This is a genomic window from Paenibacillus sp. Y951, from assembly GCF_056786395.1.
On record NZ_JBXCIY010000024.1, the window covers coordinates 1 to 57,671 of the forward strand.

47 protein-coding genes and 7 pseudogenes (1 of these 54 running past the window's edge) are annotated in these 57,671 nt (G+C 39.2%); 39 read left to right on the forward strand and 15 right to left on the reverse strand.

Going from position 1 to position 57,671, the window contains the following annotated elements; genetic code table 11:
• The 3 genes and pseudogenes from AC1TPB_RS22175 to AC1TPB_RS22185 form a co-directional block, all read left to right on the forward strand.
• A pseudogene (locus AC1TPB_RS22175) lies at nucleotides 1-191 on the forward strand (group II intron reverse transcriptase/maturase); the annotation flags it as partial.
• Between the two features lie 26 nt (nucleotides 192-217).
• Nucleotides 218-334 (forward strand): annotated as a pseudogene (locus tag AC1TPB_RS22180) (vitamin B12 dependent-methionine synthase activation domain-containing protein); the annotation flags it as partial.
• A gap of 382 nt (nucleotides 335-716) precedes the next feature.
• Nucleotides 717-3,005, forward strand: a complete 2,289-nt coding sequence (locus AC1TPB_RS22185; protein WP_482078478.1) for a DEAD/DEAH box helicase — start codon at nucleotides 717-719, stop codon at nucleotides 3,003-3,005.
• Here the strand turns inward: AC1TPB_RS22185 and AC1TPB_RS22190 are convergent.
• Nucleotides 2,987-3,499, reverse strand: a complete 513-nt coding sequence (locus tag AC1TPB_RS22190; protein ID WP_482078479.1) for a hypothetical protein — start codon at nucleotides 3,497-3,499, stop codon at nucleotides 2,987-2,989. The two genes, AC1TPB_RS22185 and AC1TPB_RS22190, sit on opposite strands and share 19 nt — an antisense overlap.
• A gap of 42 nt (nucleotides 3,500-3,541) precedes the next feature.
• On the opposite strand from AC1TPB_RS22190, the gene AC1TPB_RS22195 reads away from it, so the two are divergent.
• From AC1TPB_RS22195 to AC1TPB_RS22235, 9 genes are all read left to right on the forward strand, one after another.
• Nucleotides 3,542-4,993 carry a ribonuclease H-like domain-containing protein gene (locus tag AC1TPB_RS22195; protein ID WP_482078480.1) on the forward strand — a complete coding sequence of 484 codons (1,452 nt, stop codon included), beginning with the start codon at nucleotides 3,542-3,544 and terminating at the stop codon, nucleotides 4,991-4,993.
• A 168-nt stretch (nucleotides 4,994-5,161) separates the two neighbouring features.
• Nucleotides 5,162-5,971 carry a TIGR01457 family HAD-type hydrolase gene (locus tag AC1TPB_RS22200; RefSeq protein WP_482078481.1) on the forward strand — a complete coding sequence of 270 codons (810 nt, stop codon included), beginning with the start codon at nucleotides 5,162-5,164 and terminating at the stop codon, nucleotides 5,969-5,971.
• A gap of 82 nt (nucleotides 5,972-6,053) precedes the next feature.
• Nucleotides 6,054-6,860: an Fpg/Nei family DNA glycosylase gene (locus tag AC1TPB_RS22205; RefSeq protein ID WP_482078482.1), complete on the forward strand. Its 807-nt coding sequence runs from the start codon at nucleotides 6,054-6,056 to the stop codon at nucleotides 6,858-6,860.
• A 60-nt stretch (nucleotides 6,861-6,920) separates the two neighbouring features.
• The gene (locus tag AC1TPB_RS22210; protein ID WP_482078483.1) at nucleotides 6,921-7,259 is read left to right on the forward strand and encodes a cyclic-phosphate processing receiver domain-containing protein; all 339 of its coding nucleotides are present in this window, start codon (nucleotides 6,921-6,923) and stop codon (nucleotides 7,257-7,259) included.
• A 19-nt stretch (nucleotides 7,260-7,278) separates the two neighbouring features.
• Nucleotides 7,279-8,298 carry an SAM-dependent methyltransferase gene (locus tag AC1TPB_RS22215; protein ID WP_482078484.1) on the forward strand — a complete coding sequence of 340 codons (1,020 nt, stop codon included), beginning with the start codon at nucleotides 7,279-7,281 and terminating at the stop codon, nucleotides 8,296-8,298.
• 182 nt (nucleotides 8,299-8,480) lie between these two features.
• Entirely contained in the window at nucleotides 8,481-10,082 is a 1,602-nt protein-coding gene (locus AC1TPB_RS22220; protein WP_482078485.1) for a serine/threonine protein kinase, read from the forward strand.
• 63 nt (nucleotides 10,083-10,145) lie between these two features.
• Complete coding sequence (locus AC1TPB_RS22225; RefSeq protein WP_482078486.1) at nucleotides 10,146-10,841, forward strand: response regulator transcription factor; 696 nt, start codon at nucleotides 10,146-10,148, stop codon at nucleotides 10,839-10,841.
• Nucleotides 10,841-12,196 (forward strand): sensor histidine kinase, encoded by a 1,356-nt coding sequence (locus tag AC1TPB_RS22230; protein WP_482078487.1) that lies wholly within the window; start codon nucleotides 10,841-10,843, stop codon nucleotides 12,194-12,196. The genes AC1TPB_RS22225 and AC1TPB_RS22230 overlap by 1 nt, the downstream gene beginning before the upstream one ends.
• 3 nt (nucleotides 12,197-12,199) lie before the next feature.
• Nucleotides 12,200-12,976, forward strand: coding sequence for an MBL fold metallo-hydrolase (locus tag AC1TPB_RS22235; protein WP_482078488.1), 777 nt, complete (start codon nucleotides 12,200-12,202; stop codon nucleotides 12,974-12,976).
• 105 nt (nucleotides 12,977-13,081) lie between these two features.
• Here AC1TPB_RS22235 and AC1TPB_RS22240 read toward each other — a convergent pair whose 3' ends face one another.
• Complete coding sequence (locus AC1TPB_RS22240) at nucleotides 13,082-13,723, reverse strand: thiamine diphosphokinase (RefSeq protein WP_482078489.1); 642 nt, start codon at nucleotides 13,721-13,723, stop codon at nucleotides 13,082-13,084.
• Nucleotides 13,724-14,086: 363 nt separating this feature from the next.
• Between AC1TPB_RS22240 and AC1TPB_RS22245 the strand changes: the two genes are divergently transcribed.
• On the forward strand, nucleotides 14,087-14,515 hold the full coding sequence (locus AC1TPB_RS22245) for a low molecular weight protein-tyrosine-phosphatase (RefSeq protein ID WP_482078522.1): 429 nt from the start codon (nucleotides 14,087-14,089) through the stop codon (nucleotides 14,513-14,515).
• A gap of 1,703 nt (nucleotides 14,516-16,218) precedes the next feature.
• Nucleotides 16,219-16,866, forward strand: coding sequence for a transcriptional regulator (locus AC1TPB_RS22250; protein WP_482078490.1), 648 nt, complete (start codon nucleotides 16,219-16,221; stop codon nucleotides 16,864-16,866).
• A 767-nt stretch (nucleotides 16,867-17,633) separates the two neighbouring features.
• On the opposite strand, the gene AC1TPB_RS22255 is transcribed toward AC1TPB_RS22250, so the two are convergent.
• Nucleotides 17,634-18,371, reverse strand: a complete 738-nt coding sequence (locus AC1TPB_RS22255) for an alpha/beta hydrolase (RefSeq protein ID WP_482078491.1) — start codon at nucleotides 18,369-18,371, stop codon at nucleotides 17,634-17,636.
• Nucleotides 18,372-18,652: 281 nt separating this feature from the next.
• On the opposite strand from AC1TPB_RS22255, the gene pdhA reads away from it, so the two are divergent.
• The 5 genes from pdhA to AC1TPB_RS22280 all read left to right on the forward strand — a co-directional run bounded on the left by pdhA (nucleotide 18,653) and on the right by AC1TPB_RS22280 (nucleotide 24,106).
• A complete protein-coding gene (gene pdhA / locus AC1TPB_RS22260) occupies nucleotides 18,653-19,720 on the forward strand; it encodes a pyruvate dehydrogenase (acetyl-transferring) E1 component subunit alpha (protein ID WP_482078492.1) in 1,068 nt (355 codons plus the stop codon).
• Between the two features lie 19 nt (nucleotides 19,721-19,739).
• Complete coding sequence (locus tag AC1TPB_RS22265) at nucleotides 19,740-20,717, forward strand: alpha-ketoacid dehydrogenase subunit beta (RefSeq protein ID WP_482078493.1); 978 nt, start codon at nucleotides 19,740-19,742, stop codon at nucleotides 20,715-20,717.
• 74 nt (nucleotides 20,718-20,791) lie between these two features.
• Nucleotides 20,792-22,066, forward strand: coding sequence for a dihydrolipoamide acetyltransferase family protein (locus AC1TPB_RS22270; protein WP_482078494.1), 1,275 nt, complete (start codon nucleotides 20,792-20,794; stop codon nucleotides 22,064-22,066).
• 3 nt (nucleotides 22,067-22,069) lie between these two features.
• Nucleotides 22,070-23,488, forward strand: a complete 1,419-nt coding sequence (lpdA, locus tag AC1TPB_RS22275; RefSeq protein WP_482078495.1) for a dihydrolipoyl dehydrogenase — start codon at nucleotides 22,070-22,072, stop codon at nucleotides 23,486-23,488.
• A gap of 123 nt (nucleotides 23,489-23,611) precedes the next feature.
• A complete protein-coding gene (locus AC1TPB_RS22280; protein ID WP_482078496.1) occupies nucleotides 23,612-24,106 on the forward strand; it encodes an acyl-CoA thioesterase in 495 nt (164 codons plus the stop codon).
• Between the two features lie 172 nt (nucleotides 24,107-24,278).
• Here AC1TPB_RS22280 and AC1TPB_RS22285 read toward each other — a convergent pair whose 3' ends face one another.
• Nucleotides 24,279-25,751 carry a catalase gene (locus AC1TPB_RS22285; RefSeq protein ID WP_482078497.1) on the reverse strand — a complete coding sequence of 491 codons (1,473 nt, stop codon included), beginning with the start codon at nucleotides 25,749-25,751 and terminating at the stop codon, nucleotides 24,279-24,281.
• A gap of 509 nt (nucleotides 25,752-26,260) precedes the next feature.
• On the opposite strand from AC1TPB_RS22285, the gene AC1TPB_RS22290 reads away from it, so the two are divergent.
• From AC1TPB_RS22290 to AC1TPB_RS22305, 4 genes are all read left to right on the forward strand, one after another.
• Nucleotides 26,261-27,217: a thymidylate synthase gene (locus tag AC1TPB_RS22290; RefSeq protein ID WP_482078498.1), complete on the forward strand. Its 957-nt coding sequence runs from the start codon at nucleotides 26,261-26,263 to the stop codon at nucleotides 27,215-27,217.
• 241 nt (nucleotides 27,218-27,458) lie between these two features.
• Nucleotides 27,459-27,938 (forward strand): DinB family protein, encoded by a 480-nt coding sequence (locus AC1TPB_RS22295; protein WP_482078499.1) that lies wholly within the window; start codon nucleotides 27,459-27,461, stop codon nucleotides 27,936-27,938.
• Nucleotides 27,939-28,018: 80 nt separating this feature from the next.
• The gene (locus AC1TPB_RS22300; RefSeq protein WP_482078500.1) at nucleotides 28,019-28,507 is read left to right on the forward strand and encodes a dihydrofolate reductase; all 489 of its coding nucleotides are present in this window, start codon (nucleotides 28,019-28,021) and stop codon (nucleotides 28,505-28,507) included.
• Nucleotides 28,508-28,721: 214 nt separating this feature from the next.
• Nucleotides 28,722-30,212, forward strand: a complete 1,491-nt coding sequence (locus tag AC1TPB_RS22305; RefSeq protein WP_482078501.1) for a glutamate synthase subunit beta — start codon at nucleotides 28,722-28,724, stop codon at nucleotides 30,210-30,212.
• Between the two features lie 23 nt (nucleotides 30,213-30,235).
• Here the strand turns inward: AC1TPB_RS22305 and AC1TPB_RS22310 are convergent, their stop codons facing one another.
• Nucleotides 30,236-30,541, reverse strand: a complete 306-nt coding sequence (locus AC1TPB_RS22310; RefSeq protein ID WP_482078502.1) for a hypothetical protein — start codon at nucleotides 30,539-30,541, stop codon at nucleotides 30,236-30,238.
• A gap of 95 nt (nucleotides 30,542-30,636) precedes the next feature.
• On the opposite strand from AC1TPB_RS22310, the gene AC1TPB_RS22315 reads away from it, so the two are divergent.
• The 5 genes from AC1TPB_RS22315 to AC1TPB_RS22335 all read left to right on the forward strand — a co-directional run bounded on the left by AC1TPB_RS22315 (nucleotide 30,637) and on the right by AC1TPB_RS22335 (nucleotide 39,986).
• A complete protein-coding gene (locus tag AC1TPB_RS22315; RefSeq protein ID WP_482078503.1) occupies nucleotides 30,637-31,629 on the forward strand; it encodes a hypothetical protein in 993 nt (330 codons plus the stop codon).
• A 786-nt stretch (nucleotides 31,630-32,415) separates the two neighbouring features.
• On the forward strand, nucleotides 32,416-33,402 hold the full coding sequence (locus AC1TPB_RS22320) for a hypothetical protein (protein ID WP_482078504.1): 987 nt from the start codon (nucleotides 32,416-32,418) through the stop codon (nucleotides 33,400-33,402).
• A 333-nt stretch (nucleotides 33,403-33,735) separates the two neighbouring features.
• Complete coding sequence (locus tag AC1TPB_RS22325) at nucleotides 33,736-34,659, forward strand: hypothetical protein (protein ID WP_482078505.1); 924 nt, start codon at nucleotides 33,736-33,738, stop codon at nucleotides 34,657-34,659.
• A gap of 607 nt (nucleotides 34,660-35,266) precedes the next feature.
• Entirely contained in the window at nucleotides 35,267-39,004 is a 3,738-nt protein-coding gene (locus AC1TPB_RS22330) for a hypothetical protein (RefSeq protein ID WP_482078506.1), read from the forward strand.
• Between the two features lie 475 nt (nucleotides 39,005-39,479).
• The gene (locus AC1TPB_RS22335) at nucleotides 39,480-39,986 is read left to right on the forward strand and encodes a competence protein CoiA family protein (protein WP_482078507.1); all 507 of its coding nucleotides are present in this window, start codon (nucleotides 39,480-39,482) and stop codon (nucleotides 39,984-39,986) included.
• 778 nt (nucleotides 39,987-40,764) lie between these two features.
• Here the strand turns inward: AC1TPB_RS22335 and AC1TPB_RS22340 are convergent.
• Nucleotides 40,765-41,960 (reverse strand): annotated as a pseudogene (locus AC1TPB_RS22340) (IS3 family transposase); the annotation flags it as partial.
• Nucleotides 41,961-42,716: 756 nt separating this feature from the next.
• Between AC1TPB_RS22340 and AC1TPB_RS22345 the strand changes: the two are divergent.
• The 5 genes from AC1TPB_RS22345 to AC1TPB_RS22365 all read left to right on the forward strand — a co-directional run bounded on the left by AC1TPB_RS22345 (nucleotide 42,717) and on the right by AC1TPB_RS22365 (nucleotide 46,063).
• Nucleotides 42,717-43,970, forward strand: a complete 1,254-nt coding sequence (locus AC1TPB_RS22345; RefSeq protein ID WP_482078508.1) for a hypothetical protein — start codon at nucleotides 42,717-42,719, stop codon at nucleotides 43,968-43,970.
• Nucleotides 43,957-44,607, forward strand: coding sequence for a 3'-5' exonuclease (locus AC1TPB_RS22350; protein ID WP_482078509.1), 651 nt, complete (start codon nucleotides 43,957-43,959; stop codon nucleotides 44,605-44,607). Before AC1TPB_RS22345 ends, AC1TPB_RS22350 begins: the two co-directional genes overlap by 14 nt.
• 158 nt (nucleotides 44,608-44,765) lie before the next feature.
• A complete protein-coding gene (locus tag AC1TPB_RS22355; protein ID WP_482078510.1) occupies nucleotides 44,766-45,272 on the forward strand; it encodes a nucleoside-diphosphate kinase in 507 nt (168 codons plus the stop codon).
• Nucleotides 45,273-45,411: 139 nt separating this feature from the next.
• A complete protein-coding gene (locus AC1TPB_RS22360) occupies nucleotides 45,412-45,708 on the forward strand; it encodes an aldo/keto reductase (protein WP_482078511.1) in 297 nt (98 codons plus the stop codon).
• Nucleotides 45,668-46,063, forward strand: coding sequence for an aldo/keto reductase (locus tag AC1TPB_RS22365; protein ID WP_482078512.1), 396 nt, complete (start codon nucleotides 45,668-45,670; stop codon nucleotides 46,061-46,063). Before AC1TPB_RS22360 ends, AC1TPB_RS22365 begins: the two co-directional genes overlap by 41 nt.
• Nucleotides 46,064-46,473: 410 nt before the next feature.
• Here the strand turns inward: AC1TPB_RS22365 and AC1TPB_RS22370 are convergent, their stop codons facing one another.
• The gene (locus AC1TPB_RS22370; RefSeq protein ID WP_482078513.1) at nucleotides 46,474-46,620 is read right to left on the reverse strand and encodes a hypothetical protein; all 147 of its coding nucleotides are present in this window, start codon (nucleotides 46,618-46,620) and stop codon (nucleotides 46,474-46,476) included.
• Nucleotides 46,621-46,786: 166 nt separating this feature from the next.
• Here AC1TPB_RS22370 and AC1TPB_RS22375 point away from each other — a divergent pair.
• The 3 pseudogenes from AC1TPB_RS22375 to AC1TPB_RS22385 form a co-directional block, all read left to right on the forward strand.
• Nucleotides 46,787-46,888, forward strand: a pseudogene (locus AC1TPB_RS22375) (IS66 family transposase); the annotation flags it as partial.
• Between the two features lie 186 nt (nucleotides 46,889-47,074).
• Nucleotides 47,075-47,401: pseudogene (locus AC1TPB_RS22380) on the forward strand (toprim domain-containing protein); the annotation flags it as partial.
• Nucleotides 47,402-47,565: 164 nt separating this feature from the next.
• Nucleotides 47,566-48,502, forward strand: a pseudogene (locus AC1TPB_RS22385) (transposase); the annotation flags it as partial.
• 133 nt (nucleotides 48,503-48,635) lie between these two features.
• On the opposite strand, the gene AC1TPB_RS22390 reads toward AC1TPB_RS22385, so the two are convergent.
• Entirely contained in the window at nucleotides 48,636-48,815 is a 180-nt protein-coding gene (locus AC1TPB_RS22390; RefSeq protein WP_482078514.1) for a hypothetical protein, read from the reverse strand.
• 364 nt (nucleotides 48,816-49,179) lie between these two features.
• On the opposite strand from AC1TPB_RS22390, the gene AC1TPB_RS22395 reads away from it, so the two are divergent.
• The gene (locus tag AC1TPB_RS22395; RefSeq protein ID WP_482078515.1) at nucleotides 49,180-49,455 is read left to right on the forward strand and encodes a hypothetical protein; all 276 of its coding nucleotides are present in this window, start codon (nucleotides 49,180-49,182) and stop codon (nucleotides 49,453-49,455) included.
• Nucleotides 49,456-49,770: 315 nt separating this feature from the next.
• On the opposite strand, the pseudogene AC1TPB_RS22400 reads toward AC1TPB_RS22395, so the two are convergent.
• Nucleotides 49,771-49,957: pseudogene (locus AC1TPB_RS22400) on the reverse strand (transposase); the annotation flags it as partial.
• A 174-nt stretch (nucleotides 49,958-50,131) separates the two neighbouring features.
• On the opposite strand from AC1TPB_RS22400, the gene AC1TPB_RS22405 reads away from it, so the two are divergent.
• Entirely contained in the window at nucleotides 50,132-50,842 is a 711-nt protein-coding gene (locus AC1TPB_RS22405) for a 4'-phosphopantetheinyl transferase family protein (protein ID WP_482078516.1), read from the forward strand.
• A 528-nt stretch (nucleotides 50,843-51,370) separates the two neighbouring features.
• Here the strand turns inward: AC1TPB_RS22405 and AC1TPB_RS22410 are convergent.
• The 6 genes from AC1TPB_RS22410 to AC1TPB_RS22435 all read right to left on the reverse strand — a co-directional run bounded on the left by AC1TPB_RS22410 (nucleotide 51,371) and on the right by AC1TPB_RS22435 (nucleotide 54,681).
• On the reverse strand, nucleotides 51,371-51,601 hold the full coding sequence (locus tag AC1TPB_RS22410; protein WP_482078517.1) for a hypothetical protein: 231 nt from the start codon (nucleotides 51,599-51,601) through the stop codon (nucleotides 51,371-51,373).
• Nucleotides 51,602-51,606: 5 nt separating this feature from the next.
• On the reverse strand, nucleotides 51,607-51,810 hold the full coding sequence (locus AC1TPB_RS22415) for a hypothetical protein (protein WP_482078518.1): 204 nt from the start codon (nucleotides 51,808-51,810) through the stop codon (nucleotides 51,607-51,609).
• A gap of 7 nt (nucleotides 51,811-51,817) precedes the next feature.
• Nucleotides 51,818-52,051 carry an AAA family ATPase gene (locus tag AC1TPB_RS22420; RefSeq protein WP_482078519.1) on the reverse strand — a complete coding sequence of 78 codons (234 nt, stop codon included), beginning with the start codon at nucleotides 52,049-52,051 and terminating at the stop codon, nucleotides 51,818-51,820.
• A gap of 144 nt (nucleotides 52,052-52,195) precedes the next feature.
• Nucleotides 52,196-52,420, reverse strand: coding sequence for a hypothetical protein (locus AC1TPB_RS22425; RefSeq protein WP_482078523.1), 225 nt, complete (start codon nucleotides 52,418-52,420; stop codon nucleotides 52,196-52,198).
• A gap of 1,264 nt (nucleotides 52,421-53,684) precedes the next feature.
• Nucleotides 53,685-54,440: a transposase gene (locus tag AC1TPB_RS22430; RefSeq protein ID WP_482078524.1), complete on the reverse strand. Its 756-nt coding sequence runs from the start codon at nucleotides 54,438-54,440 to the stop codon at nucleotides 53,685-53,687.
• A complete protein-coding gene (locus AC1TPB_RS22435) occupies nucleotides 54,415-54,681 on the reverse strand; it encodes a hypothetical protein (protein WP_482078520.1) in 267 nt (88 codons plus the stop codon). Before AC1TPB_RS22435 ends, AC1TPB_RS22430 begins: the two co-directional genes overlap by 26 nt.
• Before the next feature lie 695 nt (nucleotides 54,682-55,376).
• Here AC1TPB_RS22435 and AC1TPB_RS22440 point away from each other — a divergent pair.
• Nucleotides 55,377-57,671 carry part of the coding region annotated (locus AC1TPB_RS22440; RefSeq protein WP_482078521.1) for a non-ribosomal peptide synthetase on the forward strand (this coding region is incomplete at its 3' end). The annotated region continues 221 nt past the right edge of the window, so 2,295 of the 2,516 annotated nt are shown.

A 57,671-nucleotide genomic window follows, 5' to 3' on the forward strand; every position in this document is an offset into this window, starting at 1 on the left:
ATTTCGATGTATTATGGGAAAGGCATGGTAAAGCAGTAGGCGAACTGACAAGATACGCAGATGATTTTGTAGTTGTTTGTAAGACTAAGAAAGACGCCGAACATGCGTTCAAGTTGATTCGAACCGTATTATTAATAGTACGAAACTTGATAAAGCCATCTGTTGTTGATATAATTTGGACAATCAAATAAAAGAAATGGCGTAATATAAAGGGTTTCCTGAGGATATTGGAATGTTGCTTACGGAAGAATTTATGATGGAGCCTGAAGCATCGGTATCTGCGATGGTGTTTGCTCACCCTGAGGCACAGTACTTCAATGTTGAGAAGTCGTAACTCAAAAAGCGGACTTTTTGACCTTTTATTTAAAGTTAGTTCAAAAAAAGTTCAACACAATAATTTCGATATCGAATATGAAGTGCATTTGCAAAAAAAAAACGTCGTGGATGCCACGACGTTTTTTTGTACGCGAAAACTAAAACGGATGATGATTATAATACATTTTTCCATTGTATTACGAACGTATATTCTGTAAACTAGATTTATTATAATAACGTCATTTTGTAACTAAACTGCAACTAGAATTTACGCCTATGAACTATTAAATCTGATTTTTAGTTGCTATACATTCATATTCGGTTGGTGTGCCAAGCTAATTGATGCAATGAACTATGCGAGTTTATTGAAATGCTCATTGCAGAGCTTAAGGAGAATTTAGATGAACGAATGGACAGGTAAGGCAAAAGATATGCAGGAATGGCTGCGTGGACTGAAGGATCAAACTGAAATTATGAAAAACGTAACGGAATGGCGCGTTATTCCACCAAGAGATGCTTTTTCCGTTAGTTTACCAATAGATTTACATCCTGAACTATATAAAGCTTTGCAAAGTAAAGGGATGACAGAATTGTATACGCATCAACGAGATGCATTTGAAGCTGCTAGTCGTGGTATGCATGTTGTAACGGTTACGCCAACGGCATCGGGTAAGACATTATGCTATAACCTTCCTGTTCTGCAAGAAATTGTGGAACATCCAGAGTCAAGAGCATTATATATGTTTCCAACGAAGGCATTAGCGCAAGATCAGGTGGCGGAGCTGCAGCAATTTGCCGACCTTATGGATTGTGAATTGAAATGTAATACGTATGATGGGGATACGCCACCGAGCGCTCGCACAGCGATTCGTAATGCTGGTCATATTGTCGTTACGAATCCAGATATGCTGCATTCTGCTATATTGCCACATCATACGAAATGGGTAAAGCTATTCGAAAACTTGAAATTCATCGTTATCGATGAAGTACATGCTTATCGAGGCGTATTTGGCTCACATGTGGCCAATGTTATTCGTAGATTGTTACGTATTTGTCATTTCTATGGTTCAAATCCGCAATTTTTATTAGCTTCTGCAACTATTGATAACCCTGGTGAACATGCTTCGCGTCTCATCGGCAAGCCAGTTCATGTCGTTGATGTGAATGGAGCACCTTCAGGTGAGAAGCACTTTATTTTCTATAATCCGCCTGTCGTCAATGAACAGCTCGGCATCCGCAGAAGTAGTGTGCTTGAAACGAAAAAGCTAGCAAGTATGCTCATTAAGCAGGGTCTACAAACGATCGTATTTGCTAGAAGTCGTGTTCGTGTGGAGCTGCTGCTTACTTATTTACAAGAGTTAACGGATCATAAAGTGAATGATCATACGATTCGTGGGTATCGTGGAGGCTACTTACCAAAGCTGCGCAGGGAGATTGAAAAGGGCTTGCGTTCTGGAGAAATTAAAGCTGTTGTCAGCACGAATGCGCTTGAGCTGGGCATTGATATAGGACAGCTGCAAGCTTGTGTATTGAATGGATATCCTGGCACGATCGCCAGTACTTGGCAGCAATCGGGACGAGCAGGGCGACGTAATGAAGTATCGGTTACTTTCCTCGTCGCTAGTAGTAGTCCACTTGATCAATATATGGTGCAAAATCCTGATTATTTCTTCAATCGACCACCTGAACGAGCATTGATCGATCCTGATAATTTATTAATTTTAATTGATCATGTGAAATGTGCAGCCTATGAATTGCCGTTCCAGCGTGGTGAACAATTTGGCAAGGAATCTTTGGAGGATATGTTAGAATTTCTAACTGAAGAGAAAGTGGTTACTTATTCTGGGGACAGATGGTTCTGGATGGAGCAATCATTCCCAGCGCACAATATATCACTGCGCTCAGCCGCGGGTGAAAACTTTATTATTATTGATATTAGCAATCAAAATAAGGTGATCGGTGAAGTGGATAGGTTTAGCGCACCGACATTAATTCATGAAGAAGCGATCTATATTCATGAAGGTATTCAATATCAAGTTGAAAAACTAGATTATGAAGAGAAGAAGGCGTATGTTCGAAAAGTAGATGTAGATTATTATACGGACGCTAATCTCGCTGTTGAGTTGAAGGTGCTTCATATCGATCAACAGAAAGTAACTGGTGAGTTAGAGCAATGCTATGGTGAAGTTACGGTCAATGCACAGCCAACTATTTTCAAAAAAATCAGATTGCTCACTCATGAAAATATTGGATCAGGGCCGATTCATCTACCAGAGGAAGAGCTGCATACGGCTAGCTATTGGTTTACTTTCTCCGATGAGCGATTAGCAACGATGACGAAGGAACAGGTGCAATCTGCGCTCTTAGGTCTATCGAATGTACTATCTAATATAGCTCCGCTTTATCTGATGTGTGATCCTTTTGATATTCGTGTTATGCCTCAAGTGAAAGCATTACACACGGGGAAACCAACAATCTTTTTCTATGATCGATATCCTGGTGGCATTGGTCTCAGCAAAAGGCTATATGAGATTCATGCTTCGCTTATTGCTAATGCGCAGCAATTAATAACGCAATGTCAGTGCATTAGTGGTTGTCCTGCATGTGTTGGTCCGATTGAAGAGGTAGGTATTATTGGTAAACAAGCTGCGTTGCAACTTTTAGAGGAAGTTCAAAACAGCGCACTTTGATAACGATGAGTATGCTGACGAAGGTTATTCGGCATCGCATCTGAAGCGAACTTGGAAAGTACGGTTCGCGTGTACCAGGAACGTACACTTGCGCTTCCGCCTTTCTCAAGTAACGCTTCACCTGCTCGGTTCTGAAAGCCCGATTTTTGAACCTTTATTGGAATGGATAGTTCAAAAAGCGGGCTTTGATAACGATGAGTATGCTGACGAAGGTTATTCGGCATCGCATCTGAAGCGAACTTGGAAAGTACGGTTCGCGTGTACCAGGAACGTACACTTGCGCTTCCGCCTTTCTCAAGTAACGCTTCACCTGCTCGGTTCTGAAAGCCCGATTTTTGAACCTTTATTGGAATGGATAGTTCAAAAAGCGGGCTTTGATAACGATGAGTATGCTGACGAAGGTTATTCGGCATCGCATCTGAAGCGAACTTGGAAAGTACGGTTCGCGTGTACCAGGAACGTACACTTGCGCTTCCGCCTTTCTCAAGTAACACTTCACCTGCTCGGCTTACGAAAGCCCGATTTTTGAACCTTTATTGGAATGGATAGTTCAAAAAGCGGGCTTTGATAACGATGAGTATGCTGACGAAGGTTATTCGGCATCGCATATATTATTTCAAAATGATGAAGGGAGGGTTTGGATGAGCGGCTTGAAATCTCGTCTACAGCGATTGCAAGGGAAAAATGATGCTGGACAGACTAATAGTAGCAATACAATTGTAAGTGAAGCATCTAAAGATGAAGGTGCAGCAGCAGTTCAACAAATAGCAGAAGCACAACTCGATGCCAGTAAGCAATTTGCCCAAGCGAAAGAACCATATGCAGAGCAGTGGAGTGCGCTTGATGTACATGTCGTAAGAAATGAGCATGGTGAGTTTTTAATGCGTACGCATCGATATGCCAGCACTCATTATCACGGCATGCATCGACTAGAGGAGTGGCCGCAAGTTGCTCATCATCTTCAATCCTTCTTCCCAGAGCATCAAGCACATTCAGAAAATATTTTATTTCTCGATTTGGAGACGACAGGACTTGGCATTGGTGCAGGTAATATACCATTTATGATTGGACTTGCCTTTTGGGATAATAATGAACTTATCGTTCAGCAAGCATTAATTCGTCATCCTGCGGAAGAGCGAGCGATGCTTGCGTATTTACATCATCTAACAAAACGCTATACTCATCTAATTTCATATAACGGTAAAAGCTTTGACTGGCCATTGGTACATAGTCGCTACGTTATGAATGGGATGCGTCAAGAAATATGGGAGCCGCTTCATATTGACTTGCTACACCCTTCGCGCAGTTTATGGCGTAATACGTTAGAGTCCTGCAAGCTTAGTCATATCGAGGAGATGCGCTTAGGAATTACGCGAGTTGAAGATGTACCTGGCTCAGAAGCGCCTAGATTGTATTTCGAATATTTGGCAGATGGCAATCCATCAATATTAGAAGGTGTATTTCTTCATAATGAAATTGATATGCTATCATTAGTCTCATTGGCAACGCGTTTTGCTCATTTGTTAAGTGATACAGAAATTACTCGTTATGTACAGCAGCCATCAGAGCCAGAGGAGATGGTTCGGACAGGTCTTTGGTTAGAAAAGATGGGGTTAACTACTTATTCCGAACAATTATATACGATGGCAGTACATGTTCCGACTACCGCCTCCAATACGTTAATGCTGCTAGCTATGCGAGATAAGAAGCAACGGCATATGTCTCGAGCACTGTTACTTTGGCATCGAATGGTTGAACATATCGGTAAATTTCCACAGCGGGATGAGATTGATGCAGCGATTGAACTTTCAATGTATTATGAGCATAAGACGAAGCAATATGATAAAGCTTATCATTATGCAACGATCGCTTTGGAGGCATCATTGAACTATGTGAATTATGCCCGGCGCAAACTGCGTAATGAACAGCAACAAATCGAGGCGATCCGCAAACGTTTGACGAGGATAGCGAAAAAAGGCGATAATTAGATAGTAACGTAGAGCTAATGCTAGGGTTTTCCTGCCATTAGCTTTTTTTCTCTGTAAAGAAATGAATTATTATGTTATCTTGAATATTAATGAAATAAATTAATTTTAAGAACAGTATTAATTGAATAGCATCTTTATGATCTGTTCATATAATAGGAGAAGGATAAAATGACAGCTATGCATAACAAATATAAAGCATTGCTTATTGATTTGGATGGTACGATGTATCATGGCGATTCGCCAATCGAAGGTGCAAGTCAATTCATAACATATTTGCAGGAGCATAATTGGCTATATCGATTCGTTACGAATAATTCTTCGGCGACGGCACAGCAAGTTGCCGAGCGATTGAACACAATGGGTATTTCTGCAAATGCTGAACATATATGCACGTCTGCTCAAGCTACAGCACATTATATAGCCAAGCAATGTGGTCCGAGTCGACCAAAAGCTTTTATCATTGGTGAGTACGGCTTACGGAATGCATTGTTAGATGCTGGAATCGAAATTACAGATCAGAATCCAGATTATGTCGTTCAAGGAATAGATAAGTCGTTCAATTATGAAAAGGCTACCCAAGCGATTACTCTCATTCGCGAAGGTGCAACATTCATTATGACGAATCCAGATTTGTTACTACCTGCCAATGGAGGCTTCATTCCTGGAGCGGGATCAATAGGCGCGATGTTACAAGCTTCATCTGGCAAGCAGCCGATTGTTATTGGCAAGCCATCGAAAATTCTTGTTCACTATGCACTGTCTCAGCTTGGCATTGAAGCACATGAAGCGTTAGTAGTTGGTGATAATATGTCTACTGATATTGCAGCGGGTGTTCATTCTGGTTGTGGTACTGTGTTATTATATACAGGGTTAACGAATGCTAATAATAAGTCATACTATACGGAGCAGGCTGGATGCGATGCTGATTATATTTTCGAAACGATATATGACTTCCAACAGTTTTTGATGAAGGACTAATATTATTATTTGATCAAATTTATCACCAAATAGAATAGAGTAGATGTAATGTTCTTGGAACATGATAGGGAGGATTTCAAGCATGTACGAATTACCAGAATTAGATGTTATACGCGCTGTGTTAGCTGAAAAGTATGCAGGAGCTCCAATAACGAAAATCGTTGTAAATAGTAAAGTATTAGTAGGTAAAAAAACAAGACTAACCGATGCATTAGTGCACGCGACGATATGGTTTGTCGAACGCCGAGCAGGTCATCTGATCTTACATCTTGATACGGGCAAGCGTCTAATGATTTATTTACAAGAAGGAAGCCGTTTTTATGGTGGCGAATCTGGCGAAGCATTGAAATCAGGTGCGCATTTGGTATTGTACTTTAATAATCGCTACGTTGCTTTCTACGATCTTGCGGATGAAGCTGTTCAATTGCTAACGGTTCGGGAAGTAGATGACCAACTGAAAATATGTGGACCAGACCCGCTTGATAAGCGCTTTACATTGAGTGCGCTGCAACTTGTATTAGGGAAAAAACGTAATTATTTGAAAACACTACTGCTCGATGCCACGTTAATGACGGGAATTGGAGCAATCTATAGTGATGAAATATTGTTTGCAGCGCGCCTGATGCCTAATCGTAAAGCAAATACGTTAACAGCATCCGAGGGTGAAGCATTATATACAGCGCTGCAAACGATCATGAAAAATGCAATTGCTGATGGTGGGTCTAGGGAGCAAGCATTGTTTGCGCAGGACTCATTTACAGGGAGCTATATTGACAAGTTACAAGTCTATCAACGTGAAGGTGAGGCATGTCACGTCTGCTCAGAGCCAATCCAGCACATTGTTGTAGCAAAGCAAAAAAGCTATATATGTCCAAATTGTCAGCAATAATGAATGAGCTGCTTCATTGATAAGTACAAAACTTGGTAATAGTATAAAGGAGACTATCATATGATTCATGTCTATTTAGATGATTTCCGCAAATGTCCTACAGGTTTCGTACTTGCAAAAGATGCGGCTGAGTGTAAAATGTTAATTGATATGGAAAAGATCGATATACTATCTTTAGATTTTGATCTTGGTTGGAATCAACCAACGGGTTATGAAGTCGTTCGGCATCTTATTGCAACAGGTAAATTTCCAAGGACGATCTATTTGCACACATCGAGTATGTTTGGTCGTGAACAAATGTATGAAGCTTTGAAGGAATCGATACCAGCTGATGTTGAACTGTTCGGCAGAGCCATGCCTCAACAAGTTATTGATGACATTAACAAAAAATCAAATTGAACGATGAAAGAGGCAAAACATGAGTAAGTGGATAGGTACATCCAATAAAAACTTTTCCCCATATGCAATGGAGGAACTGCGCAGAACATTTACAACGATTCATTTCACACAGCTTGTACCTGGTGAAGTGTTTTTATTCGATATACCGATGGAAAGTGATGAGGTCGGGCAGCAGTTGTCCACTTCGGAACTTATCTTTTTAAGACATGTACAACCTATTGATCGTGAATATGCATTAACAGGACAAGCTTCAGATGTAGAGCAGCTTGTTCAGATGATTTCTTATATTGAATCTTCAATTTCTGACAAACAAATTTCGATCCATATTCGTACAAGCCGTGACAGCTTGCTTGTTAACACGAAGGCAGAGATTAAAGAGGTTATGGAAGCAGCAATTGTAGAAGCGGGTGGGCAGCTAGTTTTACAAAACCCTGATCTTATTATTGCGATTTATGCACATCATTCTCATCTTTATGTTGGTTTTGGAACGGTGGAAGAGATGCGTTCAGATTGGCCTGGTGGTGCGATCCGTTTCCAACGTGAGGAAGGACAAGCTTCTCGTGCCAAGTTCAAGCTGCTTGAGGCGGAGAAAGTATTTGGACTGGATCTGTCATTATTCAAACAAGCAATCGACGTTGGCGCTGCTCCTGGAGGCTGGAGTAGTTTGCTGTTAGAGCGAGGCTTGAAAGTAACAGCTATTGATCCAGCGGTATTGGATGAGCAAGTTATGCGTCATCCAGCGCTAACTCATCTGAAAATGAATGCCTCAGATGTTAAGCTTCCGAAAGCTAGCTTTGATCTTATTGTATGTGATATGAGCTGGAATCCATTGTTAATGAGTAAATTAGTAATTGGATTACGTCCTGCATTAAAGCCTTATTCTTACGGCGTCATTACGTTAAAACTAATGAACAAAAAAGTTATGCAAAGTATTCGAGAAGTGAAGGAAAGATTAGGTTCGGGTTATAATGTATTACAAGCAAAACAACTTTTCCATAATCGTGATGAAATTACATTGTTGATTCAGAAAAATGGTTAAACAATGGTGATTGTTATTGTATAATAGAACAAAATAAGTTATTGCATATTAAAACTAGATAATGTGTTGTAGAAAAGCATTCTACTGCCTAAACGGCGGTGGAATGCTTTTTTTTGGTGCGGTGAACATGGACTTATGCGGCGAGCATGGGCGCTAGCTTTAGTAAAATGGAGGAGATTGCGATGAAACCTTTAGCGTTAGGTACTGTTATTCAAGATCGTTATAGTGTAGCAGAATATGTTGCAGAAGGAGGGATGGGTCAGCTATATAGAGTACGTGATCTTAGGCTAGAGGGAATGATTAGAGCGATGAAGGTATTAAAGCCGGAGTTACAGGAACGTACGAGATTTACTACTGTGAGAGAGTCCGAAGCTAAGTTGCTAACATTGCTTCAACATCAAGGCTTGCCGATGATTTATGATCATTTTCATGCTAATGAACAGCACAATGAGATCATCGTAATGGAATGGATCGAAGGTCAACAGCTTGATCAGTTTTGTGTAGAGCAAAAGTTTCCACTATCTTACGAACTTATATTATCGATGAGCATCGAACTGATTGAAGCAATTCAATATTTACATGAACAGTCTCCCGCTATTATACATCGAGATATTAAACCAACGAATATAATGATTTGCCGAAATGGACATGTCAAATTAATTGATTTTGGTATAAGTAAGCGACATCGCACGCATCGGGTGCAGCCTACTATCGCACTGGGTACCCCCGGATTTGCTGCACCCGAGCAGATGAAAGGGATACCGACAGATGAGCGAAGTGATCTATATAGCTTTGGTTGTATACTCTACTTTTTATGTAGCGAGGGGAAACAACTAGCGAATCAGTTTGATTTACAACAAATAGAATATATTATTAAACGTGAATTGGCTCATATTCCAATTGCGCTACGGCATCTAATTCTACACTGTTTGCAGCCTGACCCACAATATAGAATCGTACAAGCTTCACAAGTGAAGACACAATTGCTTCGGTTAGCTTCTCGACATTCTTCTCCGCAAGACACTTATTCAGTTAAGCAACCACTATACAATGCTCAGAGGAGCAAATCAATCGCAGTGTTCTCTCTTCATTCACAAGCTGGTGCGACGACAATCGCGATGTTACTTGCTCAGCACTACGCATTACACGAACGTGTGAAACTGATTGAGTTTTGTGGACCATCCGCTTGTCTAGAAAGTATTCCCATTGTGCAGAAGCAGCTTGCGGAGTCTAATCCAGCGATGAAGGAAATCGATCCGTACTATAAGGAGGTAATGATTGATCTCATCGAGCATCATATATTCCACAGTGCGATGGATACGAACAGCTGTGATGCTACGGATTCATTTGTAAGAAGAATTAGTAAGGATAGCTCAGCAGATGTTCAAGTAATCGATTTTTCGAGTGGGTGGAGTGCTGAATTAGTCGAGCAAATTCGTGAACAATTGAGTTATGTCGTCCTCGTATGTGATCCAGCAATTATTGTAAGTAATGAGAGGAACTTTCGCAACATCCAGCGCTTACTTGCTATATTAGAAAAATATAATATAACGTATACGTGGATTAATAATAAAGACTGTCATTTTAGTGGGCGCAAAGCATGGAACCTACTGAATAATCGTCGGGAAGTGTATTCTATTGCAATGCTATCAACGGAAGACGTCTATAGCGAGATGTGGAGTCGGCATTGGTTAAGTGGTAGAACTAAAGTGTTGAAAAAGTTTAAAAATAAGTTAATGCCATTAATTAAAATGATCGATTTGTCGCTTGAGCGTGTAGACTAGCTTGCATTATTGACCTTGCTTCCTTTATGATGAAAGTACCTAGAATATAAGGTGGTGCAAGCAATGAATGATAAAATATTAGTCGTTGAAGATGAGGCGGGTATAGCCCGTATTTTACAATTAGAACTTGAACATGAAGGCTATGAAGTCGGTCTTGCTAGTGATGGTAAGATGGGCTATGAGATGATTAATACTGGCGAGTACCAGCTCGTTTTATTAGATGTAATGCTTCCTAAGATGAGTGGGATAGAAGTGTTACGACAAGTAAGGCAGTCTGGTAATCTTATACCGATCATATTATTAACGGCTAGAGACACGGTTCCTGATAAAGTAAGTGGCTTTGAACATGGAGCCAATGATTATATTACGAAACCATTTGCAGTTGAAGAATTGTTAGCGCGGGTACGTAATATTTTACGAATATTCCAACAGAAGCCAAAGGATGCTGAAGGCTCAGATATTATAACTTTAGGAGATTTAACGATCGAATTAAGGTCTCGTAAAGTGACTCGCAAAGAAAATATGATTGAGTTAACGCCACGAGAATTTGAATTACTCGTATTTTTAGTTGAAAATGTCAACGAAGAGAAATCTCGTGAAGAAATATTGTCTGAAGTTTGGGGCTATGATTTCATCGGTGAAACTAATCTAGTTGATGTATATATTCGTTATTTGCGGCAAAAACTCGACAAAGGATACCGCTATAAGCTCATTCACACAGTTCGTGGAGTAGGATATATGATCAAGGAGCCGGATTGATGACTTTACGTAAAAGGTTTACTTTATTCACCATATTTTGGCTGATCTTAATTTTAATATTTTTTAATCTATTCGTTTACTACTATGTCATCAAAATTACGACAGAAAGCGAGGAGGAGATCATCTCTAATAAGGTGAAGCTCATCCTCGAAAATCCGCGAATCCAGAGTGGTAGGGGATTGAATACCGCCGAACTACTTAATGAATATTACAATGTAAATGAGATGATACGGATTATTAGTCCGAATAATCGTGTTGTTAATATTACTGGATCTAATGCGATATTATTAGAATTACCTGCAGAGTATAGTCAATATCGTCATTCTGGGATGTACACCAAAAGTGGTGAGCGAATTATTTATACACGGGTTCCGTTGTATGAAGATGGTAACGTTATTGCGATGATGGAAGTTAATCGAATACTCGATGAATTGGATGACTATTTACAAATTTTAATTGCCGCGCTAAGTGTAACGAGTGGTGGCGCGATATTGTTTGCAATTTTTGGTACATACTGGTTTACCTCTCGCTTAACAGAGCCGATTTCTCAGATGGTCACTACGATGCGTGAAATCGATCGGAGTGGTAAGCTACGCAAGATTGAACTTGGTGAAAGAGAAGAATCTGCAGAGTTACAACAACTAATACGTGCATTTAATCAGATGATCGACCGTCTTGATCGTACCTATGAGCGCCAGAAGTTTTTCGTGGCGGATGCGTCGCATGAATTGAAAACACCACTTACCGTTATCTCAAGCTATGCCAATATATTGAAGCGTTGGGGTGCGAACGATGAAAGTGTGCGTACAGAGGCGATTGACGCTATAGCTAGAGAGACGATTAGATTACAAACATTAACGAAATCAATGCTAACTCTTGCCGAAGCTGAACAAGAGGATTGGTTGTCGTTAGATACGTTTGATGTCATTCCCGTAGTAGATGAGATTGCTACGATGATGGAAACGACATTTCAACGATCCATTCGTGTGAAAGCATTATCTCATAATGTGAAAATGGTCGGAGATAGAGATAAAATTCAACAGCTTCTCGTTATTCTTGTCGATAACGCGCTGAAGTATTCCAAAGATACGATTGATATTTCTGTGTCGCAAAATAAAGGTATTGTGCGGATTGAAGTGAAGGACAAAGGAATCGGTATCCCTGAAAATGAAATACCGCATCTATTTGAACGGTTTTATCGCGTGGATGGTGCAAGGGCGAGAACGACCGGTGGTGTAGGTCTAGGGCTTGCTATTGCGAAACGGATCATCGATCTACATGAAGGTAAAGTAGAAGTATTCAGTCTGCACAATATTGGTACGTCAATTACGTTACAATTTAAGCAAAGGAAGTAGCTTATGGATATTTATTTTCGCGGGACAAGTGATGCTCATGGTGTGCCAAGACTTTATTGTGAGTGTAATGTTTGTGCTGAGGCTAGATCGGATGAAGGCATAAATCGCAGATTACGTCCGAGCGTTCAGCTGTTTCTGACCAACCACGCGCCGTTATGGATCGATTGTGGACCAGACTGGTATGTGCAGATGGAGCAGGCTAATGAGCGGTTTGTGCAGCATATGCTTATTACACATGCACACTTCGATCATATTGGTGGTTTGCCACAATGGTATGATCAATGTCGTTATGTTGATCTCCCAGCGTATTTATATGCGGCGGCAGAAGTGTTGGATGTAATTAAAGAGCGGTTTCCTTGGATTTCTAATAAAGTTCAATTTATTACGCTTGATGAGGGTTATACATTCGCAGATTGGAACTTGTCGGTGTGGCGGGTTAATCATGGTCATAATGGCTATTCATATGGGTTCCGCTTCGAGCATCAGTTAGAACGGATTAACTGGGTGTACTGTCCTGATTCTATTGCTTTAACGGAAGAGCAGCAGAAGCCGTTATTCGATCTTGATCTGCTTATTATCGGTACGAGCTTCTATAAAGAACCATTTCCAATCGAGACGCGATCATTATACGATGTCATGGAAATATTGGAATGTATTGAATTATGGCAGCCGAAGCAAGTGAGATTAACACATTTATCGCATCATATTGATGTGAGGGACAGCGTTCATTTACCTGAGCATGTTCAATACGCACAGAACAAACAACCAATTAAGCTATAGTGGCTTAATCGGTTGTTTGTTGTTATAGACATTACAATGATAATTAACAAGAGGTGATCAGATGGACTAAGTTTATTTTGATTAGCGCTTTGTTTCGAATCTAAATCAATCATTCGATTGAATGACTAATAATTGTCCAGTCGTAATCTGGATCGATCCTGTACGATCAATAAGCTTGTTGCTGACTCCGATCGATTCACCTTTTTCGATTGTGGCATTATGCAGAGGGTACATGAATCCATCGAGCGTAATGCCAGTGACGACATCGGAGTAGGGTAGGAGAGAAATATATTCAAATTGTTCGCGCTCAACGTATAACTTGTCATTCATCAGTTGTATGCGGTTATGAGCATCGATTAAACTAGCTTTCATACCTTTTTTCAGTGCTAACGACAAAAGTTGAATATTACCTAATGAATGATCAAATCTAGTGCCGAGTCCGCCTAGTAAAATAATTTCGCTGCTACCACGCTCGATAGCATGGAGAAACGACAGTTCCGTATCGGTATAATCTTTATCAATGGCATCGAAGCTAAGTATATCTTTGCTTTTTTGTTCAATGTTGCGATATTGCTCCTTCGTTACCGAATCAAAATCGCCGATAGCAATACTCGGAGTAAAGCCGTTTTCAATTAGAAACTGAGCACCGCGATCGGCTCCAATAAGATAATATTGTTGGTCTATGTATGGTAGTGCCCATTGACCGAGCTGGCCACCACTGCAGATGATGCTGATATTTGAATTCATGATAATGAGTTCCTTTCATGCGGGAAAATGATACTTCTATACTTCAGGGCAAGAGCTTTCTTTTGATTGTAGATAATCGTTTGCCCTGCACTATACATTAATATAATGGAATTGCGCGAAAAAGTCATGTTTCGGCAGACCATGTTTAATTTAACACTATCACTGAAATCAAGCGTCAATGGTAAAATGGTCTAGAAAAATTATTTATTCCGTTAGATGATGAGTTAAAATAAAGGCTCAAGGTTGTCCATAAGCATTCTTTCGTCTATGATAGATAGGATTAATGAATAGAAAAGGGGTACTAACTTGACTAGGAAAACAAAAGTTTTATTCGTATGCCTTGGTAATATTTGCAGATCACCGATGGCAGAAGCTGTTATGCGTCATTTTGTTGCGGAAGAGAAGCTATCTGATGTGATTGAAGTTGATTCTGCTGGCACAGGGGATTGGCATGTTGGAAAAGAACCTCACGAAGGAACAAGAGAGCTATTAGATGGAAGAAAAATTTCATATACAGGTATGAAGGCTCGTCAAATTAGTGGTTCAGACGAGGTGGATTTTCAATATATCGTATGTATGGATGATCAAAACTTGAAGGATGTACAGTCAGTCTTCAATACAGCAAAAGCAGAAGGAGCTAAAGGTAAAGTGATTACGTTTATGTCTTTAGTTGCTGGTGCGGACGTTACTGAAGTACCTGATCCATATTACACAGGTAACTTTGAGTATGTATATGAGTTAGTGGAAGCGGGTTGCCGCACATTGCTTGAAGAGATCAAGCAAAGCTTATAATCACATATATACGCGAACCGTCAATTAGTTCGAAATCGGTATAATAGGGTGCGGGCGCGTGCATGTTTGGTATAGGCGCACTAGTGTGCGAACGAGCGGACACACAGTACGCTAATTAGTTGAAAACCAACACTTTACGATGTAAGAGGACACACAGAACGTTATTGATAGTATTATGCTCAACATTCACTAGTGAACGAGCGAATAAGGTCCTCTGAGTCCGCGAAAACTCGATATGAGTGGAAAACGCAGGAATAACGTCCTTACAGTCCGCTAATGTAGTGAATTGACTACAATGTGTAGAATGAGCTTAGCGCAGATTGCTGAGTTGGGTAGCGAATGTGGCATAAGCTCCATGCGACGCACATTAAAACTACTATTGGCTTTGTTACGCCGCATAAGCACAATAGTGTGCGAACGAGCGGACACACAGTACGCTAATTAGTTATAAATCAACACTTTGAGAGTTAAGAGGACACACAGAACGCTATTGATAGTATTATGCTCAACATTCACTAGTGAACGAGCGAATAAGGTCCTCTGAGTCCGCGAAAACTCGATATGATTGGAAAACGCAGGAATAACGTCCTTACAGTCCGCTAGTGTAATGAATTGACTACAATGTGTAGAATGAGCTTAGCGCAGATTGCTGAGTTGGGTAGCATATGTGGCATAAGCTCCATGCGACGCACATTAAAACTACTATTGGCTTTGTTACGCTGCATAAGCGCACTAGTGTGCGAACGAGCGGACACACAGTACGCTAATTAGTTAAAAACCAACACATTAAGAGTTAAGAGGACACACAGAACGCTATTGATAGTATTATGCTCAACATTCACTAGTGAACGAGCGAATAAGGTCCTCTGAGTCCGCGAAAACTCGAAATGAATGGAAAACGCAGAAATAACGTCCTTACAGTCCGCTAGTGTAATGAATTGACTACAATGTGTAGAATGAGCTTAGCGCAGATTGCTGAGTTGGGTAGCATATGTGGCATAAGCTCCATGCGACGCACATTAAAACTACTATTGGCTTTGTTACGCTGCATAAGCACAATAGTGCGCAAACGAGCGGACACACAGTACGCTAATTAGTTAAAAACCAACACTTTGAGAGTTAAGAGGACACACAGTACGCTATTGATAGTATTATGCTCAACATTCACTAGTGAACGAGCGAAAAAGGTCCTCTGAGTCCGCGAAAACTCGATATGAGTGGAAATCGCAGGAATAACGTCCCTACAGTCCGCTAGTTTCATGGATTGATTTGCTAAGTGTTGTGGATGTTTCGCAATGTACTTAACGTACTGAATGTACTTGACGAACTGAATGTACTCAACGAACTGAATGTACTTAGCAGAAGAATGCTGAGTTGGGTAGCTGAAGTTGCATCAGCACACTAACATGTGAATGGCAGTTAGCTTGAGGAAGCACACTAGTGTTCGAGCGAACTTACATTGCTTTAGTGAAATTAATTGATGGAAGCATAACACGGCTGAAATCAGTCTTGATTTTGTGATTGATGGTTTTAATGGTTAGCGTTATAATGACTGAATAAGGTCGTGAAGCACACGCCGCTTCTATACAATGAATATCCAGATCAGTTGATTTGGAAGTTTATTGTGTAGGAGCGGCTTTTTGTTTGTATTAGAAAAACAATCAGGAATCTGGCTAATTTACAAATAGAAGGAGGCGAATGTTATGGATCGTTTTACAAAGCAATATGAAGAGTGGTTAGCGGAAAATATTAGAACTGAGAAAAACCCAAGAAGATTAGAAATATTACATAAGGGGCTGGGTCATGGTACTGTTGAGTTTCTCCGATCAGTATGGTTTCCTGCTGTCGGAAACTTGAATCATTTGTTTCCAGAGTGGGAGGTTCGTGACTTTAATAATGGCTATCGTTATTTGGATTTGGCATATATGCCTGGTGGCGTAAAAGGTGGTATTGAGATTCAAGGCTATGGCCCTCATGCACGAGATCTGGATGTGTGGCGTTTTAAAGATTTATGTCGACGACATTGTTTGCTGGCACTAGATGGTTGGACTTTTTTACCGATTGCCTATCCTTCAATTGTGGATGAGCCACAGCAATGTCAACAATTAGTGCTCTCATTTATAGGTAAATATATGGCATCGAATGTGCCTGAAAACTTGTCGTGGTTGGAAGCTGAAACCGTGAGATTTACTCGACGACTTTTGCGACCGATTACACCGTTCGAACTTGCTGATCACTTACGGATATGCGATCGACATACAAGGCGGATTTTACATGATCTCGTAGACGTACAAATACTAGAAATCGCAAGCGGTAAAAAGAGAGCGCGTACATACAAGTTGCGAATGTAATCACAAACGAGCATATTAAGATGTGAGCGGACACACAGAACGCTAATTAGTTATAAATCAACACTTTGAGAGTTAAGAGGACACACAGAACGCTATTGATAGTATTATGCTCAACATTCACTAGTGAACGAGCGAATAAGGTCCTCTGAGTCCGCAAAAACTCAATATAAGCGGAAATCGCAGAAATAACGTCCTTACAGTCCGCTAGTGTAGCAAATTGGCTACAATGTGTTGAATGAGCATAGCGCAGATTGCTGAGTTGGGTAGCGAATGTGGCATAAGCTCCATGCGACGCACATTAAAACTACTATTGGCTTTGTTACGCCGCATAAGCACAATAGTGCGCAAACGAGCGGACACACAGTACGCTAATTAGTTATAAACCAACACTTTGAGAGTTAAGAGGACACACAGAACGCTATTGATAGTATTATGCTCAACAATCACTAGTTAACGAGCGAATAAGGTCCTCTGAGTCCGCGAAAACTCGAAATGAATGGAAAACGCAGGAATAACGTCCTCTGAGTCCGTGAAAACTCAATATAAGCGAAAATCGAGTAAATAACGTCTGTACGGTCCGCTTGTTCAGCGAATCGATTCGAAACGAAATGAATGTGCTGGTTTTCGGATGGATTGGTTCACAACGAGCTGAATGTGTGACTTTTCGGCAAGATCGTTTCGCAATGAAAAGGAGTATAACAGGTGGCTAATTAGCTGACACTGTTATACTCCTTTTTGCAGTAGCTTGCTTGTGAAACCGCGCTGAATTAACCCTCAGGTATAAAGTAGCGGATCGCTGCTGGTACTTCCTTCTGCCAAAAGCCCCATTGATGGCGACCATCTTTTTCTTCATAGAAGATTTTCGCATCGCGTTCTTCCAACAGCTGCTTCATCTCACGATTCAATTGGACAAAGTTATAAACGCCTGTATCTGTTTCATAGGCATCCTCTTGTAGGCCAACAACCATGAAAATATCTAGCCAATCCAGATCACCCAGCGCAGCAACAATTTGCTGTGAAGCATCGTAGAACGCACCTGACATTGACATCACTCTTGTAAATAAGTCCGGGTGCTGCAAGGCGATGTGTAGCGATACTGTTCCACCGAGTGAATCACCAGCTAGTACACGCTCTTCAGGTGTAGTGCGCACCGGATAGTTCTCTTCGATAAAAGGAACCAATTCTTGGGCAAAGAAATCAACGTAAGCTTGATGTTTTGCACCATCGGGCGTATATTCATCCGTACGCACGGATTTATCAACATCGACACCTACAATAATAAACGGTTCAATGCCTTCGTCAAGAATAAGCTCCTGAGCAGTTGTTGCAATTCGTCCGAAGTTGAAGAAATCTTCGCCATCCTGACAATAAATAACCGGATAACTTAATACTTCATTATAGCCTGGTGGTAAATAAACTCTTAAATTGCGACTGCCTTCGGGCAAAATATTACTTACAACTGTACTTTTTAAGATCGTGCGTTTTAGATAACGAGCGTCTGTCATTGCAAAAAATCTCCTTTTAAATAAAGTATGGAAAATCAGTTAAGAGGGAAAATAAAAGGTAATCTGTGAAATGAAAGCGAAAACTAGCTTTTGTATTACACTGTTATAGTGTAAATATGAACCTGTTATATATACACTTTGATGATTAAATGATGAAAAATCGCTAAATTCAGTGGATTTGTGCTTTTTTTCTTTGACCATCAACAGAAAACAGGGTTATAATAAGTCTATAACAGAGACACACAATTTTCAAATATTTTAAGATGAGGTGAGCGTTCTCCATGAGCAAATTGCCATATGAAGTTCAATCAGAACCAGTTGCACCATTATTTGTACTAACATTAGATGGTGAAGTGGCTAATCCGGAATATATGCCGGATCTTACTGATGAGCAGTTAAAAGAAGTTATGTATCGCATGGTATTCACTCGTACTTGGGACGAGCGTGCTATTAACTTAGGACGTCAAGGTCGTCTTGGTTTCTACGCACCAGTTTCAGGTCAAGAAGCTTCAATGATTGGTAGTGAGTATGCACTTAATAAAGAAGATTTTGTAGCTCCAGGTTACCGTGATATGCCACAGATTGTATGGCACGGTCTGCCACTATATCAAGCGTTCTTATATTCTCGTGGTCACCAACATGGTGGTCAAATTCCAGAAGGCGTTAACGTATTAATGCCGCAAATTATTATTGGTGCGCAAGTGCTTCATGCAATGGGCGTAGCAATGGCATTCAAAAAGAAAAATCAAAAAAATGTAGCGATTACGTATACTGGTGACGGTGGTTCATCTGAAGGTGACTTCTATGAAGCATTGAACTTCGCTGGTGCATTCAAGCTACCAGCAGTTTTCGTTGTACAAAATAATGGCTATGCTATTACAACGCCATATGCCAAACAAACAGCGGCTCTTTCAGTAGCACATAAAGCTATCGCTGCAGGTATTGTTGGTCAACAAATTGATGGTATGGACGTACTTGCTGTAATTAAAGCAGTTCAAGATGCTGCTCAGCGTGGACGTGACGGTGAAGGTGCAACTTTACTTGAATTACTAACTTATCGTTTCCGTCCGCATTCTCTTGCAGATGATACGACTAAATATCGTACTAAGGATGAGGAAGCAGAATGGGCGCTTAAAGATCCACTTACTCGCTTCGGTAAATTCCTTGAGAAAAAAGGTCTTTGGACAGAAGAAGATACGCTTCGCGTAAAAGAAGAAGCAAAAGCAGCTGTAACTGAGAATATCAAGAAAGCTGAGCAAACTGAGAAAATGACAGTTGCTGGACTTATTGATTCTATGTTTGAGCATACACCGCAACATTTGGAAGCTCAAAAAGCTGATTTCGAGTAATAGGGAGGATAAAACGACCATGGCACAAATGAATATGTTAGAAGCGATTCGCGATGCGATGCGCGTAGAACTTACACGTGACCCTAATGTTGTCATCTTTGGTGAAGACGTAGGTAATGTCGGCGGTGTATTCCGTGTAACTGAAGGTTTACAAAAAGAATTCGGTGAGGAAAGAGTATTCGATACTCCACTAGCTGAATCTGCAATTGCTGGTATGGCGGTTGGTATGGGGATTCAAGGCTTCCGTCCGATTGCAGAAATTCAATTTGTTGGTTTCATCTATGAAGCACTTGATCAAATGTTTGTTCAAGCGGCACGTATGCGTTACCGTTCTGGTGGACGTTATAACTCACCAATCGTATTCCGTACACCTTTTGGTGGTGGAGTAAAAGCTGCTGAGCTTCATACAGATTCTCTAGAAGGTCTTGCGATCCAGACTCCTGGTATCAAAGTAGTTATTCCTTCTAACCCTTACGATGCAAAAGGTCTGATGATCGCTGCAATTCGTGACAATGATCCAGTATTCTTCATGGAGCATCTTAACTTATATCGCGCATTCCGTGATGAAGTTCCTGAAGGCGAATATACAGTTGAAATTGGTAAAGCGAATGTCGTTCGTGAAGGTTCTGATGTAACGATCCTTACTTACGGTATGATGGTTCACACATCTCAAAAAGCTGCTGAAGAGCTTGAAAAACAAGGTGTAAATGTAGAGGTAATCGATCTACGTACGCTAATGCCGCTTGATATTGATACAATCGTAGCTTCAATTCAAAAAACGAATCGTTGTATTATTGTTCAAGAAGCACAAAAAACTTCTGGTGCAGCTGCAGAAGTTATTGCTCAAGTGAATGAACATGCGATTCTACATCTTGAAGCTCCTGTTCTACGTGTAGCTGGTCCAGATACTGTGTATCCATACGCGCAAATCGAAGATCAATGGCTTCCAACACCTGCTCGTATTATTACAGCGGTGAATAAAGTACTAAACTTCTAAGATTAAGACATACTGAGATATAAAAGCTATAGCCTGTCTTCATGGCAGGCTAAGCAACAAGGAGGTAAATTTCGGTGGCTAAATTTGAATACCGATTTCCAGAGCTAGGTGAAGGTTTACATGAAGGTGAAATTATTAAAGTTCTTATTACAGTTGGTCAAGCAATAACTGACGACGACATCATTATGGAAGTTCAAAATGATAAAGCGATCGTTGAAGTTCCTTGTCCAGTTAACGGTAAAGTGCTAGAAGTGTTGATGAAAGATGGCGAAACTCGCAAAGTTGGCGAAGTTGTAGCTATTATCGAAGCAGAAGGCGAAATTCCTGAAGGTCTTGGCGGTCCTGCTGAAGAAGCTAAGGAAGAAGCTCCAGCTCCAGTAGCAGCAGCAACTCCTGCAGCGGCTTCAGCTCCAGCAGTATCTGATAATGCATCAGTTCTTGCAACGCCAAGTACTCGTAAATTCGCTCGTGAACAAGGTGTAGATATTAAACAAGTAGCGGGTACTGGCAAAAATGGCCGTATCACTCGTGAAGATGTTTCAGGATTCGGCGGTGCTCCAGTAGCAGCTCCAACAACTGAAGCGGCAACTCCGGTTGCATCTGAAGCTCCAGCAGCGGCAGCTCCTGTTGTTTCTGGCAGTGCATATCGTCCAGAAGAACGCGTACCATTCAAAGGTATCCGTAAAATTATCGCTGGTGCTATGTCCAAATCAGTATACACAGCTCCTCACGTAACCATTATGGATGAAGTTGATGTTACTGAACTTGTTGCTCTTCGTACGAAATACAAACCATACGCAGAGAAAAAAGGTTCGAAACTAACTTACCTTCCATTTATCGTAAAAGCTCTTGTATCTGCTTGTCGTGAGTTCCCAATTATGAACTCTACACTTGATGAAGTAAATCAAGAGATCGTTTACCGTAAATTCTATAACGTAGGTATCGCTACTGATACAGATAACGGTCTTATCGTTCCTGTTGTTGAAGATGCTGATCGTAAAAACCTATTTGCAATTGCAGACAACATTCGTGATCTAGCTCTTAAAGGTCGTGAAGGTAAACTTGCTGCTAATGAATTACGTGGTAGCACAATTACAATTTCTAATATCGGTTCTGCTGGCGGTATGTTCTTCACTCCAGTTATCAACTTCCCAGAAGTTGCTATTCTTGGTACAGGTCGTATCTCTGAAAAAGCTATCGTACGTAATGGCGAAATCGTAGCAGCTCCAGTAATGGCTCTTTCTCTAAGCTTTGATCACCGTCTAATTGATGGTGCAACTGCTCAAAACTTCATGAACCACATTAAAAAGCTATTGGCACAGCCAGAGCTATTCATTATGGAGGTGTAAGAGATGGTAGTAGGTGACGCTTCATTAGATATTGACACTCTAGTCATTGGTGCTGGTCCTGGTGGTTATGTAGCGGCAATTCGTGCTGCACAACTTGGACATAAAGTGCTTTGTGTAGATAAAGCAACTGTTGGTGGTGTATGTCTTAACGTTGGCTGTATTCCTTCCAAAGCTCTAATCTCAGCTTCTCATCAATATGAGAGCATTAGCAACGCTTCAACTTTCGGTATCGAAGTTGGCGAAGCTAAAGTAGATTGGGCACAAGTTCAAAGTTTCAAAGACGGTATCGTTTCTAAACTTACTGGCGGCGTAGCTGCATTGCTTAAAGCAAACAAAGTTGAATATTTCAACGGCGAAGTAATGTTCATTAACGAAAACGAAGCTCGTGTATTTAACGATCAAGAAGCTCCTCGTTACCGTTTCAAAAACTGTATTATTGCGACTGGATCTCGTCCAATCGAACTTAAAGCATTCCCATACGGAGGTCGTATCGTTTCTTCAACTGGAGCGCTTAAACTTCCTGAAATTCCTAAAAGCATCGTAGTTATTGGTGGAGGCTATATCGGTATCGAGCTTAGCCAAATGTACTCTAACTATGGTACACAAATTACTGTTATTGAAGGTTCTGATTCAATCCTTCCTGGTTTTGATAAAGACGTTTCTGCAGTTGTTTCTAAGAAATTCAAAGCAAAAGGTGCTAACATTATTACTGGCGCTCAAGCGAAAGCAGCAACTCAAACAGATAACGATGTAACAGTAACTTATACTGTTGGCGATAAAGAAGAGTCCGTAACTGCTGATTACCTTCTAGTAACTGTTGGTCGTCGTCCTAATACTGACGGTGAACTAGGTCTAGATCTAATCGATGTGAAAATGACTGATCGTGGACTTATCGAAGTTGATGAGTATGGTCGTACAAACATTCCTCATATCTATGCCATTGGTGATATCGTTCCTGGTCTTGCACTTGCTCACAAAGCAATGTACGAAGGACGTATCGCTGCTGAACATATGTCTGGTCTTGCTAGCGCTGTTGATTACAAATGTATTCCAGCAGTTTGCTTCTCTGATCCAGAAATCGGTAGCGTAGGTATTAGTGAAGGCGAAGCGAAAGAGCAAGGTCTTAATGTTAAAGTTGGTAAATTCAACTATGGCGTTAATGGTCGTGCAATGAGCTTAAATGCAACAGAAGGCTTCGTAAAACTTATCGGCGATGCTGAGACTGGTTTATTGCTAGGTGCTCAAATCGTTGGTCTTGAAGCTTCTAACTTGATTGCTGAGCTTGCTCTAGGAATCGAGATGGGCGCTACGATTGAAGATATTGCTCTTACAATCCATGCTCACCCAACACTTGGTGAAATCGTTCTTGATGCAGCTGAAATGCTGCTTGGACATCCGATCCATGCTATTGCAAAAAAATAAACAATAATTTAGTTTGACGACAGATTATTGTGTTTATAAAGGTTTCAAGTTACATATGATCGTATATGTTGCTTGAAACCTTTTTTTTGAACTTATTATATTATAACGAAACGAGGGACTACTATGGATTTAGTGACAAAGACACCTGCGGATTCATTTACACTAATGACGCAACTTATTTTCCCGTTGGATACGAATCATTATGATACAATGTTCGGTGGGCGATTAATGGAATATATGGACAAAGCAGCTGCGATTGCGGCGATGAGACATGCACGCATGAGATCGGTTACTGCTTCGATGGATAGTATTGATTTCTTAGCACCAATTATGGTCGGTGAAGTAATTGAAATTCAGGCGTTTGTAAGCTGGACGCACCGTAGCTCGATGGAAATCTATGTGACTGTGACCTCCGAAAATCTAATTACAGCCGAAAAGAAGCAAACGGTAACTGCGTTCTTTACCTTTGTTGCACTAGGGGAAAACGGTCGTCCAGCAACAGTGCCTGGGTTAGAACCGCAAACTGATTTTGAGAAACAATTGTTTGAACAAGCACCAGAACGTCATGAATTGCGCAAGAAGCGTAAAGTAGATCGGAAGAATGGTATACAGCAGTAACAAAATGAAGAACTGATTTAGGTGACCAATTGACCTGAAAATTTGACATAACTAAAAAGAGGAGAAGCCTTCGGCTCCCCCCAAAATCTTATACTTTCAAAAATATCAAAAAGGGTAGCGATAAACGCTACCCTTTTTATAAGTAATATTATAGATTATAATAACAAAAACTTTATTCTATGTTGATTTCGCTCATTGGAATGCCAAGTGCTTTTGCTACACCTTCACCATAAGCTGGATCAGCTTTGTAGCAGTGTGTGATGTGGCGAATCTGAATATGTTTTTCAACGCCATTCATATTACGACCAGTATTTTCAAACAACACTTGTTGCTGTTCTTTGCTCATTAGGTTAAAGAGCAGGCCAGGCTGTTCAAAATAGTTATCATCGTCTTCTCTGAAATCCCACTGAGTAGCAGCGCCATTGATAGCTAGAGGCGGTTCTTTGTGTTCAGGCTGTTCTTTCCATTCACCATAGCTGTTCGGCTCATAGTGTAGTGTGCTTCCTTTGTTTCCGTCAACTCTCATTGCGCCATCACGATGGAAGCTGTTAAATGGACATTTCGGTTGGTTAACTGGAATATGATGGTGGTTTACACCTAGACGGTAACGCTGAGCATCACCATACGAGAATAGTCTGCCTTGCAGCATTCTATCAGGTGAGAAACTAAGACCTGGAACGACATTAGCAGGTGTGAAAGCAGCTTGTTCTACTTCAGCGAAATAATTCTCTGGGTTTCTATTAAGCTCGTATTCTCCAACTTCAATAAGTGGGAAATCCTTCTTATACCATACTTTTGTTACATCGAATGGGTTATAAGGCATATTATTTGCTTGTTCTTCGGTCATTACTTGGATGAACATCTTCCATTTCGGGAAGTTTCCATTTTCTATATTTTCATATAAATCTTTCTGATGGCTTTCACGATCTTTACCAACAAGCACTTCTGCTTCTTCATCAGTCAAATTCTCGATATCTTGTTGTGCGCGGAGATGGAATTTCACCCAAGTACGTTCATTTTGTGCATTGATCATGCTGAACGTATGGCTACCAAAGCCATGCATATTACGATACGATTTCGGAATGCCGCGGTCACTCATTACAATCGTCACTTGATGTAGTGCTTCAGGTAATGACGTCCAGAAGTCCCAGTTATTATTGGCACTGCGCATATTCGTACGTGGATCACGCTTAACGGCATGATTCAAATCTGGGAATTGCATCGGATCTCTGAAGAAAAACACAGGAGTGTTGTTTCCTACAAGATCCCAGTTTCCTTCTTCGGTATAGAATCTCATGGCGTAACCACGAATATCGCGCTCGGCATCAGCCGCACCACGTTCGCCGGCAACAGTGGAGAAACGAACGAACATATCCGTCTGTTTACCAATTTCAGAGAAAATACTTGCTTTAGTATATTTAGTAATATCATGTGTTACGGTAAATGTGCCGTAAGCACCAGACCCTTTTGCATGCATACGTCTTTCAGGAATTACCTCTCTATCAAAATGTGCTAGTTTCTCCAATAGCCAAATATCCTGTAAAAGGATAGGACCTCGTGGCCCTGCTGTCATCGAATTCTGATTATCAACAACTGGGGCACCTGCTGCGGTAGTTAACTTCTTTTGATTTTCATTGTTACTCATCAAAAATGCACCTCCTAATTGGTAAATTGTACTCATTGTAACATATTACTTATTATAATATCACTATACTTATTAAATTTTCAGTTTTTTTGATTGCTACTAGTCTTATTATTCGAATACAGTACTATATTCCTGTTCGCTGAGCAAGATATGTAATTAACTCTGCTTATTATATGAAGTAAGATATGCTATAATAATAAGAATATTCTCTTCATTGCGTGTAGTTACAAGGAAAAGTTATTCGTAATGAGTAGTTTACCAAATGTTTACGGAGTATAACTGTAAGCAAATGAAAAGTTTGGTTTATGCTTACGAAGTAACTTTTCATTACGATGAAGTTATTACTGTAAGCAAATGAAAAGTTTGGTGTATGCTTACGAAGTAACTTTTCATTACGATGAAGTTATCACTGTAAGCAAATGAAAAGTTTGGTGTATGCTTACGAAGTAACTTTTCATTACGATGAAGTTATCACTGTAAGCAAATGAAAAGTTTTAGGAGTGAATATAATGGTAACTAGCGAGCAGGCTTATTTGCAGCTATTAAAAGATGTGTTAGAAAATGGCGAGAAGAAGGAAGATCGTACAGGTACGGGAACGATATCTTTATTCGGATATCAGATGAGGTTTTCGCTTAGTGAAGGTTTCCCACTACTAACGACGAAACGCGTTCCTTTCAAGCTTGTTGCTAGCGAACTGCTATGGTTTATTAAAGGCGACAGTAATATTCGTTACTTATTAGAAAATAATAATAATATATGGAATGAATGGGCATTCAAGCGTTGGATTGAATCCACTGAATATACAGGGCCAGATATGACTAACTTTGCGCATCGTGCTCTAGCTGATGAGCAATTTGCAAAGCAATATGAGGAGCAGTTAGCTTATTTCAAGCAGCAGGTACTAGCAGATGATCTGTTTGCGGAGAAATTCGGCGACCTTGGCAATGTATACGGCAAACAATGGCGTGAATGGAAAACATCACAAGGCACTGTTATCGATCAATTAGCCGATATTATAGCAACGATCAAAACAAATCCTGACTCTCGAAGATTGATTATATCTGCTTGGAATCCAGAGGATGTTCCGAGCATGGCTCTACCACCATGTCATACGATGTTCCAATTCTATGTTTCGAATGGTAAGCTAAGCTGTCAATTATACCAGCGCAGTGCTGATATTTTTCTTGGAATTCCGTTCAATATTGCGAGCTATGCGTTGCTGACGCATCTTATTGCTCACGAATGTGGACTTGAGGTTGGCGACTTTATTCATACATTAGGTGATGCGCATATTTATGTGAATCATTTGGAGCAAATCGAGACGCAGCTGTCGCGTGAACCAAGAGCATTACCTACTTTGCAATTGAATCCAGATAAGCAGTCAATTTTTGATTTTGAATTATCTGATATGAAGGTAGAGGGGTATGAGCCGCATCCGACGATTAAGGCGCCGGTAGCGGTGTAGTTGAGAAGGAAAGTATACTTGAGATTAGTTAGAGAAATATATAATTCTAAAGAAAGCCATCATTAAGCGACGGGTCATGCGGAGCGATTAATGATGGTTTTTGGTTTTCGCAGTTTAGTAAGTATTATTACTAATTTCCATAAACTTCATAAAAGACTTGCTTCATGAGATAGGATAGTCTAAAATGGGAACATAAGTTCTTGTTTTAGACTATATACTTAATAAACTGGGGGTCTCCAATATGATTAATTTAGGTAAAGAAACGATTCTTCAGTATGAAGAAATTATAAAGTGGACGGATACATTACGTGATTTGCAGGAAAACAAGTGGTTAGAACCATATGCTGTAGGAAAAGCATCTGTACGGGAAATTATTTCGCATCTTAAAAATTGGGATAATTATCTCCTTTATTCGATTATCCCAGCTGTTAGAAATGGCGAGGGAATAGTCTTTCCAGATTTCGATTCGTTTAACGAAAATGCATATGAGTATGCTCGTTCGGGAATTTCTCAAATTCGTCTACTAGAGGAATTTAAGCAAACCCGTCTTCAGTTGATTGGAATACTGTTAGCTGAACCGGAAATTGCTTCTAAACATGTACCCTCAAACGGCGTAGAAAATTGCCCACATACAAACACACCTTACTCCTTGCTTTACATCATCCACGAATTTATCGAACATGATAATCATCATAAACATCAAATTTTATCGGTAATTTGATTCTTAATGCATATTAGGCAGAGATCTATAAGATGTCGTATAATATATAAGGAGTAGATGATAATTAAGGGGAGAACAATATGTCTTTAACATTAATCGTTGCAACAAGTACAAATAACGCAATAGGCCGCGATAATAAAATGCTCTGGCACCTGCCTGCTGAGCTTGCTCATTTCAAAAGAACAACATTACATAAAACGGTTTTAATGGGACGGAAAACCTATGAATCATTAGGCAAACCATTGCCAAACCGTACTAATGTAATACTATCTCGACAAAAGGGGCTTACTATAGAAGGCTGCGAAGTTGTACATTCGGTAGAAGAAGCAATTGAGAAATACGGGGATGAAGAGCTGATGATTACGGGGGGCGCGGAAATTTATAAGCTGTTTATGCCGTATATTGATAAGATGTACATTACGAAAGTTGATGTAGAAATTACAAATGCGGATGCCTACTTCCCAAGCTATAATGAAGAAGATTTTGAGCTTGTTCATAGTGAAAAAGTAGTAAAAGATGAGAAAAACAACTTTAATTTCACAATATATACGTACAATCGTGTGAAATAGTGAAAATGGTTGTAGCTTGCTAGCTGAGATAAATTCATGTAAATAGTGCAAATGATTATGGTGATAGTCCATTACGGAAATTGAGTTGAAAATGATAGCATTAGTGTAACGAATTAATTTACACTACCTCAATTGAGGATGAATATATATATCGATGCCTGCACTAATGTTCCGTGTAGTGGTAAAGGCTTCGGGATATTGGGGAGATGCTATCATGTCAATGCCAACTGGATTTTTGGACTATGAAAGAGAAGTGCCTAAAGATCGCAATCCGCGTATTCGTGTGCATGATTGGAAAGAATTTCATAAGCATATGTCTGACCAACAACTACAAACTCAAGGTGCCCGTTGTATGGATTGTGGTACGCCATATTGTCATACAGGAATTGAAATTGGAAATACGGTATCTGGGTGTCCGGTTAACAACTTAATTCCTGAATGGAATAACCTTGTATATCGCGGTCAGTGGAGAGACGCCTTGAATCGTTTACACAAAACGAATAATTTCCCAGAGTTCACAGGACGCGTATGTCCTGCTCCATGTGAAGGCTCCTGCACCGTTGGATTGATTGGTGATGCAGTTTCTATAAAAACGATCGAGGAAGCCATTATTGAACGTGGCTTCAAAGAAGGCTGGGTCGTTGCACAACCGCCTCAAATTCGTACAGGTAAGAAAGTAGCAGTTGTCGGGTCAGGTCCTGCTGGATTAGCTACTGCTGCTCAATTGAACAAAGCGGGTCACACCGTAACTGTATACGAGCGTGCTGATCGTATTGGTGGATTGTTAACGTATGGTATTCCGACAATGAAGCTTGAGAAGCATGTTGTAGATCGTCGTGTTACTATTTTACAAGAAGAAGGAATTCAATTTATTACGAATACTGAAATTGGTAAAGATCTGCCGGCAGCAGCGCTATTACAGCAATTTGACGCTGTTGTGCTTGCTCTTGGAGCTACGAAAGCAAGAAGCATTACGATTGAGGGATCAGAATTGAAGGGGATTTATCCCGCAATGGATTACTTGAATAGCACCATTAAAAGTTATCTTGATTCTAATCTGGATGACGGCAATTACATTTCTGCAAAAGGGAAAAATGTTGTAGTTATTGGTGGCGGTGATACGGGGACAGACTGTGTAGCGACAGCGCTTCGTCATGGCTGTGAGTCCATCGTTCAATTCGGTACAGTTGCAAAAGCACCACAGCAGCGTGACGCTTCGCAAAATCCATGGCCTCAATTTCCCCATGTATATACATTAGATTATGCACACGAGGAAGCAAAAGCGATATTCGGTGAAGATCCTCGTCAATTCTCTGTTCTCACGAAGAAATTTGTTGGAGATGAGCAAGGGAACTTGAAGGAGCTTCATACGGTGAAAATAGAACGCTCTATCGATGAGACAGGCAAGAAAATATACAAAGAGCTAGAAGGAACGGAGCAAGTATGGCCAGTAGATATTGCGCTGATTGCGATTGGGTTTGAAGGCCCTGAAGCAACAATTATTGAACAACTAACTTTGGCAACGGACAGCCGTTCTAACGTGAAAGCTCGCTATGGTGACTATAGAACGAATATTGATAAAGTATTTGCTGCAGGTGATGTTCGACGTGGTCAAAGTCTTGTCGTATGGGCGATTAACGAAGGGCGTCAAGCGGCGAAAGAAGTTGATAAATATCTCATGGGCAGTTCGATGCTGCCTTCATAGTTAGGGGAATAAAAAGTGGATCGCTATGAGTGGATATAGCGATCCACTTTTTTTATATCTAATTGCATGTTCGTTTTTAGTTGTTTTTCCAATCTTGTGTATTTATCATTATGTTGATGATCGTTTTTAATCGTGTGCTTATGTTCTCGAACTACTTGTCCATACTGTGCTAATTTGTGATAAAATATAATTATATTGTTTTGCACAAATGGTTCCGCAGGATGTTGGTTGTGATTGTGAATATCAGCTGACGTTCTCAGAGAAGGAACAAGTACGCCAATATGTGGAATCGAATCACATTCAATTATTAATTGCTCAAGCGGTAGCATAAAGCTAGTGTTATCGTCACTTACTGAATAATGATCTGTTATTTGCAGGAATTAGGTTCTAATTCTCGAAAGTAAAAGGATATACTGTTGGAGAAATGGGGCTGAAGTTAACTATGGAGCAAAGTAGTGTTCTGTCGCTTGATTCAGTGGATCGCATACGATTCTATGTTCAACAAAAATATGCACATTTACCCCAAGAGAAACATGCTGAAATCGTTGCTGATGCGATTGTGAAAATTATTGAGCGTCAGTTGCCGCCCTATCACCCAGAATTAAAACGTCAAATTACAAACACATTGATTGAGCAAGTCGTTATTCCGCAGAAGCGGCCTGTTTCATTACAAGACATTGATATGGTTTGTAGTGAAGCTTCATTAACGAACGGGGATTGGGAATTGCTCCGTAATTGGAGAGTAGATAAAGGTGTAATTGTCGAGACTGTTACGACTAAATGGTCACTTTGGAGCAACATTACTACATCGGTTAACGAGCATAGAAAAAGTATGGCTTATGGACTGGCTTCTCTAGTGCTGATCTTTGCAGTAAGTTTGTATGCTTATTATTCGCCGGCGGTTATGAAGGACAAGCAAGCTGACTTAGTCGCAATCAATGAAAGTTCTATAGCAGGACCAATTGAAGTTTTGGCGTATAATGAACTTCCGTCGGACTTTCAATATATAGCGGTGAACGAGTCTTTATTGATTCAATATTTGAATAGTCGGGATTCTATATTAGTAGATGAGCCGTATTATACTGCTATTATGGATACTGCCAAACAATTCAATATTCATCCAATACTACTGTTTGCCATTACTGGTCAAGAGCAAGCTTTTGTAAGTCGCGACAATGAGCGAGCAGCAGAAATCGCCAATAATCCGTTCAATGTATTCCATAGCTGGGAAGATTATAATACGACGATTGAAGATTCGACTGCGATTGCTGCACGAACATTGGTTAATTTAAGCAAGGACCGTCCTCAAGATATTGATCCGATCGTTTGGATTAATCGTAAATATGCAGAAGACCCGAATTGGTCAACTGGAGTAAATAGCTTATTTACTACCATGATTAATTATATTAATGATTAACACCATTAATTATTAGTAAATGAATCATGAAGGAGTTATTATGAAGACATTAATTATATTATATGGATAGATGTGTTTAAATAAAAGCTCAAACTTGAAAAATGTTTTAAGTTACCCTAGTTAACAAGGCATTGTAGACTTTTTTAAGATTGACTTTTTCGAATGAAAAGTCAATTAGAGAAAATGGTTTTAATTCCTCTTGTGAACAGCTGAAAGTCAAAGTGCTTAAAACGAATGCGAAAATGATACAGACTAATCTTAATTGTTCCCCCGGAAGTGTCGGGATCCTAGCCATTTCTCCTAGCATGCTGCGTGTTGAACCGCTGTGCACATATCGTGCGACATGGTGGACAGGTTAGAGCCATGTGTCGAACGGCACGCCGAAGACATCGGCCAGTTGCGAACCCAAAACTGCAGTTCATACTCCTGGATGTTCTTCCTGCCGCGTGACTTAGTTGTAGAGGGCTTTCCAGACTAATGCATTTTTTTAACCAAGGTCTCTCATATGGCTTTTCGCTGAGTATAGTTTAATACTTATTTCACAATATCTGAAGATTTTTTTGAAACCGTTAACCGCTTCAGATTATCTATTTGATTATATTACTTTATTTTCTTTTGAGATACTCAATTAGTTCAGTGGTCAATACGGTCGTAGGTGGCCAGATCCTAGTAGTAGACTTGCTACTTAAGCCAATTTTAATAGATTAATAGGGGATAATTATAAATACCGATATGAGATCTGCAGCATGTACACTACGCTGGAATTTCTCCAGAAAGGATAGAAAAATGAAACCTTTTATATATTTACCAGACAATCAAAAAAAATCTTATATTCGTCGAACAAACAGTTTTGTTGACACATATATAGAACGCCTGGCCGTCCAATTTAATAACTTGGACAAAGAGGCTGAAGATGCAACTGAACAACGTTATCAAGAATTAGGTACGTTTTTTGATCCAGACCGTCATGATCCATCTGATTTCGTGGAGGATGCACATGACTTTGGTATTGAATATTGGCAAACTTTAAGTTTGATGAAGTACAATACCTATATGATGACACTAGCCACGTTATATCAAGTGTGGGAGCAACAGATCCGTGACTTGGCTTTCCGGGAAATCACTCGATATCACAAATTGATCGGTAAGGATCGTAAAGAACTACAATTTAAAAACTTTTGTACTAAATTCCCTGATTTGGAGGATCTATTTCAGAATAGCGATTGGACTCCAGCATCAATAACATCCTGGAATACGATTAATGAGCTCAGATTGGTTCAAAATGTAATTAAACATGGGGATGGATCCGCAGCTAAGCAGTTATATGACCTTCAACCAAAGTTCTTTGAAAAAGTCGGGGACACATTGTTAATGGATTTGTATGGCACGACTCTTAATGAGATTTCCTTGTCTATTCCAAATACCGAAATCGAACGATACCGGGATGCTTTGATTGGGTTCTGGGAAGAGATTCCCGAACGATTATACTTCACTATTAAAGATTCGCCTCTCCTTGTGGAGGGACCTATAAGCTTGCAGGAGAATGCAGGTACGGGAGTTTGGGCTCATTATGTACAGCAGCACCGGCTAATCCCAGGAACTATCATTCAGATCCGTTTTAATAAAAAGCATTGGATAACAGGAGAATATAATTGGAGCGGTAAGTGTACAGATCTGCCGGAGCTTCACAGCAAAAACAAATCGGATTTACTTGTTTTTCGGTTGAATCACAGTGTTAAATTTGAAGTAGAATTTTCAGAACTCAAACCATAAATTACTCTATGAAAATATATAATTATTCAAATCATGTTGTTCTTGTGTCGCCGTTTCATCCAAGGGATAAGGAGTTTTTGTGTTACCGGACACTTTTGGCGGAACGACCGGCGGCAGACCGCGGCTCAATTTCCATCCAGATGTGGGTAGTGGGGAAGCGCCGCCAGTTACTGGTCAGCAACTCTAGTTCTAGACTCCTTATTTCGAAAGAAAATAAAGTATTAGACTCATAACGTCCCATTAAACTAGGGGCATGAGAGTTTAATCTCTTCATGAATTCATATAAGCACTAGGGAGCGAATTGGACAAAATAATGAAGGGAGTTGTAATTTAGTGAATCACGATGATTTGATGACTATTTTTATTCAACTAAGTCCAAAGGAACGAATGGCTATTGTGGAGAATTACTGTGCAAAGCATGAGATTGAAGGTCCCGACGGTTTAGGAGGGCAACTAGATTACGCAAGAAAGATCATAAAGGGACGTGCTGAAGAGGATCCATCAGTTCTTAGAGATTTTTATGAGATTCAATTCACGCTCTGGGCACTAGATTATCTTGGGTGTGCTCACATCGCTGATAAGTTCTCAAGTGTTATGAAAATTGGTGGATATTACGGGGATACTGATCCTTACACTGGGGATGGTATCAATTACTTTAAGAACGCGTTACTTGAAATGCAAGTTGGATTAAGGATGGTCGAGTCAGGAATTCCCGTCATTCAACCTCCTGATCATACGGGTGAACCTGATTACATTTTAGAAAGTAACCACGTTGTGCTTGAGATCAAAGCACCGGCCTCAAGATTAGGTTTATTTCAATCGATTATTAAGGCAGTTTTTCAAATCGAGAAAAGCGGCATTCCTGGTATTATTATCGTTACGTTAGATCACATGATATCCCGCGGTAAAAACACTGCAATTCTGTCCGAGCTACCTGTGGAGTTACAGAAAATTATTATAAGTGCCTTACCCATCGATTCGAAGTCTAACACTATTGGAATCATTGCAGAGTGGTGCGATTGGTCTTGTGGCATTTCAACCGTACAACCGATAATGAACACTGTTAAAGCAGGCTTTACAGAAAACCAAACTGTTATGAAAAAAGTTTGGCAGGCATTCTCTACCGATGATGTATCGGCTGGTTTAATCGTAGTATCTGATTCTGATACTATCTTTACATATACTAATGACTACAAACCAGCTACTAATCCTGTAGAGTTTTTTAATATTACATGGCCGGATTATAATGATGTATAGTTACCAACAATTTGATAGTCAGCTATAGTATAGGAATTTTAAATCTAAAGGTCAGTTTCTATCTTGTGGTGCAAAAACTCGACATAGTATATGATCTTATCATTTGATTTGAGTTTTCGTTCAACTCCCTCGGTACGTTAGCTGATTAAACCGCCCCCCACTGAACTGCCCCCCAAATGTTAGTCAATGAACTGTGACCCTAATTGTGAATATTGCAAAAAAGAAACTATGATGCAATGAGATAGCTTCTGAATTCATCAGGTGTTATTCGAACGTTGTGGCGAACTCTTGTAAAATCTCTATGTGAATTCTAAATTTAGCACCGTATCTTTTTGAAGGTAGGTCACCCCTTTCATTGAAATTTGAAACAGCTGAAATACTTAAACCCAACTACTCTGCTGCTACTTGAACAGTCAAAAGATCTGAAAGTGTGAGCATTTGTTATTCCTCCTCGGTTATGTTTAACATAAAAATCAGCTTCCTACGTCTCAGACTCTCTATCAAAATGGATCCATAAAGGGTTCCAAAAAAAAAAAAAATATAGGATACCTTCCAGAATCTGTCGAAATTAGTATAGCGTCTAACATAACTACCTTGGGGGTTTACAATGTCTAAATTAAATCAAATTCAAAATAGAATTCGTGAATTAAGTGGGGATGTATTTCAGAAGGTTGCTGACGCTTATCTGCATATGAAGGGTTATAGCGATATTAATCCACTAGGATCAGTCATTGGTGCTGATAAAGTTAGAAAAGGTACACCTGACTCATTATGCACACTTCCAAATGGGAAATATGCTTTCTTTGAATACACAACACAGCAATCAAATTTATACAAGAAAATTATTGAAGATTTAGAGAAGTGTTTTGATGAAGGTAAAACTGGTATAGCTGTGGATCTAATCGATGAGGTTGTTTACTGTCATACGTCTTCACTTTCGACAGAAGAAGAGAAAGGTATAAGAACACTATGCCAAGACAAAGAAGTTAATATTAATATTTTTGGAATAGGCCCACTTTCTTTCGATTTCTATCAAAAGTATCCAGGTATTGCAAGGGATCTTTTAGGCGTTGAAGTAGACACTGGTCAAGTTATTACAATAGAAGAATTTGTTTCAGCCTATAATAAAAGTGCAGTGGCGACTCCGTTAGACACCCAATTCCACTTTAGAGAAGAAGAAGTAAATACTATATTAACTGCACTGGAAACTACAGATTTAGTAGTGATCTCTGGACGATCAGGTGTAGGGAAACCAAGAATAGCCCTTGAGTGTTGTCATAAATTCAAACAAATTCATACAGAGTACGAAATAAGGTGCGTTTTTAACAGAGGTGTTAGTATTTTTGAAGATTTGGCTGTTCACTTTTCTGATTCCAAGCCCTTTTTAATCTTTGTTGATGATGCAAATAGGTTAAACCAACTTGATTATGTACTCCAATGGATACACAAACAGGAATTCGGTCGAAAAATAAAAATAATTGCTACAGTGAGGGATTACGCAATAGAGAAAATTCAAAATATTGCCCGCCAGTACGGTGGAGGTTATGAATTAGAAATTAATCCGTTGAATGATGAGCAGATTAGTAATTTAATCGAAGAAGAATTTGAGATAAAAAACGGCCATTACTTAGAAAGAATATCTGAAATAGCAAAGGGAAATCCACGGCTTGCTATTATGGCAGCGAAAGTAGCAAAAAGGGAAAATAACCTTCAGAGTATCAGAGATGTAACTATGATTTATGAAGAATATTATGAGTCAATAAAAAGGGATATTGATGCGTTAGATGATGTGAATATTAAGAAATCCGCTGGAATAGTTTCTTTTTTTCGTACTATAGATTTCTCAAATAACGATCAAATGACCTCCATCGAGGAAGCATTCTCAATTTCTAAGTACGAATTTTGGGAAGCCGTAAAGAAATTACATGATATTGAAGTATTTGATATGTACGAAAACGAAGCAGTAAGAGTTTCGGATCAGGTTTTGGCTACATATCTATTCTATTTGACGGTTTTTAAGGAGAAATTAATCGATTTTTCAGTCTTACTAAACAACTCCTTTCCGAATAGAAAACAGTTAATAATTGATGCTATCAACCCTGAGTTAAATTCCTTAAATACCAAAGATATTATGGAGGATATGAGTTCTCATGTTAAGAATGCATTAGCTACTGCAAAAGAAAACGGTGACGATGAAACAACTATTGAACTTTATAGCATGTTTTGGTTTATAGATCGAACTTCAACACTTTTATATGTAAGAGACAGTGTGAAGGGGCTAGAGCCAGAGGAATTCGATTATAAGGACTTCCAAATAAAAAAGGATAATAACATACCTAGACCATCTCTACTTAGTATATTGAGTGCTTTTATTTCGTCTGAAAAAGAGATGTTCAAAATGGCAAATGAACTTCTTTTATCATTGTTCGATAAACGCCCAAGTCTAAACTCCTATGTCTATACGATATTAACGGAGGCATTCGGTTTTGATGTAGATTCCCATTTGTTCGATTATGAACACCAACACATTGTATTAGATGTATTGTGGAATAAAATCCAAATAAATAAAAATGATGCTTTGATAAAATTATTTGTTAAAATTGCAGATAACTACTTAAAAACAAAATTCGAAAGTACGGATTACCAAGGGAAATCAGTACGATTTATAAATTTTGAGTTATACAATTCAGACTCTCTAAATCACTTAAGAACAAAAATATGGAATTATATAATTGAGCTGTACAAAAATAAGGAACTACGTAGCGAAGTACTTGAACTGATTTATAACTATAGTTCGTCACGTTTAGACGTATGTACTACAGAAATAATACAAAGTGATTCCATCGTCCTTTTCCCATTTATCGTGAATTCTTTTGATAAAGAAAGCTATTTGGAATGCAGCATTTTACAAGAATATTTGGATTTGTTAAAAGATCATAAAATTGAGTTCGACATAAAGGTGCAGGAGAAATTTAAAAATGAAACTTATACTCTATCCGAGTTGTTATTTGGGGAGGAGTTTGACTACAGTAAAATAACAGAGATCAGAAATGAAAAAATTAGAGACTTTTTTGGAGAATATACCCAGGTTGATTATCTAAACTTCTTTAAGCAATGTATCGATATTAAGGCGAGCGGCTTTCTTAAAAATCGAGATGAGTATAGGTTTCAAGAAAGTTTATTTGAGGTTTTCGGTGCACTATTAGATCGAGATGCTACACTGGGTATAACGGTCTTTAATGAATACTTGAATCTAGACGATCCGTTATCCATTAATCCTATATCCTTTTTGGCAGTATTCACTTCAAGAGTGGAAGATTATAAATCACTGTCCATTATTATTAGCAATTCGCATGTTAAATCGATAAATAAATGGCTATATGGATACTTGTTCCATTTACCAAAAGATAATATCACAGAAGAAGATGCTGGTTTATTACTTACTCTTTACAAAGAAGCTAGCCCTGATCAAATACCATATCAAACAGATTATCTTTTGAAATATATGGAGAAAAATAAAAAAATGATTACCATAGTTATTGCAATACTTTTGGAACGGACCAAAGTTAACAAACGATTTGTCGGAGCATTTGAGATGATGTTTAATCCTCATACAGAAATCAATAAGAATCTTATAATGCTGTTTAAGGCCGATATTGACCTTTTGAAACGGGCTTATTTAGTGGTACTTGAGTGTTGTCATCATCATGTTGATTACGATGGTTCGAACCTGTATAAAATTCTTGAATTAGAACCTAAATTTATGCTTGAATTAATAAAAAGATGCGAGGATTTGAAGAATCGCAGTTACCATGATGACAATGATTATTCTTGTGTTTGGCTGCATGAAGAATATGATGAAATTATGGAAGAAGTAGTACTTTCTATATTTGAATATGAAAAAACTAGATATTCATATAGAGAACCTCTATTAGAAGCTATTTTCTTACACAATAGAGAGGGAAATGCCTTAGTTATAGAGAGGCAAGATAAATTTTTGAAGAAGATTATTCTCAAGCTGCATTCAAACATAGAACTAATGAGAATGGTTTTCTATATTATTTCAAACTTCTCTACGGAAAGAAGATTGTCCTTACTTCAAGTGTTTTTATTATATAATCAAGATTATTTTCATTTCAGAAAACTACCGCTTGAAGAAAGTTCAAGTAGTTGGTCGGGGAGTGAGGTGCCTATACTACAACAAAGAATAGCTTATTTTGAATCGGTATTAGGACTTTTAAATTCTGTTGACTTGCTTGAACATAAACATGGAATAGAAGGTCAAATAAATTATTTGCGGGATAGAATAGAGCAAGAAAAGAAGATGGATTTTCTAGACGATTGAATGCAATCACTATTATTTTGTGAATACTCGTTTACAGATGTAAATTTGGATTGAGTAATTATGTATAAAAATGATTAGCATAAGTAGTTGAAATGCTTCTGATAAGAGATTTTGGAGTAATAATTGCACATAATGATGCTTCTTGTACATTGTTTACTATCTTTATGAAAATAATAGTTTCAGCAATAGTAGGTATTATCTTTAGTTTATTTCTATCTAAACGCAAAGCAAGTAAAAGTAAGTGAAATTCAATACATGGTTAACCCTTTTAGGAGTGGAAGTATAAAGAAGCGACATTATTGGATTTACTTCGTCCAGTTCTGTAGCTTCTTATTTTATAGTCATGAATTAATTAAATGTAGTGTTGTTACTAATCAGTTGATTCTATTTCCGCTCTATTTATCGATTCAAAATCTTCATAGAATGATATAATTGGATCATAGTACCATTTTTTGATTAGAAAGGTCGTGATACGATGGAAATATCTTGGCTGTTAACGAATGAAATTAATCTTGAACAAGAAAAAATGAATTTACAATTAACAGGATTGACCTGGGATCAAATTGAACATTCCTTACGATCAAAATATGGAGAAAGCTCAAAAAAAGGATTATTTCAATGTAAATGCTGCCAGTCCGTCACTACTATAGTTCTTAGCAATGAAAAAGTATGCCACTTTAAGCATAAAAGCACTGAAGAATGTACCGCATCGGAAAATTACAAGAGAAGTTTACGCGATAAACCCTTTCAAAATAGTCAACTTCATCGAATTGGAAAGAGTGCAATACGAAATCAATTAAATCATAGTTTGTTTCGGTATCAAGCAAACATTATGGATGGATACTTATATCGCAAAGAACTGAAATATGTTCCTGATTTTATTGTGGAATGGCCAAATGGCGAACTCTGGAGTTTTGATTATATTACAGGAACTAAATCAGACGCTTACCAGCAATATTTAGTTAAAAAGCAACTTTATTAAAAATCATTAAATATTAAGAGTTACTTTCTTTTTAATGAAAATCAAATTGCATTACATAAAGAACATAATGCTCTCGCACTTAGTCATGCCGAAAAAGGAGCTTTGCCCTTTCTATCAAGACATAGCAAATGGGAAGAACTTATTTCTGATATAGATGAAAGGTACGAGAAAGATGTATTGGTACCCGATGTAAGACTAACATTATCTGATAACCATGTATACCGACTGATATATTTCACCAATGAGTTCGAAGGGATTCTATACCACGTCACAAAATTATTGTTAAAGCCTAACTCTCGTATTCCTAATATACCTAATCAATGGTATATGGTTATAGGAGAGGCTACGAAGCTGCCATTAGATGATTTGTTTCGTTATCAAGAGATTGAGAAGTCTTTCTCTTGGGAAGGCATAAATATCGACTCAGAAGGTTTTAATACATGGGTGCGATTAGTTGAACATAATCAAGAGGTTGCTGCATCTACTTCTACAGAAAATAAACATATAGAAATAGGTAAAGATGAAGAACATCCAATAATCACAATAGTTAATAAATCAACAAAAACAGGAGAAACAACTCGATTTTTAACTGATGATGATGAAATTCAAGAGTTTCTGTACGTAATCTCTCTCATGAAAAATTCAGAACTTTTAGATTCAAGCCCGGGATTTATTTATCGCATCAAAGAGTGTGAAGCTGCTATTGAAACCTATATACATGACAAAGTCTTCCCTAAAGAAGTGAGAACAAAAATAAAGATGATGAAAATTGCATTGTCTTATAATCTACTTCATCTTTTAAATGACCAAAGAATGATTCCATTTAGCGTTATCTAAACAGTTTCTACGACGTGACATGGACTGCAACAATCCCGTCTCTTTGACACGATATTGTTACTGAGGATGAGTATAGTGAAATCCTTGATCAGAATGGATGATTGCTTCTGAATGAATGTTACCATCTAGTGCTTCTTGTACATGCTTTAGCGTGTCTTATACAAAGTCCATCCATAGATTTGTAGATATCTTGTAAGCGACAATTTCCCTTGTAGCTACATCTTTTACACAAGAAAGATATGCAGTTTGTCCTCCAAGGTATGGAAGGTAAGTAATATCCGTTAAGAACACTTTAGAGACCTCATCTTGTATGAATTGACGGTCTAGATGATTCGACATACTACGATGTACAGCAGTTGCCTTAGCAAGGTTTCGATAAGGATTAGCACGCCTTACTTTAGACAATAAATGATACTTATGCATTAAGCGAAGTATTTTCTAATGGTTCATAGGTACATCAAACTTGTCTGATAACTCCATATAATATCCGCGATAGCCGATTTTACCATTCGAAGCGTCATACATAGATTTTAATAAAAGATAATCTTGATAGTACTGTTCATCACGAAGACTATGCTTTTCGATATTTTGAATCCATTTATAGTAAACAATACGGCGTACACCTGCTTGTTTTCATAGATAACTTGTGATGTTTTTTAGTTGGAAGAGACGAATCACTTCATTTATGACTTGATACTTTTCGTATGGTTTCAAGATCGTCTCTTGCTCGCCTGCCTTTCGAGTTCGTCAAATTTTTTAGAAACGTTAATTCAGCCTCTAAATATTGAATATGTGCTTCTGCTTTTTCAAGTTTTTTCTCAACCGTAAGTTACTTGGATGTGGGACGTCCGTTACCACCTTTACCACGACGTTCCTCTAGAAATCCTGTTTCTCCATATGTTTTATATGTTGTTTTCCATCGATCAAGTGTACTTTGTACTTTCTTCAACCCAATGATGTTTAGGTCAATCCATTGTCCATAAAAATCTGCATGGGACCCATACCATCTAGGTTTTGTTTAACAGCTTTTATTTTGAATGCAGCGGTATATTGTATTGCACGATCTGATACCGAAGAAACATTTGAATTATTTTCTAACATACGTTGTTGATATTCGCTAAAGATAATTTTACTCATATTGACTTATTCCCCGTTTCTATTTACTGATTATTAGTATAATGGGGTTTTTAAACAGACAAAACCCCGAATAGTATACCTTTTTAATAGCGTCTACTATTCGGGGTTAAGTACAATTAATGAGGAGGTACCTTTTTTTGTGTAATTTAATAATTAACTACATGTGGTAACATCACTCGATATACGGCTCTTTCGTACAAAACCAGCATCTATCATGGTAGGGGACATTATAGCCCCGGAGTCAATTCCCACGCGGAGGAACGTTCGACAATGCAAACTTAATTCTCTATACAAATGAAAAAGAGGTCAAATAAAAAGCACTGGTTTATCTCATAATACGAAAGGCCAGGCCAGGATAGTTTAATACAGTCGTTTGTCGATTTTAAGTTTTTATCGACGTATCATTAGATAATATGGGATAATAAGGTACAAATTTATTAAAGAGGTGGATCAATGCGAGAGGAATTTGATGTCCTCATTTATGAATTTCTAAAAATCAATACTAGGATAAAAGCTATGGTGAAATAGGATGTTGCCTGCACGATTTCAAAATTGTGGTGTAAAGGTAGGTAGATTGAACTAATAAGCGAGTTGGTAGATTATCTGCGGCCATATTACAAAAAAGATCAAAATGTTGGATTATACTTAATTTGAAGAAATAAGGTCAGTGCCAACTCCTGATATTCAGTATCACTTAAAGATGAAATCGTAATTTTGCAAAATGCCCAAATATATCATTAAATAAAATTTCAACAAATGGAGGATATTAAAATGGTAGCGATTAATGCTAAATTGGTAGGTAAATATAGTTTGAAGTTACTTTCAGCAGAAGAAAGAAGTGGTACCTCTTCCTATATGTTGGATTATATTAATTATCGAAAAACAGGGCTAAGCTTAAATCATGTAATTGGATGTCCTTTAAATTGCGGGTATTGCGTCAGACATTTTTGGGGGAATTTCGATGAGAAGGTACCTAGAATGATATGTGATGATAATACAGCGATTTACTCTCTGATATCCCATAAGTACTTTATCCCGCATAAAACTCCTATTCAACTATTTAACAAAGCAACGGATCCTTTTCTTCCAGCGGTAAAAGAGCATACCTTTTATATACTTAAAGAGTTGGATATTAAAGGACTTAAGAATTTAATTACTATTATCACACGATATAAGGTCACAAAAGAAGATATGGATTTTTTAGAAGAATTAAAAAATATTAAAGTTGTTCTGTATTTTACATACTCAGGAATAACCGATACTAAAATAGAGCCTATTCAAGCAACGGGTATTACGGTAGAATCGATTAAAATCGCAAATATGTACAAGAGAAGAACAAAAGTTATCTTATACTGGAGACCATTGGTCATCGGATGGAACGATAGTGATGAAACAATGAAACACGTTCTCCAAATTGGCGATCTGTGCGACGCAATTGTCTTTACAGGCTACTATAGCCGGGAAGAAAACTCGAAATATTTCGAAAGTGTGGGTGTCGAAATACCCTATGAATCATTTCAAAGAAGAAAGATTATGCCTTATGATCTTGACCAAAAGGTTATAATGATGCATAAACAATCAGGTATTAAAACTCCGTTATTTAGAAAGACATCGTGTGGGGCGACATTCGTTCATGATTTACCCGATTACAACGGACATTGGGGAGTAAATGAACTATGTGACATCTGTCCGAATGAACAGAGAGAGCGTTGTGCGAGTGCCTACATTGCACCGAATATCTACCAATTGATAAAAGAAATGGAGTATTTAGGGTGTGATCCTAGTGTCTTGATTGAGGATGGACACGTGTGGACAAATGCCTTGGGTGAAGAGCGAAGATATTACTTACAACATATGTTTGGTTATCAAATGTGGGATATCAATCTTCCTCATTTTAAAGATCAACATGGTAGAGGTGATGTTGGGTTTAATTCGAGTCAAGCTCAACAAAAGTGGTATGATGAAAAGAGAGAAGAATTTAAAAAAGGAGTAATAAATGAAGATGAATGAAAATACGGTTGAATATTTGAATGTCTTGCTTAAAGAGAATAAGGTAATTTCATTTGATTTGGAAGGAACAGGAGGGCAGGATAAAGATTTTGAAGAAATCGTTGAGTTATCATTTGTACGTATCAAATCAAATTTATTATTAGAAGATAAATTAAGTTCAACTGTCAATCCAGGAAGAAGAATAAAGCGATTTCCGTGGACAAAACACTCTATAAGTGATCGTGATCTGGAAAAGTCTCCAAAAATTGATGTTATAACCAGTAACATTGAGAATATCGTTCAAGATAGTATTTTGGTGGCGCATAATGCGAGAGTTGATTGGACATTGCTTAAGCGGAAATGCCCCAATCTTTCTCCGTTAGGGGTTATAGATACTTTAAAAATGTCAAAAATTATTTTTCCAAATCAAAGGATACATAAAGCCGAGTCCTTGATTGATCGATTTAATCTCGGAACGACTTTACAAAGTCTTACAAATTATCATCCACATAGAGCGCAGTACGATGCGTTCGCTGCAGGTCTGTTTTTTATTCATCTTATTGATGTCTCTAAACAACATTTGAATATTGCTGAAATAGTATCAAAGTATGGTCTTAAAATAGATCCTGATGAAGTGCATCAAATTTTACTTTTTTAAAATTGTTTTTTACTTTTAGTGTAAGTTTTACTTTGATTAGACCCTATTTGAGTTTCAATTCCGACTCCACTGCAGTGGGTCAAAAATTCAGGATAATTCAGGTGCCGTTGTAACGTTGTTAGTTAATAAAACACATCAACTGAATACAAGGAGATATTATGGAAGAAATAACCTTAGTCATGCTGAAACCCGATTGTTTAAATGATAATCATCAATCTGAAATTTTGAAATTAATTAATACTTCGGTAGATGCCACTCTTGTAGCAGGTAAAAGGGTAATCGTAAACAAGGACATGATATACAATCATTGTAGTAGTCTTATTGTAAGAATGGGAGATCAGGTCAAACAGAAATTAAAGATGAAATATGATGGAAACGAAGTTCTTATACTATTATTCAAAGGTGAAAATGTGATCCAGAAGATGAAGGATATGGTAGGTGCCTCAGACCCAAGCAAAGCAGGTCCTGATACCATACGTGGGAGATTCAGTAAAGACAGTTTTGAACTTGCTGCCCAAGAGCAAAGATTAGTGGATAATTTAATACACTGTTCCGATAACGCAGATGATTTTTATAAGGAATTCAACATTTGGTTCGACGGTAAAATCACTTATAATGATCTATTTTTCGCTATTGATGAGGGGCGGGCGCCAGATGAAATATAGAACGGTCGGAAACAGTGGCTTAAAAATTAGCGAGGTATCATTAGGAAGTTGGTTAAAGTATGGAGCAGCACTGGATTTTAAGAAAACATAACTATGTATATCGACAGCTATAAATGAGGGAATCAATTATTTTGATACCGTGAATTTATTTGGCAGTGGATTGGCAGAAGAAGTACTAGGCAACGTATTGAAAGAATATAAACGAGAATCCCTGGTTATAGGTACAAAGGTTTTCTTCCCAATGGGGTCTAGCCCAAATGAGCAAGGTTTATCTAGGAAACACATTATTGAGCAATGCAACGCCAGTTTAAAAAGATTAAATGTTGACTACATAGTTGTATCTGACAGCAATAGAATGAGACGAATGATATCTAATCGGCCGAAATACAATTTATTTGAACGTTCGATCGAAAAGGATATTATTCCGAGTTGCTAGGAATCAGTCAACTTGTTTATTCCCGCTTGCACAGGAGCTTTTAACAGGTAAATACAGTTCTAGCGTCAATATTCCTGAGTCATATCGTGCTGGAAATTATCAATCTAATATGTTTCTTAAAGGTATTATCAATGATTCAAATATAGAGAAGGTAAAAAAGATAATAGAAATAGCAAGCTCTTTAGGAATTACGATGTCTCAACTGGTTTTAGCTAGGATTCTGCGATTAAATAACGTTAGTTCTGCAATTACAGGAGCTAAGGATCCTAAACAAATTATTGAAAATACTAAAAGTGTCGAAATAGTCTTATCCACTGAAACAATTCAACTAATTGAAGAGATAATTGATAAATAAAACATTAGTTTGTTATTGTAGTAGGTGATATATTGATTAAACATTTCTTGAATTGCTCGTTACTTTCAAATTCTTGTGTATATAAAAACTAGGGTTTTGAGAATCCAATGAAGCTCTATATTATTGCATTATCGTAGCAGTTTCCTTTAAGTGACTTACTTTGAACTATCCTAAGTTCTTTAATACTTGCTGATATGCTAGCTTTGGTAGAATGGATTAACAGATTGTCCTCGTCATTAATGTGTTTTATTATAAATGCTAACTTTAAAATGTACACTGTTTTTATTGATTCGTTAGATGATTGGGATCGACGTCAGGATCTTTTTTATGATGTCAATGGTTCCTAATAGAATATCACGTGCCATCTAAGTTTTAGTACTTCTTCATTCACGACTACTTGTACTCCTACTTCAAGGATCATTAAGTCTTTGATTATGTGCTTTGTAACGGCCATTTAATTCGCTAAAGTCAATCCATTGCAGAGTATGTCGGTTATTAATGGGCAAAGCAGATGAAAAAACTGTTTCAAGAGATTTGGAAGTTGGTCGAATATTCATGTCAAAACAGTACCTCCTTGTCTAAGTATGAATCCATGCGTCCATGGATCACTACGATCACCTTATTACAACGTAAAGGTCGAATAGTAGAGCGAGAAGTTCGTTCTAAGACAAGGCCAAGAGGCCGACCGGTAAAGAGTAAGCGACTCCTTCTTCAAAAACGTCGATTTTTCTGTTTCTTTGGGAAGCACACATTCCGTTTGATAATAATCAAGCAGAGAGTGATTTGCGTATGTTGAAAGTGAAGCAGAAGGTATCAAGCTCATTCTGTACGAAATCCCGTGCAGATTACCTTAAGGAATTGATATTTAATTGCCAACATGCAGATGATATAATAATGGGAAATAAGAAATTACCACTTTAAATGGTCCAGAGCAAGTAACTCGGGCCTTTTTTATTTGCAGTTTTCGTTCGCATCTTTGAATAGATATATTAATTAAGGAGCTATAATCTGTTGAAGACATTAATTATTGCGGAAAAACCGGATATGGGACGTAATATTGCAGCTGCAATAGACCCCAAGGCGAAAAATAACCGTTCATATTTTGAAGGCGAACAGTATATTATTACTTGGGCAATAGGGCATTTAATTGGATTAGCAGAACCAGATGCCTATGATGATAAGTACAAGAAATGGAACATATACGATTTACCAATAATCCCTGATCATTTTAAATTAGTTCCCAATAAAAAGACAATTGACCAACTTAAAATCATTGCAGACTTGGCTAAACGGTGTGATTCGATTGTCAATTCATGCGATGCCGGAAGAGAGGGCCAATAAATGGTAAGTTAGTATTAAAGATAGTTGAATTCTCTTTGCTACATACGAGGGCACTGAAAAAGTCTATATAATCTACTTAGCGAGGTATGCGCCGATTCAATCGTCGCATACCTCGTTTTTTTCATTTATAATAGAGTTACTAAATGCAGATGGTGCTCTAGATGATTTCAAACCAATTAACACTCAACTTAAGTCCATTCATGAATTTACGATATCGTCGTGCCTCAAGATAATATGCTTCGTCAAATTAATGAACTTGTGGACTTTACATTTATTTTAGAAGAATTAAAGACCAAGTATTGTTTAGATAACGGACGTAATGCGATTTCTCCGATCCGTATGTTTTAGTATTTATTGTTAAAAGCTATTTTTGATGTATCAGTTGTAGACATTGTTGAACGTTCAAAATATGATATGTCTTTTAAATACTTCTTAGATATGGCACCAGAAGATCCAGTTATCGATTCAAGTTCGCTCACAAAATTCCACAGGCTTCGTCTTAAAGATGTACGTTTATTGGATATGCTTATCGAAAAAACAGTTGAAATCGTATTGGAAAAAGAAATTCTCAAAAGTAAAACCATCATTGTGGACGCCACGCATACAAAAGCAAGTTATAACCAGAAATCACCGAAAGAATTTTTACAAGAAAAATCAAGGAATGTTCGAAAAGCTGTCTACAAAATTGATGAATCTATGAAAGATAAATCCCATCCCAAACCAATTTCTAACGAAATAAAAGATGAACTAGCTTACTGTGAAGAAGTCATTGAAGTGATTGAAGACGAACCAAAGTTTGTCCATATCCCAGCGGTAAAAGAAAAGCTGAATATTTTGAAAGAGATCGTAGAGGACTATGACGAACAGCTGCACTATTCGGCAGATTTAGAGACACGTGTCGGCCAGAAAACAGCGGACCCTTCTTTCTTCGGATACAAAACACATATCGCCATGAGCGATGAACGAATCATTATAGCTGTGCTAGTGACAACGGGCGAAAAAAATGATGGAAAGTATTTAAAATAACTCGTCGAAAAAAGTCAATGTACAGGGATGGAAATCAAAATCGTCATTGGCGATGCGGTCTATTCAGAAAAGAAAGCACACCGGTTGTGGCTGTTCGAAAGTAAAGTACGGTCGGACCTTCTACACCAAAGCCAAAGATGATCCAAGGCTGTTTACCAGAACGCCTCGTGATTCGCAGCAATGGAAGCTGATTTACAAACGACGATCATTCATTGAACGTTCGAACAAGCGGGAGAAGATTGACTACAAGCTCGAATCTGGCAGGCATCGTTCCACTATGATGTGGTACATGCGACTCTATGGCATTATGATCTGCCAGCACATGGAAGCTTGGTATGTGAGCCGGAAAAACGAGTGGGATACGTTGAAACCACGTTTTTTTCATTCTGCACATTAATTTTTAAAACGTCATCTTCAACAATTGGTGAAGTCCGCCTCTTTTTGAAACTGGTTTTCAACTTCCAGTTCTTCCAGTTCTTCCAGCTCTCATGTGCGCATTTTTCATTCGACCTCCATTTTTAGCTCTCCTAATTCCGTGAGGCTATATAATTTATAATAGAATTTATAGAGTGATCCAGTGTAGGGAAGAGGCTGAGCAAAGATACATAGCTTAAAATAGTTAAGAAGCATTGGCTGGTGATAGCGCGCATGTATGACATCCACCCTAAACCATTCGTAATTGGATAAGAGACAACCTTGACTTCATACCAGCAGAGGAGATTCTAGTGGCTGATGAACATCTACAGGAAATGCGGAGACCACAGGAAGTGGAGCAACGGAATGAAAAGGGGGTTAAAGTGTTCGGTAAAAAGGGCCTATTTATTAAGCGGGGAGAATCAGCTGCATTGGATCTGCACATCATAGGCATCTCTATTTCTACGTATTATGGCCGGAAGAAAAGAGATGTGTCTTCACCACCTGAACGCCACATCGAGAAGTCGGCGTGGCAGTCCTACTCTCATACGTTTGAGGGTGAACGAGTATACGCCGAACGGATCAAAGTATGGTTGTTGGAGCTCATTTGAAGGCGAAGAGTATGTTTACGGGTACTAACTACTCGTGCTATGCATACGTGACAACACAACGTGAAACTAGAAAAAAGAAAGTATACCAACTTTGTGACGAGTTAGGCATTCTTCAAAAACCAAGTCAGGGGGTTCAGACGAATCCGCGTAGTCTGCCGATGAACCTTTGTCGTTACGGGTTCTAAACCAACTATGGCAAATGAATATTGATATTAAGTACGGCTATGTCAGTAGGTTAAGCGATTCCTCTATTTGCTCAGCATCATTGATATGTTCGAGTTACGCAGTAAAGAGGAGGTTCTTGTGAAGCTAGGCCGTTTTGCATGAACCATAACGTTCTTCCGGCAAATCTCGCCAAGCTGCACTACTTCGGGCCATCCAAAGAATGGCATTATACATCGTGCGATTACTTCATTTTGACGGACGTCCTGTTTGATAGGGGGGATATGCCCTTAATTTGTTCCCACTGTTCTTCGTTTATTTCATACCGTCTTTGAATCATGCTCGTTGATCCATTCGTTTTTCTCAAATCATACTACATTATTCTTTAGTTTACAGACAAGTCCTTGTTTACCTCTAACAAGGTTTCACCTTCAAATTCGATTGGCTTGACAGGCGGATAGTTGTATACTGGAAATTAAATTCTTATATCTAAATTAAGGGAGTGCGACTAAAAATGGAGATTCATGCCATTCATTTATCATTCATTACTGACCAAGTGTTGTTAGATAAACTGCTTGTATATGTTTCACCTATTAAAAGAGCCAAGATTAATAAATTCCACCGATTCGAAGACAAATTTCATTCATTAATTGCAGATATACTCTCAAGAGTCGTGATGTGCAGATTGATGCGTATTACTAATCGAGATTTCACTTTAAAACTGGCTGTAAACTCCTATGGAAAACCCTATTTAAAAGATTCATCATGGCACTTCAACTTAACTCATTCTGGAGTTTGGGTGTTACTGGTTATAGACGATGAACCTGTAGGGATTGATATTGAAGAGCAACGAACTATTGATTTGGACATTGCGAGGAGTTTTTTTACCTCTACTGAATATGCTGATTTATCTTCTTTACCATATTTTCAAAGAACCAACTACTTTTATTCATTATGGACGTTAAAAGAAGCATTAATCAAAGCCGATGGTCGTGGACTAGCGCTTCAACTTAATACCTTCTCATTCTCGCTATTTAACGATCAAATTAATTTAGATCCCGGTTATTCCGATTTTCCACAATATTATTTTCGTCAATATGATATTGCTCCTGAATACAGTCTATCTGTATGCGCTATGAATGATAAATTCCCTGAATATATTCATTTTTGGGATATTGAAAATTTAACATCTAGCATACATGACTTATGCAGTTCACGAGATTAACTGGTAATTGTGAAAAACCATGCTTGAATAAACCGGCCACCAATACATAGCAAGCTGCGACGGCCAAAATTCAAAAATAAAAGTTGCAAAGGACATGAGCTTCCGAAAACGCGGTTACTCTAAAAGAGGTTTCAAAGAAAACACCCAAAATCCTGTGAGATATACCTGTTTAAAAAGGTATCCTCCGCAATTGTTTGAGCGACTATTATTTGTTTAGTTTTTTTATTTTTGCAGTTAATCGACTAAAGGTCCGCTTTACAATTGTTGGGGAGATTTGCATAAGTCATGATAAGTTAAGATATATACAGTAGCGGCACTGACTAGGAGGACGGTGTTGCCTCTCACGTGAAATGACGGCGTGGAAATCAACCACAATGACGGAAAAAGTGTAACGCCAACCCGCCAGCATAGTAATAAGTCTAACACCGATCAAAAGAGAAGGCGTATGCCACTCCATGTGAATAAGGAACGTTATACGCCAACCATTGGGGGTGATGGGGATACGTTCAATCAAGTGGTGACACCCCGCTACCGATCCATGTCGGCAAGCACACGGACAACGTCCGCCTCTTCAATCACCTCCAGATTTCGGGTTGAGGCATCAAGCAGAATCTTCATGCAGATTTGGTTTACCACACGCGGAAGTCCTTGGCTTGCAGCGAAGATTTGGCTTAGTGCGCTTTCAGCAAAGACAGGCTTCTCCATCCGACTTACGGTCATATGGTACCGGATGTAGGCGCTCGTTTCCTCCTTGCTCATACCGCCTAGACGCCTAGATGGTACTGCATGCCAACGGGTTGGACCGTCGCCTCATACTTCTTGAGCCGTAGTTTCTTGCGAAGCTCCGGCTTACCGACGAGACTTAAGGGAAATAGTGCGGCGGAATGCATGTTGTAATTGAGTGCGAAACGCAGATTGAGCAGCATGGCTTCACTCATCTCGTGCGCTTCGCCAATCACGCAGACCATAGTGCGCTCACCAGGAGCGGAGCGGGTTGCCAGAGTTTTCGCGCCCGCGAGACGGTGTAGACGGTTCCACGCCGACTGCTTGCAACAAACCTCCGTAGAATTTGCGCGGCTTGAGTGCAGCATAACATAGATAAATCGGCAGATAGGTCATGGGATCGGAGGCGAATAGCTTTCGGATGAGGGGCGACTTACCGCCGCCCACTTCGCCGGTAAGCACACCAAGCGACCGGTGCTGAATCATGAGATCTAGCCGGGCGGACGCTTCCAGGAGTCCATGGGGCTCATAGCAAAGCGCGGGATCCAGACCCTTGCCGAATCGGGCTGGTTGCTGCGTTCATGTCACCTCCCCCTCATTCGCCGGAGCCTAGGAAAGCTCCTGGTTTTCTCACTCATCTTGCCGTTTCTGCTCTGCTAGGTCCAAAAAGGCGACCTGCCCGTCCGGTTTCACCGTAAGCACCGGGGTCTCAGGCGTGGCTCGGCGATCATACGAACGGGGCAAATCCACGACTGTCGCATCGGCATACCGAGCATCGTGCCACACCTGAATCGTCGCGAGGTCAAACGGGTCATAGCGTAACACCACGCATTTCTTGCATAGCTCTAGGTCCACTTCATACAAAGTCTTGTCTGTAAAATGCAATACTTCTTGAGCGTGCCTGAATCGATGAAATCCCTATCTGTACAGTCTAATGGTCAAAATGATCGACTGGAAGAAACGGCGTTCTTATTACTTTTGTCCATAAAATCCCCTCAATAGGAATGTGGGCATACGCCCATTAGGATCCAGGGAAAAAAATTACAAAACATATTATTCCAAATATCTACAAAATGATATATAATGTAACTATATAATTATATATCCTTCTAAGTTAAATGTTGTGATTTTAAGTTAATTTTTGGGTAATGTCGAAAAATGCTTGAGTTTGTAATGCCACACCAATAGTCCCAAAGGCGTCACGTCCAGTTCATAGACGAGTTTGTTCATTTGGGTACGGTCATTATTCTTGGCCACGGTTATCGTCTGCTTTTCTGAAATGACTTCTTGTTCACCGAGAGAGGTCAGACACATATGTATTTTGATGTCTGTCTTCATCTTGCGGAACTCGGCACACTTGAATTTCTGAAGACACAATATGAACGCTGTAGAGTCGATGATTTTGATCTTGCTACGAAACTTGACGTGATAACACCCGCTTGGTCAATTGCTCGAATTCGTGTCGCAGCAGTTCGGTATTAACCCGGCTGAGTAGCACGGCCGAGATAGAGGTTAGACTGAGCTCACGTTAGAAGTCTTCGCACAACACATCGTCGGCGATGTGGCGAGAGTCTTTGCAGCTTCGCAAGCAGAATTAACTTTGTGATAGGCGGTGGTCGTCAGCTTTTTTCGTCTATTTATCTTGCCGGAACTCATGAATATGTGAAAGAAAGTTATGGAGATTTAAGAGAACATTAATACAACTCCTATTTGATGCTAACTGATCGAAGATAAACCATCTCATATTTATAAATAAAGTGAATAATGGAATGGGAGTATATTGAAGTGAATTCAACATTAGTGGGAACGTTGAGGATAAAGACAATTACCAGCAATTAATGAATAGTGCTGGGTGGTTTACTCATTCCTGAATTCGTGATGATCCTGGCTTGAACAGTTCCAACCGAGTCATATTATGGAATTTAATTCACAAGACCATTATTTATTAATTTTATGTACTAGTTTGAAAAATTTAGAGTGTAGACGATCAGAAAACCTGCTCTCTAATCAAGCAGCAAATAGCCAAGAACTATTCTAGGACTGGCTTAGAAGATACGTTTCTGTCATTGAAATGTATGGATTATATGAAAGCTTGGTAGATTCGCCTCACTGTGGAAAATCATGGACTGTAATGTCCGAAGTTGAATGCGGTTTTCCTTGCGTGGCGAGATACCCTTGCTGCGATATAAATCATATTTTGGTTACCGTTCGTATACGACGACGCTTCACTTGGCTTCGCAGCGGCGTATCTTCTTCCTTTTAAACTTTCTTGTCCGATGATACGTAAGAGGTTATATGCTAAACATCCTGCATGTAGGACAAGATTGTTCGTATCAAGCTTCCCAACTGGTAGTCGTTCAAGATCTAAGTCTGTTTTCAGTTCACTATGAAACTGTTCGCTTGTTCCATCGCGGTATAGCTCGATGACACGCCACGGTGCACACCTTAATGAAGTCCAGTATACGTTGACCTCAAGCTCGGGGATAAGGAGCATTTGTCTATCACGATCAATGGTACGCTCTATCACTTGAAACACTTGACGTAAAGGTCGATCGAATCCAGCATCTGGAAATTCAATGGCGCCAACATACATGGTTTTGCCTTCACGAGGATGACAAGCCATTCCTTTGTCTTCGGCGATGCGTAACCATATTTCTTTAGGTGTATTACGTAAATTTAATTTAATTACGTGATTTACGTGTGAATGTGGATGACAGGTTTGTAAGTTTTCTAAACTATCATTACCAGCATCCATTCGCACAAGAATACGCTCGTCTGTAATTTGACGGGCATAGGCAATACTTTCTTCTAAAAATGCAGCTGCATCCAGTCGTTGGCGAAGGGTAGGGCTAGAAGGGACTTTTTGCAGTTCCAGGCATGTTTTGGATCTTTACGAAAGCTTCGACATGATCGAAATCGCTTTTTCCCTGGCAAAGTAGGCCTAAATAGCTTTTCATCACGTCGCCATGAGAATGAAGAGGATGCTCCTTTCCTTTAAGCTTCAAATTGTTTAATCTTTTCGCTAAGTCAGTATGAGACAGCAGTGCACCGACCGTAGTCAAACCTGCATGAGTCGTTAATAATAATTCTTTTGATTGAATAAATTGGATTTTCATGATAGACACCCCGAGGTGAAAATTTGAAATTCGGATATACCTATGTTTTCTGCATGAAAACGCCAATTTCTTTTTGAATACGCTTGATTTCATAAAGTTATTTCACGGATTCAGGTCATTGATAATCAAAGTGATAGAAACAGTGGATGAAATTCAAGTTATTCTATGAGAAAGCGCAGATTCAGTTTATAAATAGCCTCTTGGAAATAGAGCATTGTTGAAGGGGAGGAAGTGGGGGCAGCGAAGCATCGGGCTGGAAATCCTGGAATACTCTGTTCCTTGAACGGAGTATTCGTCAGCAAGTAAAGTGGCGAGCGCTTACAAGTCAGTCATTCAAAGTTTCGCCGCATGTGGGCAGTCCTTATTAATTAAGACGATGCCGGAGCCGTAAGAGGTTTGGAGATGATAGAGGACTAAGTCTTGGTAAGTCGCATGAGGAACGAACACAGGATTCAATAGAAACACACACGTGAATGGTAAGGGTAATCCCCCTCTCGATTTTTGCGGAGGTTCGATAAGTTGATTCGCCAAGAAACTCTTAATTATTTTATTTTCCTTAATGCAATATGCGAGTAAATTAAAAAGACTCCTGCGAGGGTAGGAGGAAATGATCTGAGATGGTACGCGAAAAGTCTTGTCCCATCTGCCTCGGCGAATGCCGAGAGGCTATTTAATATTTAAGGAGGCAATCCATTATGCTAGATTCACCCCAATATCCATTAACGAACGCGCAGAAGAGAATTTGGAATACCGAAAAATTATTGCCGAACACGGGATTAAGTGCACCTTTGTTTTCTTTGAAATTACGATCACAATCAGGCTCCATAGATTACGGGCTATTAAAAAAAGCAATCTTTCATTTAATTGAACGAAATACTATTCTTCGCGCCCGAGTCCTTGAAGAAGATGAGCCTGAACAATATTTTCGAAGTTCTAGCGTTGCGGATTTGAAAGTGATTAATGGATCAATGATTGATGTTGATTCATACATCTTAGAAAATTCTAGGGAAATAATGACTAAGGATAACTTAGATTTAGTTCAAATGGAATTAATTATAATAACTGAAGTTGAATGTGTAATTCTGTTTCGAATACATCATATAATTTGTGATGGTTATACGATGGAATTAATCGCCAAGGAAATCATGGATATTTACCAAGGGTTATTGCGAGGAAGTGTTCCTACTCAGACGAGGCCATCTTACATAGAATTTATCAAAAGTGAATTGGAGTACTTAAATTCCGAACGTTTTGTTCAAGATAGAGAATTCTGGCTACAGGAATTCAAATCCTTTTCCTACGACAGTCAGGATATTCTATATGGCAAGCGATCTGTATGCACGGAAGGCGAAAGAATATCTTTTTCTATTTCGCCTGAAATGTATGATGACATCAGAAGATTTTGCGATACACATAAGATAACTACTTTCACTATGATATTTTCGGCATTGAACTTATACCTGCATAAAGTGACTTTGAACAATGATCAAGTGATCGGAACGTACTACGCTAATCGAACAAATGCCAATGAACAAGAAATGCTCGGCATGATTGTAAGTACCGTGCCATTTCGGATGACCGTCGAGGGCAAGCAAGACGTGTTGTCCTTTATTCAGGCTGTGTTTGAGAAGAAGTCCATTATCGCGAAGCATCAGAAATTCCCTTTTAACTTGCTCGTTCATGAATTACGTAAAAACTACAATCATACGAATCCGTTGTTTCGTGCAGCGATGAATTTTCAAATATCTTCAATTTTTTCAAACGATTTGTTCGAATATGAACTAGACCTGGTATTCGGTGGTCACGAAGAGAACGATCTTATGATCAGGGTGAAGCATACGAAGGCGAAACAGCATTTGAGATTGGACTTCGATTATCGTACCGATCTATTCAGTGACGATGATATTACCCTGATGTATTCCCATATCTCTAATCTGATTCAGCAGATTATCCATGATCCCCATCAATCAATCGATGAACTCAATTTGTTAACTCCTGCCGAAAGACAAAAATTGTTGAACGATTTTAACGACACGAAGGCGGAGTATCCTAAGGACAAAACGATTTACGCGCTGTTCGAGCAACAGGCGGAGCAGACTCCAGAAGCGGTGGCGGTCGTATTCGAATCTACCCGAATGACATATGGTGAGCTGAACGTGAAGGCGAACCAACTGGCGCATGAGCTACGGGCACGAGACGTAGGAACCGACCAAATCGTGGGGATTATGACGGAGCGCTCGGTCGAAATGATCGTGGGGATTCTCGCGATCCTAAAGGCCGGCGGTGCGTACTTACCAATGGACCCGGCGTACCCTTCTGAGCGGATCGCGTACATGCTGGAAGACAGCAGGGCCGATCTTCTGCTCGTATACGGTGACGCAGAAGTACCGCAAGATTACGAAGGAACCGTGCTGAACCTGGCGGACGCGTCGCTGTATGCGGGCGACACTTCGAACTTGCCAGCAGCAAGCGGTCCGATGGATCTGGCGTACGTGATCTATACGTCGGGATCGACGGGACAGCCGAAAGGAGCGATGGTGGAGCATCGTAACGTCGTGCGGCTACTCTTTAACGACTGCAATCTGTTCGACTTCGGCGCGAGCGACGTCTGGACGATGTTCCATTCGTTCTGCTTCGATTTCTCGGTATGGGAAATGTACGGCGCGTTGTTGTATGGAGGTAAGCTGGTTATTGTGCCGAAACGGACAACACAGGAACCGCGGTTGTTCGCCGAAGTGTTGGAACGCGAACGCGTGACGATACTGAACCAAACGCCTACGGCTTTCTACAGTCTGATCCATGAAGTGTGCGACAAGAAAACGAAGCGGAATCTGTTTATCCGCAAAGTGATATTCGGCGGGGAAGCGCTGTCTCCCGCACAACTGGAACCGTGGGCGAAGGCGTATCCGGATGCGCTTCTGATCAACATGTATGGTATTACGGAAACGACTGTACACGTGACGTACAAGGAAATAACCGGCGAAGATATC

What these genes read in the sequence shown, in the direction of transcription:
- AC1TPB_RS22185 (WP_482078478.1), top strand. Translation starts at nt 717, where the DNA reads ATGAACGAATGGACAGGTAAGGCAAAAGATATGCAGGAATGGCTGCGT.
- AC1TPB_RS22200 (WP_482078481.1), top strand. Translation starts at nt 5,162, where the DNA reads ATGACAGCTATGCATAACAAATATAAAGCATTGCTTATTGATTTGGAT.
- AC1TPB_RS22205 (WP_482078482.1), top strand. Translation starts at nt 6,054, where the DNA reads ATGTACGAATTACCAGAATTAGATGTTATACGCGCTGTGTTAGCTGAA.
- AC1TPB_RS22210 (WP_482078483.1), top strand. Translation starts at nt 6,921, where the DNA reads ATGATTCATGTCTATTTAGATGATTTCCGCAAATGTCCTACAGGTTTC.
- AC1TPB_RS22215 (WP_482078484.1), top strand. Translation starts at nt 7,279, where the DNA reads ATGAGTAAGTGGATAGGTACATCCAATAAAAACTTTTCCCCATATGCA.
- AC1TPB_RS22220 (WP_482078485.1), top strand. Translation starts at nt 8,481, where the DNA reads ATGAAACCTTTAGCGTTAGGTACTGTTATTCAAGATCGTTATAGTGTA.
- AC1TPB_RS22225 (WP_482078486.1), top strand. Translation starts at nt 10,146, where the DNA reads ATGAATGATAAAATATTAGTCGTTGAAGATGAGGCGGGTATAGCCCGT.
- AC1TPB_RS22230 (WP_482078487.1), top strand. Translation starts at nt 10,841, where the DNA reads ATGACTTTACGTAAAAGGTTTACTTTATTCACCATATTTTGGCTGATC.
- AC1TPB_RS22235 (WP_482078488.1), top strand. Translation starts at nt 12,200, where the DNA reads ATGGATATTTATTTTCGCGGGACAAGTGATGCTCATGGTGTGCCAAGA.
- AC1TPB_RS22240 (WP_482078489.1), bottom strand. Translation starts at nt 13,723, where the DNA reads ATGAATTCAAATATCAGCATCATCTGCAGTGGTGGCCAGCTCGGTCAA.
- AC1TPB_RS22245 (WP_482078522.1), top strand. Translation starts at nt 14,087, where the DNA reads ATGGCAGAAGCTGTTATGCGTCATTTTGTTGCGGAAGAGAAGCTATCT.
- AC1TPB_RS22250 (WP_482078490.1), top strand. Translation starts at nt 16,219, where the DNA reads ATGGATCGTTTTACAAAGCAATATGAAGAGTGGTTAGCGGAAAATATT.
- AC1TPB_RS22255 (WP_482078491.1), bottom strand. Translation starts at nt 18,371, where the DNA reads ATGACAGACGCTCGTTATCTAAAACGCACGATCTTAAAAAGTACAGTT.
- pdhA (WP_482078492.1), top strand. Translation starts at nt 18,653, where the DNA reads ATGAGCAAATTGCCATATGAAGTTCAATCAGAACCAGTTGCACCATTA.
- AC1TPB_RS22265 (WP_482078493.1), top strand. Translation starts at nt 19,740, where the DNA reads ATGGCACAAATGAATATGTTAGAAGCGATTCGCGATGCGATGCGCGTA.
- lpdA (WP_482078495.1), top strand. Translation starts at nt 22,070, where the DNA reads ATGGTAGTAGGTGACGCTTCATTAGATATTGACACTCTAGTCATTGGT.
- AC1TPB_RS22280 (WP_482078496.1), top strand. Translation starts at nt 23,612, where the DNA reads ATGGATTTAGTGACAAAGACACCTGCGGATTCATTTACACTAATGACG.
- AC1TPB_RS22285 (WP_482078497.1), bottom strand. Translation starts at nt 25,751, where the DNA reads ATGAGTAACAATGAAAATCAAAAGAAGTTAACTACCGCAGCAGGTGCC.
- AC1TPB_RS22290 (WP_482078498.1), top strand. Translation starts at nt 26,261, where the DNA reads ATGGTAACTAGCGAGCAGGCTTATTTGCAGCTATTAAAAGATGTGTTA.
- AC1TPB_RS22295 (WP_482078499.1), top strand. Translation starts at nt 27,459, where the DNA reads ATGATTAATTTAGGTAAAGAAACGATTCTTCAGTATGAAGAAATTATA.
- AC1TPB_RS22300 (WP_482078500.1), top strand. Translation starts at nt 28,019, where the DNA reads ATGTCTTTAACATTAATCGTTGCAACAAGTACAAATAACGCAATAGGC.
- AC1TPB_RS22305 (WP_482078501.1), top strand. Translation starts at nt 28,722, where the DNA reads ATGTCAATGCCAACTGGATTTTTGGACTATGAAAGAGAAGTGCCTAAA.
- AC1TPB_RS22310 (WP_482078502.1), bottom strand. Translation starts at nt 30,541, where the DNA reads ATGCTACCGCTTGAGCAATTAATAATTGAATGTGATTCGATTCCACAT.
- AC1TPB_RS22315 (WP_482078503.1), top strand. Translation starts at nt 30,637, where the DNA reads ATGGGGCTGAAGTTAACTATGGAGCAAAGTAGTGTTCTGTCGCTTGAT.
- AC1TPB_RS22320 (WP_482078504.1), top strand. Translation starts at nt 32,416, where the DNA reads ATGAAACCTTTTATATATTTACCAGACAATCAAAAAAAATCTTATATT.
- AC1TPB_RS22330 (WP_482078506.1), top strand. Translation starts at nt 35,267, where the DNA reads ATGTCTAAATTAAATCAAATTCAAAATAGAATTCGTGAATTAAGTGGG.
- AC1TPB_RS22335 (WP_482078507.1), top strand. Translation starts at nt 39,480, where the DNA reads ATGGAAATATCTTGGCTGTTAACGAATGAAATTAATCTTGAACAAGAA.
- AC1TPB_RS22345 (WP_482078508.1), top strand. Translation starts at nt 42,717, where the DNA reads ATGGAGGATATTAAAATGGTAGCGATTAATGCTAAATTGGTAGGTAAA.
- AC1TPB_RS22350 (WP_482078509.1), top strand. Translation starts at nt 43,957, where the DNA reads ATGAAGATGAATGAAAATACGGTTGAATATTTGAATGTCTTGCTTAAA.
- AC1TPB_RS22355 (WP_482078510.1), top strand. Translation starts at nt 44,766, where the DNA reads ATGGAAGAAATAACCTTAGTCATGCTGAAACCCGATTGTTTAAATGAT.
- AC1TPB_RS22370 (WP_482078513.1), bottom strand. Translation starts at nt 46,620, where the DNA reads ATGAATATTCGACCAACTTCCAAATCTCTTGAAACAGTTTTTTCATCT.
- AC1TPB_RS22390 (WP_482078514.1), bottom strand. Translation starts at nt 48,815, where the DNA reads ATGAAAAAAACGTGGTTTCAACGTATCCCACTCGTTTTTCCGGCTCAC.
- AC1TPB_RS22395 (WP_482078515.1), top strand. Translation starts at nt 49,180, where the DNA reads ATGCGGAGACCACAGGAAGTGGAGCAACGGAATGAAAAGGGGGTTAAA.
- AC1TPB_RS22405 (WP_482078516.1), top strand. Translation starts at nt 50,132, where the DNA reads ATGGAGATTCATGCCATTCATTTATCATTCATTACTGACCAAGTGTTG.
- AC1TPB_RS22410 (WP_482078517.1), bottom strand. Translation starts at nt 51,601, where the DNA reads ATGAGCAAGGAGGAAACGAGCGCCTACATCCGGTACCATATGACCGTA.
- AC1TPB_RS22415 (WP_482078518.1), bottom strand. Translation starts at nt 51,810, where the DNA reads ATGGTCTGCGTGATTGGCGAAGCGCACGAGATGAGTGAAGCCATGCTG.
- AC1TPB_RS22420 (WP_482078519.1), bottom strand. Translation starts at nt 52,051, where the DNA reads ATGATTCAGCACCGGTCGCTTGGTGTGCTTACCGGCGAAGTGGGCGGC.
- AC1TPB_RS22435 (WP_482078520.1), bottom strand. Translation starts at nt 54,681, where the DNA reads ATGAAAATCCAATTTATTCAATCAAAAGAATTATTATTAACGACTCAT.